Annotated in this window: 43 protein-coding genes and 1 tRNA gene (1 of these 44 only partly in view); 26 read left to right on the top strand and 18 right to left on the bottom strand. The window is 59.6% G+C overall.

Going from position 1 to position 41,847, the window contains the following annotated elements:
• Both V7Z56_RS08690 and V7Z56_RS08695 read right to left on the bottom strand, forming a co-directional pair.
• Positions 1–1,192 carry the 5' portion of a PAS domain-containing sensor histidine kinase gene (locus tag V7Z56_RS08690; RefSeq protein ID WP_334129003.1) on the bottom strand. The gene continues 425 nt to the left of window position 1, outside the view, so 1,192 of the gene's 1,617 nt are visible here — the first part of the coding sequence; its start codon is at positions 1,190–1,192; the stop codon falls past the left edge of the window.
• A gap of 87 nt (positions 1,193–1,279) precedes the next feature.
• Positions 1,280–2,431: a DUF2336 domain-containing protein gene (locus V7Z56_RS08695; RefSeq protein ID WP_334129004.1), complete on the bottom strand. Its 1,152-nt coding sequence runs from the start codon at positions 2,429–2,431 to the stop codon at positions 1,280–1,282.
• A gap of 433 nt (positions 2,432–2,864) precedes the next feature.
• Between V7Z56_RS08695 and V7Z56_RS08700 the strand changes: the two genes are divergently transcribed.
• Entirely contained in the window at positions 2,865–3,317 is a 453-nt protein-coding gene (locus V7Z56_RS08700; RefSeq protein ID WP_334129005.1) for a MarR family winged helix-turn-helix transcriptional regulator, read from the top strand.
• Positions 3,318–3,486: 169 nt separating this feature from the next.
• On the top strand, positions 3,487–3,852 hold the full coding sequence (locus V7Z56_RS08705) for a flagellar protein FlaG (RefSeq protein WP_334129006.1): 366 nt from the start codon (positions 3,487–3,489) through the stop codon (positions 3,850–3,852).
• Positions 3,853–3,882: 30 nt separating this feature from the next.
• On the opposite strand, the gene V7Z56_RS08710 is transcribed toward V7Z56_RS08705, so the two are convergent.
• From V7Z56_RS08710 to V7Z56_RS08720, 3 genes are read right to left on the bottom strand one after another with little or no spacing between them, the layout of a single operon-like run.
• Complete coding sequence (locus tag V7Z56_RS08710; RefSeq protein ID WP_334129007.1) at positions 3,883–4,374, bottom strand: hypothetical protein; 492 nt, start codon at positions 4,372–4,374, stop codon at positions 3,883–3,885.
• Between the two features lies 1 nt (position 4,375).
• A complete protein-coding gene (locus V7Z56_RS08715; RefSeq protein ID WP_334129008.1) occupies positions 4,376–4,684 on the bottom strand; it encodes a rod-binding protein in 309 nt (102 codons plus the stop codon).
• Entirely contained in the window at positions 4,684–5,784 is a 1,101-nt protein-coding gene (locus V7Z56_RS08720) for a flagellar basal body P-ring protein FlgI (protein ID WP_334129057.1), read from the bottom strand. Before V7Z56_RS08720 ends, V7Z56_RS08715 begins: the two co-directional genes overlap by 1 nt.
• 293 nt (positions 5,785–6,077) lie before the next feature.
• Here V7Z56_RS08720 and V7Z56_RS08725 point away from each other — a divergent pair, with 293 nt between their 5' ends.
• Positions 6,078–6,500 (top strand): flagellar assembly protein FliX, encoded by a 423-nt coding sequence (locus V7Z56_RS08725; protein ID WP_334129009.1) that lies wholly within the window; start codon positions 6,078–6,080, stop codon positions 6,498–6,500.
• Between the two features lie 192 nt (positions 6,501–6,692).
• Positions 6,693–7,109 carry an RNA polymerase-binding protein DksA gene (gene dksA / locus V7Z56_RS08730; protein ID WP_334129010.1) on the top strand — a complete coding sequence of 139 codons (417 nt, stop codon included), beginning with the start codon at positions 6,693–6,695 and terminating at the stop codon, positions 7,107–7,109.
• Positions 7,110–7,162: 53 nt separating this feature from the next.
• Here the strand turns inward: dksA and flgH are convergent, their stop codons facing one another.
• From flgH to flgF, 4 genes are read right to left on the bottom strand one after another with little or no spacing between them, the layout of a single operon-like run.
• On the bottom strand, positions 7,163–7,921 hold the full coding sequence (flgH, locus tag V7Z56_RS08735; RefSeq protein WP_334129011.1) for a flagellar basal body L-ring protein FlgH: 759 nt from the start codon (positions 7,919–7,921) through the stop codon (positions 7,163–7,165).
• Between the two features lie 11 nt (positions 7,922–7,932).
• The gene (gene flgA, locus V7Z56_RS08740; protein ID WP_334129012.1) at positions 7,933–8,904 is read right to left on the bottom strand and encodes a flagellar basal body P-ring formation chaperone FlgA; all 972 of its coding nucleotides are present in this window, start codon (positions 8,902–8,904) and stop codon (positions 7,933–7,935) included.
• A gap of 26 nt (positions 8,905–8,930) precedes the next feature.
• Positions 8,931–9,719 carry a flagellar basal-body rod protein FlgG gene (flgG, locus tag V7Z56_RS08745; RefSeq protein ID WP_334129013.1) on the bottom strand — a complete coding sequence of 263 codons (789 nt, stop codon included), beginning with the start codon at positions 9,717–9,719 and terminating at the stop codon, positions 8,931–8,933.
• Between the two features lie 20 nt (positions 9,720–9,739).
• Positions 9,740–10,462, bottom strand: coding sequence for a flagellar basal-body rod protein FlgF (gene flgF, locus V7Z56_RS08750; protein ID WP_334129014.1), 723 nt, complete (start codon positions 10,460–10,462; stop codon positions 9,740–9,742).
• Positions 10,463–10,795: 333 nt separating this feature from the next.
• Between flgF and V7Z56_RS08755 the strand changes: the two genes are divergently transcribed.
• From V7Z56_RS08755 to V7Z56_RS08785, 7 genes are all read left to right on the top strand, one after another.
• Positions 10,796–11,323 (top strand): flagellar basal body-associated FliL family protein, encoded by a 528-nt coding sequence (locus tag V7Z56_RS08755; protein WP_334129015.1) that lies wholly within the window; start codon positions 10,796–10,798, stop codon positions 11,321–11,323.
• Between the two features lie 8 nt (positions 11,324–11,331).
• On the top strand, positions 11,332–12,432 hold the full coding sequence (fliM, locus tag V7Z56_RS08760; protein ID WP_334129016.1) for a flagellar motor switch protein FliM: 1,101 nt from the start codon (positions 11,332–11,334) through the stop codon (positions 12,430–12,432).
• A 4-nt stretch (positions 12,433–12,436) separates the two neighbouring features.
• Positions 12,437–12,919: a DUF6468 domain-containing protein gene (locus tag V7Z56_RS08765; protein ID WP_334129018.1), complete on the top strand. Its 483-nt coding sequence runs from the start codon at positions 12,437–12,439 to the stop codon at positions 12,917–12,919.
• An 11-nt stretch (positions 12,920–12,930) separates the two neighbouring features.
• Positions 12,931–13,635: a MotE family protein gene (locus V7Z56_RS08770; RefSeq protein ID WP_334129019.1), complete on the top strand. Its 705-nt coding sequence runs from the start codon at positions 12,931–12,933 to the stop codon at positions 13,633–13,635.
• A gap of 158 nt (positions 13,636–13,793) precedes the next feature.
• A complete protein-coding gene (locus V7Z56_RS08775; RefSeq protein ID WP_334129020.1) occupies positions 13,794–14,507 on the top strand; it encodes a hypothetical protein in 714 nt (237 codons plus the stop codon).
• On the top strand, positions 14,504–15,217 hold the full coding sequence (locus V7Z56_RS08780) for an OmpA/MotB family protein (RefSeq protein ID WP_334129021.1): 714 nt from the start codon (positions 14,504–14,506) through the stop codon (positions 15,215–15,217). Before V7Z56_RS08775 ends, V7Z56_RS08780 begins: the two co-directional genes overlap by 4 nt.
• Positions 15,218–15,225: 8 nt before the next feature.
• Positions 15,226–18,627 (top strand): hypothetical protein, encoded by a 3,402-nt coding sequence (locus V7Z56_RS08785; RefSeq protein ID WP_334129022.1) that lies wholly within the window; start codon positions 15,226–15,228, stop codon positions 18,625–18,627.
• Here the strand turns inward: V7Z56_RS08785 and V7Z56_RS08790 are convergent.
• The 4 genes from V7Z56_RS08790 to pepN form a co-directional block, all read right to left on the bottom strand.
• The gene (locus V7Z56_RS08790; protein ID WP_334129024.1) at positions 18,621–19,580 is read right to left on the bottom strand and encodes a threonine/serine dehydratase; all 960 of its coding nucleotides are present in this window, start codon (positions 19,578–19,580) and stop codon (positions 18,621–18,623) included. The two genes, V7Z56_RS08785 and V7Z56_RS08790, sit on opposite strands and share 7 nt — an antisense overlap.
• A 19-nt stretch (positions 19,581–19,599) precedes the next feature.
• Positions 19,600–20,460, bottom strand: a complete 861-nt coding sequence (locus V7Z56_RS08795) for an alpha/beta fold hydrolase (RefSeq protein WP_334129025.1) — start codon at positions 20,458–20,460, stop codon at positions 19,600–19,602.
• A gap of 69 nt (positions 20,461–20,529) precedes the next feature.
• Positions 20,530–22,668: a lytic transglycosylase domain-containing protein gene (locus V7Z56_RS08800; protein ID WP_334129026.1), complete on the bottom strand. Its 2,139-nt coding sequence runs from the start codon at positions 22,666–22,668 to the stop codon at positions 20,530–20,532.
• 70 nt (positions 22,669–22,738) lie between these two features.
• Entirely contained in the window at positions 22,739–25,381 is a 2,643-nt protein-coding gene (gene pepN, locus V7Z56_RS08805; RefSeq protein WP_334129027.1) for an aminopeptidase N, read from the bottom strand.
• A 255-nt stretch (positions 25,382–25,636) separates the two neighbouring features.
• Here pepN and dapA point away from each other — a divergent pair, with 255 nt between their 5' ends.
• Positions 25,637–26,515 carry a 4-hydroxy-tetrahydrodipicolinate synthase gene (gene dapA, locus V7Z56_RS08810; protein ID WP_334129028.1) on the top strand — a complete coding sequence of 293 codons (879 nt, stop codon included), beginning with the start codon at positions 25,637–25,639 and terminating at the stop codon, positions 26,513–26,515.
• Between the two features lie 19 nt (positions 26,516–26,534).
• On the top strand, positions 26,535–26,990 hold the full coding sequence (gene smpB, locus V7Z56_RS08815; RefSeq protein WP_334129029.1) for an SsrA-binding protein SmpB: 456 nt from the start codon (positions 26,535–26,537) through the stop codon (positions 26,988–26,990).
• Between the two features lie 72 nt (positions 26,991–27,062).
• Here smpB and V7Z56_RS08820 read toward each other — a convergent pair whose 3' ends face one another.
• Together V7Z56_RS08820 and V7Z56_RS08825 are read right to left on the bottom strand one after the other, a co-directional pair.
• The gene (locus V7Z56_RS08820) at positions 27,063–28,421 is read right to left on the bottom strand and encodes a DUF2235 domain-containing protein (protein WP_334129030.1); all 1,359 of its coding nucleotides are present in this window, start codon (positions 28,419–28,421) and stop codon (positions 27,063–27,065) included.
• A 354-nt stretch (positions 28,422–28,775) separates the two neighbouring features.
• Complete coding sequence (locus tag V7Z56_RS08825; protein ID WP_443023770.1) at positions 28,776–29,381, bottom strand: LabA-like NYN domain-containing protein; 606 nt, start codon at positions 29,379–29,381, stop codon at positions 28,776–28,778.
• 181 nt (positions 29,382–29,562) lie between these two features.
• Here V7Z56_RS08825 and folK point away from each other — a divergent pair, with 181 nt between their 5' ends.
• The 12 genes from folK to V7Z56_RS08885 all read left to right on the top strand — a co-directional run bounded on the left by folK (position 29,563) and on the right by V7Z56_RS08885 (position 38,470).
• Positions 29,563–30,060, top strand: coding sequence for a 2-amino-4-hydroxy-6-hydroxymethyldihydropteridine diphosphokinase (gene folK / locus V7Z56_RS08830; protein WP_334129032.1), 498 nt, complete (start codon positions 29,563–29,565; stop codon positions 30,058–30,060).
• A gap of 150 nt (positions 30,061–30,210) precedes the next feature.
• The gene (gene rpoZ / locus V7Z56_RS08835) at positions 30,211–30,615 is read left to right on the top strand and encodes a DNA-directed RNA polymerase subunit omega (protein ID WP_334129033.1); all 405 of its coding nucleotides are present in this window, start codon (positions 30,211–30,213) and stop codon (positions 30,613–30,615) included.
• Between the two features lie 153 nt (positions 30,616–30,768).
• Positions 30,769–32,913, top strand: coding sequence for a RelA/SpoT family protein (locus V7Z56_RS08840; RefSeq protein WP_334129034.1), 2,145 nt, complete (start codon positions 30,769–30,771; stop codon positions 32,911–32,913).
• 32 nt (positions 32,914–32,945) lie between these two features.
• A complete protein-coding gene (gene pyrE / locus V7Z56_RS08845) occupies positions 32,946–33,533 on the top strand; it encodes an orotate phosphoribosyltransferase (RefSeq protein WP_334129035.1) in 588 nt (195 codons plus the stop codon).
• A gap of 23 nt (positions 33,534–33,556) precedes the next feature.
• On the top strand, positions 33,557–34,174 hold the full coding sequence (locus V7Z56_RS08850) for a DUF2062 domain-containing protein (RefSeq protein WP_334129036.1): 618 nt from the start codon (positions 33,557–33,559) through the stop codon (positions 34,172–34,174).
• Entirely contained in the window at positions 34,171–34,911 is a 741-nt protein-coding gene (locus V7Z56_RS08855) for a pyridoxine 5'-phosphate synthase (protein WP_334129037.1), read from the top strand. Before V7Z56_RS08850 ends, V7Z56_RS08855 begins: the two co-directional genes overlap by 4 nt.
• Before the next feature lie 10 nt (positions 34,912–34,921).
• Positions 34,922–35,332: a holo-ACP synthase gene (gene acpS, locus V7Z56_RS08860; protein ID WP_334129038.1), complete on the top strand. Its 411-nt coding sequence runs from the start codon at positions 34,922–34,924 to the stop codon at positions 35,330–35,332.
• A gap of 104 nt (positions 35,333–35,436) precedes the next feature.
• Positions 35,437–36,186 (top strand): signal peptidase I, encoded by a 750-nt coding sequence (gene lepB, locus V7Z56_RS08865; RefSeq protein ID WP_334129039.1) that lies wholly within the window; start codon positions 35,437–35,439, stop codon positions 36,184–36,186.
• Entirely contained in the window at positions 36,186–36,887 is a 702-nt protein-coding gene (gene rnc, locus V7Z56_RS08870; RefSeq protein WP_334129040.1) for a ribonuclease III, read from the top strand. Before lepB ends, rnc begins: the two co-directional genes overlap by 1 nt.
• Positions 36,880–37,803, top strand: coding sequence for a GTPase Era (gene era, locus V7Z56_RS08875; RefSeq protein ID WP_334129041.1), 924 nt, complete (start codon positions 36,880–36,882; stop codon positions 37,801–37,803). The genes rnc and era overlap by 8 nt, the downstream gene beginning before the upstream one ends.
• Positions 37,804–37,974: 171 nt before the next feature.
• A complete protein-coding gene (locus tag V7Z56_RS08880) occupies positions 37,975–38,310 on the top strand; it encodes a hypothetical protein (protein ID WP_334129042.1) in 336 nt (111 codons plus the stop codon).
• A 67-nt stretch (positions 38,311–38,377) separates the two neighbouring features.
• Positions 38,378–38,470: transfer RNA gene (locus V7Z56_RS08885), tRNA-Ser, on the top strand.
• 509 nt (positions 38,471–38,979) lie between these two features.
• On the opposite strand, the gene V7Z56_RS08890 is transcribed toward V7Z56_RS08885, so the two are convergent.
• The 3 genes from V7Z56_RS08890 to V7Z56_RS08900 are packed head-to-tail and all read right to left on the bottom strand — an operon-like array spanning position 38,980 to position 41,179.
• Complete coding sequence (locus V7Z56_RS08890; protein ID WP_334129044.1) at positions 38,980–40,488, bottom strand: recombinase family protein; 1,509 nt, start codon at positions 40,486–40,488, stop codon at positions 38,980–38,982.
• Positions 40,485–40,901 (bottom strand): DUF2924 domain-containing protein, encoded by a 417-nt coding sequence (locus V7Z56_RS08895; protein ID WP_334129045.1) that lies wholly within the window; start codon positions 40,899–40,901, stop codon positions 40,485–40,487. Before V7Z56_RS08895 ends, V7Z56_RS08890 begins: the two co-directional genes overlap by 4 nt.
• Positions 40,898–41,179, bottom strand: coding sequence for a DUF3489 domain-containing protein (locus V7Z56_RS08900; RefSeq protein ID WP_334129046.1), 282 nt, complete (start codon positions 41,177–41,179; stop codon positions 40,898–40,900). Before V7Z56_RS08900 ends, V7Z56_RS08895 begins: the two co-directional genes overlap by 4 nt.
• A gap of 201 nt (positions 41,180–41,380) precedes the next feature.
• Between V7Z56_RS08900 and V7Z56_RS08905 the strand changes: the two genes are divergently transcribed.
• Positions 41,381–41,847: ParB/Srx family N-terminal domain-containing protein (locus tag V7Z56_RS08905; protein ID WP_334129048.1), on the top strand; the 467-nt coding region annotated here is incomplete at its 3' end.

The following is a 41,847-nucleotide window of genomic DNA, read 5'->3' on the forward strand; positions in this document are numbered from 1 at the left end:
CATAGGCATCGGCGACCATGCTGGCGAGCGACGTCGGGGCGATCTCGATCAGGATCTTGTCGCTTTCGATGCGGGCGATATCGAGAATATCCTCGATCAGGCTGAGAAGGTGCTTGCCGGAATTCAGGATGTCGCCGACATATTCACGATATTTGGCATTGATCGGGCCGAAGGTTTCAAGCCCGATCACCTCGGCAAAGCCGATGACCGCATTGAGGGGCGTGCGCAGCTCGTGGCTCATATTGGCGAGGAACGCATCCTTCGCCTTCGCCGATTCAAGCGCCTTCTTCGCCGTCATCTCAAGCTGCATATTCTTCTTCGTGACTTCCTGAATGGCGCGCTCAAGATCGGATTTGGAGGCGAGCGCCTCATCTTCGGCGAGCAGGCGGGCGGTGATATCGTCACTGGTGCCGCGATAGCCGGTGAAACGTCCGCGCTCGTTGAAAACGGGGACGCCGGACATGTTGAAGATCTTGTAGTTTCCGTCAGTATCCTGGATTTCCAGCGGGACGGAGCGGAAGGGGACATGCTGCGCCATGGCGGTTTCCGCCTTGTTGCTGCCGTCGGCTTCGGGCTTGAAGACGCCAAGATCGGAGAAGCGCTTGCCCTTCAGCAGCATCGGCGGGACGCCGAGCGCCTGCACGACGCGGTCGGAGACGAAGGTGAGGGCGCCGTCGGCGTTCGTCTCCCAGATCCAGTCGGAGGCGGCCCGCGTGATATCGAGAAAGCGCCGCTTCTCTTCCTTCAACCGGGCCTCCGCCGTTACCTGGCGGGTCGAGTTGATGAAGCTGCCGCAAATGGCGATGAGCTGTCCGGCCTCGTTGAAAATCGGGAAATGGCGGGAGAGGAAATATTCCGTCTCCTTGTTAGTGCGGAGCGCAAGCTGACGGGTTTCGGTTTCCTTCGTCTCGGCAATGCGGCGGACAATTTCAAAATGGTCTTGCGGCAGGGAGGGGAGGATCTTGTCATCGACCCGGACAGCAGAGCCGGGGCGGAAATGAGTGCGATAGCCGCTGTTGGTGTAGATGACGCTGCCATCGGGGCGCGCCATATACATCGGCGGGGCCTGCTCAAAGACGGCGTCGAAGAACTCGCGGCTGACGATCCCCTGAACGGGCGAAAAATCCGAATTGCCTGTTTGTTTCCGATCCGAATGAAGCGAGACCACGCTTCCTTGCCCCCGTTCTGTCATTCATCCATCCGTACGGATCCGCACGGTCCCCCTACTGAATTACGCCACGCTTTTACTCATCGTATCCCGGCGCCCCAGTATAGCCTTTCACGAATAATCTCCGTCTTCATCAAAATCCGCGTCGAGCTTTTCTATGGCGTCAAGATAATCACGCTCCAACTGCCAGAAGCGCAAAGTAATCTTCGCACTTTTAACCGAGAGTTTATCATAAAATTTCATAATAATCTCAATTTCTTCCGGGCGTGTTGCATTTTTTCCGCGCCGCCGTCCGGGAAGGGTGCGGGTGAGGAGGTAGACGGTCGTAAAGGCGGGCCGGGTGAATTCGAGCGCTTTCAGGACAACAAGCAGCGCCTCGGGGTTGGGATCGAAGATGAAACGGCTGATCTTGCGGGCGTCGAGATTTGCAAGTTCCGCAAGGCCGATGATGAACAGCCGGACCTGCCTTCCGCGGAGCGCCTGAACGAGGAACTTCTCATTGAGCTCATTGCGCTTGATGAGTTCGCTGATGAGCAGGTCGGCATGCGAGCTCCTGGGCGCCACGTCAAAGCGGTATTCGGCCTTCGCCGCGCGAACGATCCGCTCACTCAGTTCCAGTTCATCAATCTCGAAATGTTCGAGGATATGGCGGCGCAGCGCCGCAGAGACCCACCAGAACATCTTGTGCGCAAGATCGGCCGGAATATCGTGGCGCGCGATCAGCGGCTCCTGAAAGCGGTCGATCCGGCGGGATTCCTCAACCAGATACTCCATGCTCTGGCGGGAGATCTTGGCGTCGCCATTCTCGATCAGCTGCGAGATCACATCCTCATCGCCATAGCTGATCAGAAGGTCGCTGACCGTGGTGTTGAGGTCGTCGCGCTCGGCGATGGCGAGCAGATGCTCCTTGCTGCGCGTCTGGATGATCTCAATAAGGTCCGTCTCGGCGAGGCGTCGGCTCTTGAAAAGGATCGGGCGGGCGACCTTGATCTCGTCATTGGCGAGCAGGGTGATCAGGCCGTGCGGAACATCGGGGAGATCAGCGAGTTCTTCGGCAAGATTCTGCCGGATCGTCGTCTCGATTTCACCCAGCAGCCGGCTGAGAATGCCAAGGATGAGCGACTGCTCCTGCTCGCTCAGGCGCTCCTCTTCCTTGATGAACAGGTCGGTGATGTTGCCAAGAAGCTGGCGCCGGGCGCGCTTGCTGCTGTCCCGCGACAGGGCGATCAATCGCCTCAGCTCTTCATCGTGACTGTCTGTCATACTCAATCCGTCGTTCCGCCTTCGCAGGTCGGCTGTGCTGTCGCGCGTCAATGCCCGCGATGGTTCCGCATAGCAAAGCGGCTTGCGGAGCCTGTTTTCGAGGCCCGAAAGTCGATCTCCGCTCCCGAAGATGCGGCAGCGACATTAAATTCCCGTTAATACAGCTGGGGAAATCGCCGTCACATTGTCCGCGCAATCGCAAAATAGCCGTGAATTTATGACTTTATGCAACATCCTTGGCTTTGATGAAAGCCGGAACTGCGAAAGCTATGGTTAAAAGGGGAGAGTTTTCGTAGGATTTGTGACGATATCTACGATTCTTCGAGAAGAATTTGTGATATTTTACATTTCGTTAAGATTGTCCGTTCAAAATGGGACGGGTCGGAATTCATTTTTCACTATCCCGTTACCGGGTTAAGTCCAAGGAAAAAATGTGACTGAAGATTATCGTGAACTCACCCGCCTGATCGAGCGGCTGCACCGCCGGTTCCTTGATGTTCTGCGCACGGAACTCACCTTGATGGAAATCACCGACATCAACGCTGTGCAGGCGTTGCTCCTTGCCAATATCGGCGAAGAGGAAATCAACGTCCGAGAGCTGATGGCGCGCGGCTATTACCAGGGCTCGAACGCCTCCTATAATCTGAAAAAGCTTGTCGAGATGGGCTATCTCCTGCAGGAGAAATCCGATCGCGACCGCCGCGCCACGATGATCCGGCTGTCGGACAAGGGGCTGGCGATGGTCGAGAAGCTGAAGCAGGTGGAGGAGAAGCAGGCGGCGCTGCTCGGGCGCTCCAATCCGGCGCCGGATCTGGCCGAAACGCGCAAGCACCTTCGCCAGATCGAGAGAATCTGGACCGACTATATCCAGTACGGCGCGCAGTAGGCGTCCGCGTCCGCGTCTCCGATCCTCACCCGACCGCCAGAAAACTATGAACATGCCGGAGAATTTTCCGGCAATGTTAACGCTTTGTTAACTTCTGTTCATTAGCATTGATCAATGCGGTACGCCGCCTGATTGCTGGCAAGGATATGTAGAGGAGAGGAGTTGCGTTATGGACGTGACCCCGTATGCAAGAAGTGACACACTGAGCGGCGCCTCGGGCATGGCCAACCGGTCAAGCCACGGCGACGTTGTGAAATCGTTCAACAAGGGCATTGCCAAAGAGCCGCAGCCCGACATCGTCAGCGCGGATCCGGTCCGGCGCGCCGAGGCGGCCATTGGCGGCCTGTTCACGGATTCCCGTTACCCCACGGCCCGTTTCTCCATCGACCGCGACGATGAAAGCGGACGCTATGTCTATCGGCTGATCGACAGCCACACCAACGAGGTCATCAAGCAGTTCCCGGGCGACTATGTTCTGCGCCGCGTCGCCTATTACCGTGAACTGCAGGGCATTGCCGTCAACAGCGAAGCCTGAGCCGCGGATCCGCTTTCCCCTTTCCATTTTTCAAATCACCTGATTGATCGCGATGGCGCCGTTTACGGCGCGCATATTGCGGCTCGAAAGCGGATTGGCGATCGATGCTTTCGCCGTGTAGCCGCTCGGCGGCGCCTTCTTCTTCGCAACCTCATCGGCGACCGCCTTGACCAGCCCTTCGGTTACCGTGCGGGCGGTTGAAAGCTTGCGAAAATGGCGATCGAGAATGCCGTAGAAACTCTGGCTGATCGCTTTGAGCTCCTCGATCTCCGCCTTCGGGAACAGCTTGTAAGCGGCGGGGTTGCGTTTGATCAGCGTCATCTGCTGGTTGTAGGTCGCGATAAGGCGCGTCTTTTCATTCAGCGTCGCCTTGAAGCCCGAGGCATTGCCGGCCTCCAGCAGGTCATTCTCCTGCTCCAGGATATCGCCGAGGCGGGAAATCATCCCGCTGAGGCTCTTCGGTGGCATCAGCTTCGGGTCATTGTCCGCGGGTGCGGGAATAGGGGCGGGTGTGTCGGTCATCTCAAACCTCCTGCATTGCCAGCATTTCGCGGTAGACAGCGTCGGCGATGCCGATGCCGTTATTGCGGCTCATGGAGCGCGCATATTCATCATTCAGCATGGAGCGGAACATCTTTTCCGATTCCCCGCCGCTGAACATTCCCTCCGTATCGAGGCCCGACGACATCGAGTTGAGGAACTGGCTGAGGAAGAACGCTTCAAACTCGAGTGCGGTCTTGCGAAGCGCCGCGTCGGTTTCGGGGTCGGGCTTTCGGCTCGTCCCGCCGGGGCCGGCCGCGATATGGGGGAGAACAGTCTGGATATCAGTCATTACATCAGCTCGATTTCTGCCTGCAGGGCGCCGGCGGCCTTGATTGCCTGAAGGATGGAGATCATGTCGCGCGGCCCGATGCCGAGCGCGTTGAGGCCATCGACGAGATCCTGAAGCCGCACGCCTTCTTTGAGGATCGTCAGCTTTTTGCCGCCGTCGTCGTCGACCTGGACATTGGTGCGCGGCACGACAACCGTCTCGCCGCCCTCGGAGAAGGGGGTTGGCTGGGAGACCTGCGGCGTTTCGGTAATGCGGACCGTCAGGTTGCCTTGCGCGATGGCGACGGTATCGACGCGCACCTCGCTGCCGATCACGATAATGCCCGACTGCTCGTCAATGACGACACGGGCCGTCTGGTCGGGCCGGACGGGAAGCTGTTCGATATCGGCAAGCAATTCGATCATGTTGGCGCGATTGCTGCCCTGCAGATTGAGAACGACCGTGGCCGGATCGCTCGGCTCGGCGACGGGCTGGCCGATATAGCCGTTGATCGCGGCGGCGATGCGGCGTGAGGTGGTGAGATCGGGGTTGCGGAGCGAAATGCGAAGGCTGGTCATGCTGGCAAGATCAAAGCCGAGCTCGCGCTCGACAATTGCGCCGTTGACGATCCGCGCGGTGGTCGGAACGCCCCGCGTGATGGATTCGGCCGCCCCGCTCGCCGCGAAGCCGGCGACGGTCAGCGTTCCTTGCGCGACCGCATAGACCTCGCCATCCGCCGCCATCAGCGGGGTGACGACGAGCGTTCCGCCCATCAGGTTCGTCGCATCGCCAAGCGAGCTCACGACCACGTCAACGCGGGTGCCCTGGCGCTGAAAAGGCGGCAGCGTCGCGGTCACGATAACAGCGGCGACGTTTTCGGTCTTCAGCGTCTCGCCGCTCGTATTCACCCCGAGCCGCTCCAGCATGGAGGTCAGGCTCTGCTCGGTAAAGGGCGAGTTACGTAAGGAATCGCCGGTGCCGTTGAGACCGACGACAAGACCATAGCCGACCAGAATGTTATCGCGGATGCCCTCGAAATCAGCGATATCCTTGACCCGCGAGGCTGCATTGGCAAGCGGCGCGGTCCACAGGAAAAAGCAGGCAAGGGCCACAAAAAGCATCACAAAAGGACGAGATTTCGCTTTTGAAGCGAGAGCTGATTGCGGGGCGATAGTCAGGACCATTTGTCAGTTCCGTTGTCTGGTTGGCAAAATTTTTAATTTCAGTCCTTGTGATGCGAAATGCGTGCCAATTCGCACGCAAGACAAGCTATTGATTTCATTTTGAAAATTAGGACTCTGTGAGCGCGAAGGGCGGCCGGGCGGCAATATCTTCCCCCTTGACCGGGAAGGAATGTCCCCCGACAATGGGCGAAGGTTCATATTCTCAAGCGCAAGGCGGGAGGCGGGTCAGAATGAAAGTGGGCGGACCAGGGCGGACCGGCGCCACAACCGGCAGCAAGGCGGGCCGAGCCGGCAGCAAATCAGGCACGAAATTCACGCTGGAAAATGATGCTGTGGAAGCCGCGGCTGCGGGTGGTGTCGCGTCCTCTTCCCCCATCAGTTCTATCGAGGCGCTGGTTGCGCTGCAGGGAATTGATGCCGACGAGCCGAGACGCGGCAACCGCGCAGCGGCGGAAAAGGGAGAAGAGCTGCTGGAGAAGCTGGAAGCGATCCGTCATGGCCTGCTTGCCGGCACCCTCTCGGTCGACAGCCTGCAATCGCTGCAAAATACGCTCTCCGGTTACAAGGTCGAGGCGGAGGATCCGCGCCTGCGCGAGGTGATCCGCGATATCGAGGTCCGCGCTGCCGTTGAACTGGCGAAGTTCGGATATTAGGGGTGATTGTGCCCGCGGACTTCGGGCCGATTTCCGCCGTTTTGGTCCTGATCTCAGAAATTCCTGCAAAAATAATAAAGAAAACATGCATTAGCTTATTGCTAATATCGGCGTGATCTTATATCTATGGCCGTCCATTTTCGTTTGGATGATGTGTCACAGCACTTGAAATTTGGGAGCGAGAATCTCTTAATGAATGTTCAACTTCCTGATGACTACAGGCCGTCCGAAGACGAGCCGTTCATGAATCCGCGGCAGCAGGCGTATTTCCGGGCGAAACTGGTAAAGTGGCGCAATGAAATTCTTGCCGATGCGCATCAGACGATCGCCAGCCTGCAGGAGGAAACGGTAAAGGAACCGGATATCGCCGACCGCGCGTCGACGGAATCGGAGCGGGCGCTTGAACTGCGCACCCGGGACCGTCAGCGGAAACTGATCGGCAAGATCGATGCGGCGCTCCGCCGGCTGGACGAAGGCGAATATGGCTATTGTGTCGAGACGGGCGAGCCGATTTCGCTGAAACGGCTGGAAGCGCGCCCCGTGGCGACGTTAAGCCTTGAGGCGCAGGAGCGCCACGAGCGGCGCGAGCGCAGCTACCGCGACGATTGATAGAAAAAAAAACCGGCCCTTCTGGGCCGGTTTTTGTTTCAACGGTCGTGCCCTTAGAAGGGGAAGATGATGTCGAAGAGCTGCTGGCCGTAGCGGGCCTGCTGCATGTCCGTCAGATGGCCGCGGCCGCCATAGGCGATGCGCGCTTCGGCAATCTTGGACGACTGGACGGTGTTGGCGGAGGTAATATCTTCCGGCCGGACAACACCGGTGATCGACAAGTCTCGGCTCTCGAAATTGACCCGCACTTCCTGCCGCCCGACGATCACCATATTGCCGTTCGGCAGAATCTGGGTGACGATCGCGGCAATCTCCATATCGATGCGCTCCTGGCGGTTGACGGCGCCGGAGCCACGCACGCTGTGGTCGCTGCCAAGGTCGATCAGGCCGCTTGCGCTGGTTCCCTCGGGCAGCACTTTCGTCACCTGCGTCTCGAGGCCGAAGAGCCCGGCGAAGCCGGCGTTTTCGCTGCTTGCGCGCATGGTGTCCGTCGAGTTATTGAGCATCGCCTTGTCTTCGATGCGGACGAGAACCCGGAGAATGTCGCCGACCTGGTTGGCGCGCTGGTCCTTGAAGAAGGCCTTCGATCCGGGCCGCCACAGGGAGTTCGCCTGTTGCAGCGCGGGTTCAGGACGCGGCATCGGCAGGGTGACGGGCTGGTAGCCCTTGCTCATCACCGGGTTTTCGATCGGCGAGAGCGGCGGTTCGGAGCCGATATTGGCGATCCGCGTCAGGGCGTTGCAGGCGCTGAGGCTGAGGGCGAGCGTCGCCAGTACCAGCATCCGGGCGAGAGAGTTGCGTTTTACAGTCATGGGTCTTTCCTTCAATTCCGGAGGGCGTCCGCAGCGGCAAGCTGCGGCTGGCGGCTGAGAATGCGGACTTCCTGCGGTCCGATCACCTCGGCCAGAATGACTTTGCGGCTCGCGATATTTTCAACGCGGATCACGTCGCCTTCGCCGCCGGCTTCAAGCGTGCGACCGGAGACGGAGAGATACATGCCACCCTGCTCAAGAATAACAGAGACGAGCTTGCCTTTCATCACCATCACCGGGTCGCCAAGATTGCTGAGGCTGATCGGCTGGCCGGAGCGAATGGCGCGGCGCGGGCTTTTGCCGATGAGCTGCGCGGCATCGGTGACGACCTGGCGGCCGAGCGTGCTGGTCCGTTCCGTGATGTAGTCGATGTCGCTGGCTAGGATTTCCTCGCCCGCTGACTTGAAGCGTCGCAGCACCGGTACCTCTGTCTGCTCATAGACCTGACCGGTCAGCCGGATGCGATGACCTTTTTCCGCATGCGCCGGCGCCATCAGCTCGGCGACGAACTGGCCGCTGGTGCGGTTGACGAAAAGGCTTTCAACGGACACGGTCTGCGGTTGATCGGCGGGGATCTGAATATGCAGGTTCTGCGCGGCCATGTTCATCTCGAAATGCGGCATTCCAAGTTCGCTTTCAAGCGCGGCGCGAAGTTCGTCATGGATGGTCTGGGCCGGGATGGTGACCGCGAGGCGGCGCACGGTGATGCGGCGAACCGGGGTCGCGGGCCGCCAGTCGAGGCCGTGCGCGGTAAGGAAGCGGGCGACGGAGACGGCCTTGAAAACCGACGTCTGGCCGGGCGCGGGGGCGGGGGCGATCACGAGATCCGCCTTGTCGCCGGCGCCGGTGAAAAGATCACCGAGCGAAATCTGCTCCCCCGCGACGGCGATATCGGAGCGCAGCGTCACCGCGTTCGCGGCGAGCGCGGCGCCGGAGACGGTGAGCGCGACTATCAGGGAGACCAGGAAGGCGATGTTTTTCATAGCTGTCACTTTCTTTCTGAAGGCGATTAGCGGCCGAGCTGGTTGGTGACCGACATCATTTCATCGGCCGCCGTGATGGCCTTGGAGCACATCTCATAGGCGCGCTGGGCGCTGATGAGCTGGGTGATTTCCTGCACCGCATTGACGTTGGACATCTCCAGATATCCCTGACGCAGCGTGCCGAAACCGGTGGAGCCGGGAACGCCGATGGTCGGCGCGCCCGAGGCGGTGCTCTCCTTGTAGAGGCTGTCGCCAAGCGGCTGCAAGCCGCCTTCGTTGAAGAAGATGGCGAGATCGAGCTGACCGACGGTCTGCAGGTTGACCTGCCCGTCGATCTGGACCTGCACTTCGCCGCTCGGGCTGATGGTGACGCTGACGGCATCCTGCGGAATGGTGATGCTCGGGATGACGGTGAAACCGTCCTGCGTCACGATCTCGCCGGTCGGGCTGAGCTGAAATGACCCGGCGCGGGTGTAGGCTTCCTCGCCGCTCGGCAGCAGGATACGGAAGTAGCCTTCGCCCTGGATGGCCATATCGTAGGTGTTCCCGGTTGCGTCGAGACCGCCCTGGTCGGTAATGCGATAGACCGAGGCCGTCTTCACGCCGACGCCGATCTGGATGCCGGCAGGCACGATGGTTCCCGCATCGGACGACGCGGCGCCGGCGCGCTCCATATCCTGATAGAGCAGGTCCTGAAACTCCGCCCGCTGGCGCTTGAAGGCAGTGGTGGTCATGTTGGCGATGTTGTTCGAGATCACATCGACGTTCAGCTGCTGAGCCAACATTCCGGTGGCGGCGATACCAAGTGCGCGCATTATTCCTGTTCCTTCTTCACTTACTGTAGCGTTGGCATTTCTTCGATGGCTTTGATCTGCAGGTCATGCTCGGAGCTGAGCAGCTGCTGCGCCGTCTGATAGGCGCGCATGACCTCGATCATCGACGTCATCTCCAGGATCGGATTGACGTTGGATTTTTCCAGCGTGCGCTCGAGAATACGGGCGTCCGTCGCGACCTCTGGCCGGTGCGTGCCGGCATCATAGAGACCGTTGCCCACCTGCTTCAGAATTTGCGGATTATCGAAGCGGACAAGGGTGATTTTCTGGGTCTGGCCGGGGGCGGTCGTAATGGTGCCGTCGGGCGCGATATTCAGTTCCTGAAACTGGACGTCGACCTGGATCTGGCGATTGTCCTCATCGAGCAGGTGCTCGTTCGAGGAGGTGATGATAAAGCCGTCAGGATCCAGCCGGAAACTGCCGTTGCGGGTGTAGCGGACGCCGCGATCGGTCTCGACGGTGAAATAGCCCTCACCGCTGATCGCGAGATCGAGCGGGCGGCCGGTGTGCGTGAATTCGCCTTCGCGCAGATCGCGATAGCTGCCATAGTCCTGCACGAAGGAAACGGATTTGTTGTTCATCGGGCGGATCAGGAACTCTTCAAAGAGGGGATGCTCCGCCTTGAAGGCTGTCGTATTCAAATTGGCGAGATTGTTCGCAGTCATGTCGAGGCGCCGTTTTAGCGCGACCTGCTGTGACAATCCGATAAAACCTGCATTCTTCATCTCTCTGCCCTTCTGGCAAAATGGATTTGCGGTTTTTGTTGCAAGCCCGATGCCAGAAAATAAATCCTGTAAAATCAATGCATTAAAAGTAGATCCGCGGTGTCATACGAAAGATCGGGGCGAAGAAATGACCGCAGGCGGCAATTTTTGCCGCGTTGGCGGCGCGGCAGGGGTCCGTCTTATTGGCGATCGGGGCCGAACTCCTGCGAGGGGGGGCGAAAAAAATATTACTTCATGCGAAACTTATTAACATTCTCAACTTCTTGTTAACCAAACGCGCTTACTCTTTGCCGCATAGTCAGCGCAACAGGCGCTAAAATGCGAGAAAAGAGTATGGTAGACCAGATTGAGGATGACGGATCCGACACCGGTCAGGACGGCGCCGAAGGGCAGGTCCGAAAAAAGCGGCTGAGCGGCAAGGTTCTGGTTCTTTTTATCCTGCTTCCCCTCCTGATTGCAGGGGGCGGGGTCGGCGGCGCCTATTACGCCGGGCTGTTCGACAGTCCCGAGCCGACCGAGGAGGAGCTGGCGGCCGCAGCGGCACAGCAGAACAAGAAGGTGGTCTTTTACGATCTCCCGGAAATGCTCGTCAATCTCTCAACCGGCAGCTCGGCGAGCAGCTTTCTGAAGATCGGCGTGTCGCTTGAGCTTGCCGACGCGTCTCTCGTTCCCGATCTCGAGCTGCTGATCCCGCGGGTCATGGATAATTTCCAGGTTTACCTGCGTGAACTTCGCAAAGAGGACCTCAGCGGTTCGCAAGGTGTCTTCCGGCTTAAGGAAGAATTGCTGATGCGCATTAACAACGCGGCGAGCCCGGTTCGGGTCAATGACGTGCTGTTCCGCGAACTGCTGGTACAATAGGGAAGTCGATGGCTGATCTGGACGACGACGAAATGGATATGGCGGCCGCAATGGCCGCCGAGCAGGCCGGTGCGGAAGATGATATGGCCGCGGCCATGATGGCGATGGAAGAGGAGGACGACCTCGGGGCGCCGTCAATGTCGGGGCACAGCACCCGCGTCCTCAATCAGGACGAAATTGACAGTCTCCTCGGCTTCGATATGGAGGGCGAGGACGGCGCCGACAATTCCGGCATCAAGGCGATCATCAACTCGGCGCTCGTCAACTATGAGCGCCTGCCGATGCTGGAGGTCGTGTTCGACCGGCTGGTCCGCATGATGACAACGTCGCTGCGCAACTTCACCTCCGACAATGTGGAAGTCAGCCTCGACAACATCACCTCGATCCGCTTTGGCGATTATCTGAATTCCATCCCGCTGCCGGCGATCCTCAGTGTCTTCCGCGCCGAGGAGTGGGACAATTTCGGCCTGATCATGGTGGAGAGCTCGCTGATCTACTCCATCGTCGACGTGCTGCTGGGCGGTAGGCGCGGCACCGCCGCGATGCGCATCGAGGGGCGGCCCTACACGACCATCGAGCGCAATCTCGTCGAGCGGATGATCTCGGTCATCCTCAATGACATGACGGGCGCGTTTGAGCCGTTAAGCCCCGTCACCTTCCGCCATGAGCGGATCGAGACGAACCCGCGCTTTGCGACCATCGCGCGGCCGGCCAACGCGGCAATCCTGATCAAGCTCCGCATCGACATGGAAGATCGCGGCGGCCGCCTTGAAATGCTGCTGCCCTACGCAACGCTGGAGCCGGTCCGCGAGCTTCTCCTGCAGATGTTCATGGGCGAGAAATTCGGCCGCGACAGCATCTGGGAAAACCATCTTGCGACCGAACTCTGGTCGACCGATGTCGATATCGAGGCGGTGCTCGATGAAAAGCAGATGTCGCTGAAGGAAGTTCTCAATCTCGAAATCGGCGATACGATCATGTTCAACGCGTCGCCCACCAGCCCGACGATCCTCCGCTGCGGCGGCATCGCCATGGTGTCGGGGCGGATGGGGCGCTCGGGACGGAATATCGCCGTCAAAGTCGACAAATCACTACGAACGTTGGGGTAGGCAAATGTTTGACACAATCCCTCTCGATTTTCTGATGAACCTGCTGCTGGTCGGATTGCTGCTGGCGACCATCGGCTATTGCGCGGTTCTGAACCGGCGCCTTGCGACGATGCGCGACGCCCATGCGGAATTGCGCAAACTCACGGAAGAGTTCGATAAGGCGCTCGTTCGTTCAAAATCGGGCGTTGATGAGCTGAAATCTCTAGCCGCGACCACCGGCAAGCAGTTTCGCAGTGAAATCAGCCAGGCCCGCGAGCTGATCGAGGAGTTGCAGCTGATCAATGCTTCCAGCACGCGGATCGCCGATCGCCTGCAGCAGGGCGTTGAAAAATCGAGCCGGCGGAGCGTGACGGGCGTTTATGACGATGATCCCGCCGGGCTTTTCGACAGCGACGAGTCAGCGGCCGATATCCCGGTGACAACACACAAAAAATTCCGCAGCGAAGCGGAAAAAGAACTTTTCGAAATGCTGACGAAAGCAACGTGACAGGCCCTCGGATGATGACAAAAATTCGTATTCTGCCGATGATGGTGATTGCACTCCTTCTCATCTTCGGCGTCAAGCTGAGCGCTGTGTGGACGGATGCGCAAGGGGTCTTCTTCGATGTGCGCGTTGCCGAAGTGCAGGCAAGTGAGAAGGGCGCCGCAGCCGAAGGCGCGGCCGAGAATGCCGCGGCTCAAGCTTCGGCGGCAACGAGTGAAGCAGGTGATGCCTCCGCCGCCGCCCCGGTGCGCGAGAGCGTGATTGCCGCTATCGATCCGGCCGTATCCTCCGGCTTCACGAAAAGCGAGGTTGAGGTGCTCGAGCGTCTTGCGCAGCGCCGCGCCGAGCTTGACCGCCGCGCCGAAGAGCTTGATATGCGCGATAACCTTCTGAAGGCGACGGAAACGCGGATTGACGACAAGATCGCCAAGCTGCGCGAGATGGAAGAGACACTGAACGGCCTGCTTCGCCTGCATGACGAGGAAAAGCGCGCACAGATGGAAAGCCTCGTCAAGATCTATGAGAAGATGAAGCCGAAAGATGCGGCGCGCATTTTCAACAATCTTGACATGGATATCCTGATCGACGTGGCGAGTAACATCAAGGAAGCCAAAATGGCCTCCATCCTTGCCGAAATGAACAGCGCCCGCGCCAACAAGCTGACCGTGGAGCTTGCCACGCGCCAGCAGCTTCCGAAGGTGGAGGAAAGCAAGGGCTGACCTGTCGGCCCGCGCCTTCCACCGCCGCGCAAAAATATTCGCTGAAATGCCCTCCGCCGCCGCGGTCTTTACAGCTGGTTAACCATTACCGGGTAATATTTGCCGAGTTGGGAAGCGCCAGCGATGGGCGCGGGTGATTTGACAGGCGGGTGTTGCGGGTGGCCGAAACCGAATACAGCAGACAGACGGAAATCTTGACGATTGAGCCGATGGTCGAAATCAGGCAGTCGAAGGATACGACCAGTATCACTTTCGTCTCGCTTTATCTGCTGCTGCTCGCCTTTTTCATTTTTCTCCATTCCATTTCCGTCTTTAAGGAAGATCGTGTGCGCTCCGTTCTCGGCAGCGTCGAGATTGCGTTTCAGGGCCTCTCACGCGATATCCCGGCGGAGCGGCAGATGAAGCTCTCGGGGGAGGAGCAGGGTATCCATGCCTTTCATGCGCGGCTGAAAAATGTCTTTGAAACGGCGATCCCGCTCGTCGAGACGGAGACCACCGAGATGGGCGCCCGGTTGCAGTTTTCAGTCCCGCTCACGCAGCTTTTCAAGGGCAGCAGCGCCAAGGTTCGCGACGGGTTCGAGCCCTTTCTCGATGACGTCGCCGCGCTTCTGATCGCGCGCAATAATGACATGTCGACGGATATGGAAATCATGATCGGGACCGGTCTCGCGCTGCCGAACCCTGCGGCGACTGGCCGCGATCTTGCGTCCGAGCGGCTGAATGCGCTCATTCGCCGCTTCTCGCACCAGGGCGTGCCGGCGCGCAATCTCTCCATCGGCATGGAAGCGAGTGACGCCGGGCTCGTTCATTTCAGCTTCTTCCCCCGCAAGGGGCTTGGCTATCAGTTCCGCAAAACCGGGGAGAGATCATGAATTTTCTTTTCCCGAAGCGCGCGGGTGCGGCTGATACCTCAAATGCCTGGCTTGTCTCCCTCGCGGATCTCCTTGCCCTGCTCCTCGCGTTTTTCGTGCTGATGTTCTCGATGAGCGAAATCAAGGTCGATCGCTGGCAGACGCTGAATGAAACCTTCGGCAACAAGATGAGCGACGAAACCGATCTCGTCGCCCGGACCGGCGAGGCCGAGCGAAATATGACCACCATAGCTGAGCCCAAAGCCATCGATCTCGCCTATCTCGAACATATCCTCAACGGCAAGAAGGCGCAGAGCCCGCGGCTCGCCGATGTCGATATCTTCATGGCCGAGGGGCGTCTCATACTCTCCATTGGCGGCCCGGAGTTTTTCCGTTCCGGCACCAATAAAGAGGAGCAGGACGTTGCGGAAATTATCCGAACGCTCGGCGCGACGCTTCAGTATATCAGCAACCGCGTCGAGGTTTTCGGCCATACCGATCCGGATCCGATCACATCGCCCACGGCGCGATATCCGGATAACTGGGCGCTCTCGCTGGCGCGGGCGCTGTCGGTGGCAAATGAGCTGAAGCAGGCCGGTTATACCCGGCCGATCCGGGTGTTCGGCATGGCCGACTCCCGTTTCGACGAGCTGGCGCTCGTTGAGGATACGGAAAAGAAATACGCGCTGGCGCGGCGAGTGGACATCGTCATCAGCGCGGTAGAGGGATGAGGGGTTATATGAGCCGCGTATCTGGATTTGTATATCGGCATCGGGCGGGGAGGGTTGCTCTTCTGATCCTGCTGGCGGCCATCTTTCTGATGGCGGAGGCCGCGGGGGCGGCGAAGCAGGCCTCGGCGGAAGCCGTCAATGTCGGCTTCCGCATCGGCGATCACAAGGGTTTTAGCCGCCTGGTATTTGACTGGCCGGCCGCGACGACGGCCTATGAAAGCCGCATTGACGGCGACACGCTCGAAATCACCTTTGATGCGGTGGCGCGCATTAACCTCGCGCCGCTAAACAACGACCCGCTCGCCTTCGCGCACGCCGCCCGGCTTGAGTCGGCAGGGGATAAAACCCGGGTGCTGATCAGTCTCGCATCCGGCAGTATGGCGACGGATTTTCGCAACAAGAACAGCGTTGTTTTCGATATTCGCAAGGGCGAACGTCCGGCTGATGCAACCACCGCCACGCCGTCCGCTAAGACCGAAACGCAAAAAGCGGCGGCTGCTGATCCAATTGACAAATCAGATAAAGAAGAACCTGTAACATCTGACGATAAAAAGCATACGGAGACGTCCGCGCCCACAACAAGTTCGCCTGTTGCCGAGCCGCTGGCGACCGTTAAGGCGACGGCGGCAGCAAGCGGCGACGCGCCGCAGACTTCTGCGCACCCTCTGGCGCAGACGCAAGATGATGAGACGGCGCGCGAGGCAGCCGCCGCGAAGTCTGCGCCAACGTCGGTTATCACGACCCATTCGATTGCATCGCCCGCGCCCGCTGCGCATGGCTTTGAATGGGCGCCCTCCGGCCCCGGCTCCGCAATTGCGCCGATAGCTCCAACCATCGTGCTCGACAAGGCGCCGGAGAAAAACACTGCGCCTCGGACTGAGGCGGCGACGGATGCCGCTTCAGCAGTTCCGGCCGTCTCGGCGCCAGCCCTCCTCATCCCGGCGGAGACTACAAGCGCGCCGATCGTCACGCTTGCGCCCGTAGAAGTCGCAACGCCGAAGGCGGAGACGAGAGAGGCCGTGCCCGTCGTTCAACTCCGTATCAGCAATCAGAATGACGGTTTTCGCCTCAGTTTTCCGTGGGATGAGCCTGCGGCAATGGCAATGTTCCGGGCGGGCGATGCCTATTGGGCTGTCTTTGACCGTCCGGCGAAAATCGATTTGGGCAATCTCGCCGGACCTTATGAGTTTTTGGTTTTGAGCGCCCGTCAACTTGATATCCCGGGCGCGACGCTGCTGCGCTTCACCTTCCGTGATGGCTACGCGCCGAAAGTCACGCGAACGGGCAACGAGTGGACGGCGGATTTCACGGTCGATGACGCGCCGCGCGTCACCCATTCGCTCGGCGTGCAGACGGATGGCATCTCCGGATCAAAATTCCGCGCCTTTATCCCGGTTGCGAGCAACGCGCATGAAGTGCGGTTTACCGAACCTGCGAGCGGCGAGGAGATTATCGCGCTGCCGCTTGGCGGGGCCGGTCAGGGCATCCAGGATGCCCGCTATTTCAACGGTATCACCATTTTGCCGACCGTGCAGGGGGTGGCGCTGCAGGCGGGCGCGGCCGATGTGCGCATCGGTCAGGAAACGAACGGCATTGCCGTCACCGCCGTGTCGCCCGAGTTTGCCGCGACCGACGGCCCGCGGAAAATCGCCAAGCTTCCCGGCAGCGAAATTTACCCGACGCCGGTAATCCGCAAGGCGCGCGTTGTCCGCTTCGATGAGTGGCGGCAGGTGAGCGCTCCGCTTTTCACCTTGCGCCGGCAGGAATTGCAGCAGGCGGCCGCGCAGGCGCCGAAGCAGCAGAAACGACAGGCAATGGGCGACCTCGCGCGGTTCTTCGTCGGCCATAAATATTATGCCGAAGCCCTCGGGGTGCTCGCGGAGCTGAAACGGCGCTATCCCGCGATCGAAAAAGATCGCGAGTTCCGCCTCCTCGCCGGGCTTTCCGAGCTTGGCATGCGCCATTTTGAGGCGGCATCGAGCTTGCTTTTTGACGCCGATTTCAACGGCGATGTCGAGGTCGCGCCGTTTCGCGGCATGATCGCCGCAGGCGAAGGCGACTGGGAGCGGGCATTGCAGGAGCTGAACTATGCCGCGCCCGCTTTCGCCGCCCTTGGCAGGGAATGGGCCGATCATTTCCACCTCCTGCAGGCGCGGGCCGCGCTCCAGAATGTTGACGTCAACCTCGCCCGGCAGGCGCTCGATCAGGTGAAGGCGCTGACCTTGAGCGCCCAGCGCGCGGAAAAGGCCTATCTTGAAGGCGTCCACGCGATGCAGCTCAGCGACTATCCGACAGCGACGGAAAAATTCGATGCGGCGATCAGCCTCGGCCATCGTCCGATCACCGAGGAGGCGCGCTTTCAGAAGGTGAATGTCGCGTTGATGGCGAAGCAGATCAGTCCGGCAGAGGCGATTGCGGCGCTTGAGAAGCTCGATTTCGCCTGGCGCGGCGATGCCGTCGAAGTCGAGCGGCAGAAGCGTCTTGGCGATCTTTACGTTGCGACGGGAGAGGTGGACAAGGGACTCGATGCCTACAAGAGGATTGTCCGTCACTATCCCGACTCGCCCTATTCCCGCGATCTCGGCCGGCGGATGAATGATCTTTTCGCGGAGCTCTTTCTTGAAGGCGGGGCGGACGAGTTGCCGCCGATCAAGGCGCTCGCCATCTATTATCAGTATCGCGAGCTTACCCCGGTCGGGGCGCGGGGTGATCGGATGATCCAGATCCTCGCCGATCGACTGACCCGTGTCGATTTGCTGGAGCAGGCGGCGCAGCTGCTTGAGCATCAGGTGAACTTCCGCCTCGAAGGGGCGGAGAAAGCACGGATCGGAACGCGTCTTGCCATTGTCCAGCTCTGGAATAACAAGCCGGATGCCGCCCTTCGCGCGCTCTATGATACGCGCTGGCGGGCGCTGCCGGAAGCGGACAAGCGCGAGCGGCTCTATCTTGAGGCGCAGGCGCAGGCCGAGCTTGCCAACTACACCGAGGCCCTGACCCTCATCGCGCTCGACAATAGCATCGAGGCGGACAAGCTGCGTGCTGAGATTTACTGGAAATCGCACAACTGGGCGGAAGCCATTCCGGCGATTGAAAAGCTGATCGGGCGGCGGGGCAGCGAGACGGTCGAAGACGCCGCGCGCCTTGACCGGCAGCGCGTTATGCAGCTTGCCGTCGCCCTCAATCTCGCCGATGACAAAGCGGGGCTGCGCCGGCTTCGCGAGCGCTATAACGGGAAGATGGCCGGCTCGCCCGATCAGGCGGCATTCGATCTGATCACCGAGCAGAATAATCCCAATGAAGCCGACTTCCGCGAGCGCGCGACCCTGATCGCACAGGTCGGGCAGCTTGAGAATTTCATGGCCGGCTACCGCGCCAAGCTCAAGAACGGAGAGCTCTGGGCGAGCTACTGATCGCGCTCGACAAGAATATCGCTGAAAAGCTCGGGATCGACATTGCCGCCCGAGGCGATCGCGACGGCGATCTTGCCGCGGATATCAATCTTGCCCGAGAGGAGCGCCGCGAGCGCGACGGCGCCGCCCGGCTCGATCACGCATTTGAAATAGTGAAATGCGGCGCGCATGGCGGCTTTCGTCTCCTCGTCGGAAACGGCGAGGCCGCCCTTCAGCGTTTCACGGTTGATGGCGAAGGTCAGAACTCCCGGCATCGGCGTCATGATGGCATCGCACAGGCTGGAGGCGCCGGGTTCATTGGCAAGGCGTTCGCCGGCGGCAAGCGAGCGAAGCAGATCATCAAACCCCTCGGGCTCGGCGGAATAAATGTCGATTGTCGGGGCAAGCACGCGAAGGGCGAGGGAGACGCCTGCAATCAGCCCGCCGCCGCCCGCCGGTGCGACGCAGATATCGGCGCTGATCCCGCGCTCTTTCAGTTGCTCCGCAATCTCGATGCCGACGCTGCCTTGGCCAGACATGACGTAATAATTGTCGTAAGGTTTGATGAGGGTGAGGTTCTCGGCGGCCGCCAGTCGCTCGCCAAGCTCTTCGCGGCTTTCTTTCAGGCGGTCATAGGTGACGACTTTCGCGCCGTAGCCAAGGGTGTTGGCGAGCTTGATGCGGGGCGAGTCCTCGGGCATCAGGATCGTTGCCGGGATCCGCAGCATCTGCGCCGCGAGGGCGACGCCTTGCGCGTGATTGCCGCTGGAGTAGGCGAGAACGCCGGCCGATTTCTGCGCCGGGCTGAGGCGGGAGAGGGTGTTATAGGCGCCGCGGAACTTGAACGAGCCGGTGAGCTGCAGCGTCTCGCATTTGAGGAACAGCCGCGCGCCGAGGGTGTCATTGAGCGCGGGCGATTCCAGAAGCGGGGTTTCCACAACGACGTGACGCAGCACATCGCTTGCGTCGCGCACGGATTGATATGACGGCAGTCTATCGAATTCCAGCAATGAAGTCGTCCATCTTGGCAAGGAGAGGGGGTTCATCGAGCAGCGGGATATGGCCGCGATTTTCGATCACGATCGCCTGCATTTGCGGATTTTCCACCTGCATCCGGGCAAATATCTCCGCGCTCAGCACATCGGACAGCGCGCCGCGGATCGCGAGCAGCGGTACATCGCCAAGCGCCTTGAAAAACGGCCAGAGATCGACCGGCTGGTCGCCGCCCAACTGGTCTGCAAGCGCCTTGCCGAGCGCGAGATCGTAGTTGAGGCGGTAGTTCTTCTGCGCTTCATCGAATGCGTAAGTATTCATCGCAACCTTTTCCCAACCCTTCTCGTCAAGATCGGGATAGGCGCCAATATAACTCTCCCGATGATGCGCCGTTGCCGCCTCCCGCGTCGGAAAGCGGATATCCTTGCCGACATAGTCGAGGATCCGCGTACCGCCGGAGCTGTCGACTTCTGGTCCGACATCATTGAGGATGGCGCCCGCAATAAACTGCTTGGCGAGCCCGGCCATCGCCATGGTCAGCAACCCGCCGAGCGACGTACCGACGAAGAGTGCCCGGTCAATGCCTTTCTGCGTCAGAAAGGTATAGATATCGCCAAGATAGACCTGCGGATTATAATTGCCGTAGTTCTGATCATAATCGGATTTGCCGCGGCCGCGATAGTCGAGGGCATAGACTTTGCGCGATGCCGAGTAACGCTCCGCGAAGTCGTGAAAATCACCGGAGTTTCGCGTCAGGCCCGAGAGGCAGAGGATGGGGCAGGCGTCTTCCGCCGTCCCATATTCCCGGTAATATAATTTAAGGCCGTCCGAGGACGTATAATAATGTTCGCTGAACGTCATAACTTGATACCCCTGAATGCGCCAATCACAGGACAACATCCGGCACGCGAATGCAAGCGAAGATAGCGCTCAATCCGCAGGATTGCCGCGATTGATATCCTCGGCAATCTGCAGGACTTTCCCCTCCCGCTCCGCCAGCCGCTCCCGATAGATCTGCAGGTTTTCGATAACCCGCTGGACATAGTTCCGCGTTTCGCCGAACGGGATAAACTCGATCCAGTCGATGCTGTCGATCGCGCCCGTGCGCGGATCGCCATGTTCACTGATCCACCGGTTCACATTCGAGGGGCCGGCGTTATAGGCGGCAATGGCGAGGACATAAGAGCCGTTATAGGCAGCAATCAGGCTCGCGAGATAATTGCTGCCGAGGAGGACATTGTACGCCGGATCCGCGATCAGGAGATCCTGCGAATAGCTGACGTTGAGCTTGCGCGATACCTGCTCCGCTGTGCCCGGCATGAGCTGCATCAGGCCGCGCGCGCCGGCCCGCGAGATGGCGTCGGGCGCAAAAGAGCTTTCCTGCCGCGCGATGGCCAGCATCAGCGCTTCCTCGACGGGCGGGTTCTGAAGCGCGAGCGAGGGCGTCGGCCAGTTGATCTCGATGATTTCCGTGCCCGACTGCGACGCCTGCTTGGCGATGGCAATGGCGAAATCGGGGCGGTTCACGCTATTGGCAAGCGCGGCGAGGGTCGCATATTCCGCCTCGCGCGTCGCCTTGTCGGTGAGATGCAGCAGGAACGGGCGGGTGAGGCGCTCCTCGCCAAGTTCGGCAAGCTGCCGGATGACGAGATAGAGCTCCTCCATGCCGGGGATTGTCGCATCCTGCCCGCGCGGGGCGGTCGTTGCCGGAATGGCAGGCAGCCGCCGCTCGCCAAGTTCATGCAGCGCCATCTGGCCATAGTAGGTGGTGTAATATTGCGCGGCGGTCCGATACCAGTGTTCCGCCATCGCGGCATCGCCGCGGGCGGCCTGTGCGCGGGCGATCCAGTAGGCGCCGCGGGAGCGGCTGATCGGGTAGCCGACATTCTCATAGAGCGTTCCGAAATGCTGGAGCGCGGTCTCGGGATCGTGCATGAAGCGAAGCGCGATCCAGCCCGAGAGCCATTCGGCAGAGGCGAAGTTGGCGCCGGATTTCAGCCCGTGCCGGCTGGCGAGCTGATAGGCGCGGGCGATGTCGCCGTCCGTCAGCAGCTCGCGCGCCTGGATATGCCGCTCCAGCCACCATTTTTCGGCATGTGGCACCTCGGCATCGAGGCCGAAGAGCAGCTCCTGCGCCTCCGGGTAGAGCGACCGGACACGACGCCAGCGTGTCCGCTCGAACAGCAGTCCGGGGTCATTCTGCAGCCGCTCCGGGACGGCGCGGACGAGCGCGTCCACATCGCCCGTCCCGGTCATCAGCGCGAGCCGGGCGCGGGCGAGTTTCTGGACGTCGGCGCTCACCCGTGGCAGCACGCGCTCGGCGGCGCTGCTGTTCCGCTCCCACAGCAGATGATCGAGCCTGGCTTCATGGTCGGCCCGGTCAAGAAAGCTGCCGGCCTCGCGCAAGATTTCCTTCTCGATCAGTTCCGGCAGATCACCTTCGCGCCACGCGCGGCGGATCCAGTCCCGGCCCTCGCTGTCACGGCCCAGAAACCGCAGCGCCTCGCCATATCGATACATGCCTGTGCCGGTGCGGGGCGGGTTGACGGTGAACCAGTCGACGGTTTTCTGCGGCGGCACCGGCACGGCAAGCGCCTGCTCGGCCCGCTGGCGCAAGGTTACCTGATAGGGCCAATGGGGGTTTTCGCGTATGAAGGCGGTGATTTCGTTGAAACTCGCCTGTGTGTCGTAGGTCGTGAAATAGCGCCAGTCGAGAATCTTGGCGGGAAGTTTATATGTTGCCTCACTCACCAGAAAGCGGACCCGCGTCCAGTCCTGCGCTTCCGCGGCGGCGAAGGCGGCTTTGTAAATGCCAAGATCCTTGCGGCTGAGAAGGCCGGTTGCGAGCGGATGGGGCGGCAGTTCGATATTCGCCGGGCGATTTCCCGGGCGCGGCGCGTCGCTCACGACGAGGCCTGCAACGGCGATAGCGTGAGGCTTGTCCATAGGCAGCGGAACAGGCGGGTTCGCCGCCGATTTCGAGGACGGACCCGCTGCGCCCGCCGCAGCGGGCAGGAAAAGCAATGTCAGACTTGCGATCAGCGCCATCTGGGCGCGGCTTTTCAACATGATCTTCGCCGGTTACACAACAGTATCAGGATTCCGCCCCGGATCCTCATGTCGGCCATAGTAGCAGACATCAGCCCTGATCCTGCAGGCTTTTGTTTGCCATTTCGTAAACGTGATCGGAAAGATCCGGAAGTTTCAGAATATTCTCAAGTTCCGCCTTCATCAGCTTCTGGCGGGCGCTGTCATAGCGGCGCCATTGACCGAGCGGTGCGACAAGCCGCGCGGCGAGCTGTGGATTGGGTTTATTGAGCGCGCCAATGACGCCAGAGAGCAGGCGGTAACCGTCCCCGCTTATGTCATGGAAGCTGACGGGATTGCCGGACGCAAATGATCCCACCAGCGAGCGCATGCGGTTGGGGTTGAGAAGCGTAAAGGCCGGATGCTCCATAAGCGCCTGCACGTCGCAGAGCGTGGTCTCGCGCACCGCCGTCGCCTGCAGCGAGAACCATTTGTCGACGACAAGGTCGTCCTTCTGCCAGCGGTCATAATAGTCGGCGAACATCTCATCACGAATCGGGTCGGTGATGTCGCGAACGGCAGAGAGGGCCGCGACCGTATCGGTCATGTTGTCGCTCGTCCGGTACTGGGCGCGGGCGAGCTGGTAATAATCTTCCCGCCCGGTGGCGATCAGATAGTGAAGCGCCGTATTCTTAAGCCGCCGGCTGCCGCTCTCGGGCTGGTTGCCGGGCGCCGGCACCGCGCGGCATTCCTCGTAGATCTGCAGCCATTTTTCTTCGAAGGCCTGGCCAAGCTGCTGGCGGGCGGCTTCGCGCACGCGGTGCAGCCCGTCGACATCGACCACCGGCATCGTCTGGGCGACGTCCTGCTCGCTCGGCAGGGTGAGGGCGAGGGCGGCGAAGGCGCGGTCAATCTCCTTGTCATCGAGGAGGGCGGCGAAGGCGGAGAGAAATGCCTCCGGCAGCGCGACAGGTTTCCCGTCCTTCATCGCGGCGACCTGTTTCAGGATGATGTCGCCCGCGAGGCGCTGGCCGGCGTCCCAGCGATTGAACGGATCGGGATCCTTCGCATAATGAAAGGCAAGGTCGGTATCCTCCAGCTTCTGGTTGAGGATCACCGGTGCGGAAAAGCCGCGGAAAAGGGACGGGCGCGGGCGGGCGGCCAGGCCGCTGAAATGCATCGACTGGCTTTCTTCCGTCAAGCTGAAGACGGCTTCCTGCGCGCCTTTATGCGGTCCGTCCGGGAAGGGTAGCGGATTGCCCGCCTCATCCAGCAGCGCCATGCGGAGCGGAATATGCAGCGGTTTGAAGTCTTTGCCGGCCTTGATATTTTTCTGCTCGAACGTCAGCGTGTAGTCGCCGCTCTTCGCGTCATAGGCTTCGCTGACAAAAATTTCCGGCGTGCCGCGCGTCACATACCAGCGGCGGAACTGCGTGAGATCAACGCCCGAGCCATCCTCAAGCGCGCTCACAAATTCCTCGGTCGTCACCGCCTGCCCGTCATGACGATCAAAATAGAGGTCCATGCCTTTGCGGAATTTCTCAGGGCCCAGCAGCGTGTGGATCATGCGGATTACCTCGGCCCCTTTTTCATAGACCGTGGCGGTATAGAAATTATTGATCTCGACATAGCTTTGCGGCTGGATCGGATGGGCGAGGGGGCCGGCATCTTCGGGGAACTGCGCGGCGCGCAGGCGCTGCACATCGCCGATGCGCTGCACGGCAGCCGAATTCATATCGGCGGAAAATTCCTGATCGCGAAAAACGGTCAGCCCTTCCTTCAGCGTGAGCTGGAACCAGTCGCGGCAGGTGATGCGGTTGCCGGTCCAGTTGTGGAAATATTCATGAGCGATGACGCTCTCGATGCCGTCGAAATCGGCGTCCGTTGTGGTTTCGGGCGAGGCGAGGACATATTTCGAGTTGAAGACATTAAGGCCCTTGTTTTCCATCGCTCCCATGTTGAAATCGCTGACCGCGACGATCATGAAGATGTCGAGATCATATTCGCGGCCGTATTTCTCCTCATCCCAGCGCATCGCTTTCTTGAGTGATTCCATGGCGTGGTCGCATTTGTCTTCATTCCCCTTCTCGACAAAAATCTGCAGCGTCACGTTGCGGCCGGAGCGGGTCGTAAAATGATCTTCGACCCTGGCAAGGTCGCCGGCGACGAGGGCGAACAGATAGGCGGGCTTGGGGTGCGGGTCGTGCCATGTCACTTCGGTGCGGCCATCGGGCAGGAGCGTTTTGCCGGTCAGATTTCCGTTTGAGAGCATGACCGGATAGCGCGCGGCGTCGGCGACAATCCTTGTGGTGAAGGTCGCCATCACATCGGGCCGGTCGAGATAATAGGTGATGCGGCGAAAGCCTTCGGCCTCGCACTGGGTGCAGAAATTCCCGCTCGATTTATAAAGCCCTTCGAGCGCCGTATTCTCCTGCGGGCGGATGCGGGTGACGATTTCGAGCGTGAACTCGTCGATCGACGCACTGACGGGGATGGTCAGCAGCTTGTCGGTCCGCCGGTACTCCCGCGCCGAAAGGGGCCTGCCGTCGAGCTTGACCGACACCAGCTCCAGATGTTCGCCGTTCAGCGCAAGCGCGGTCGCCTGCCTGTCGTTTCGCGTCAGGGCAAGCTGCGAGGTGACGATCGTCTCTTCCTCACCAAGTTCGAAGCGCAGGTCGACCGTCTTGATCAGAAATTCCGGGGCTTTATAATCGCGTAGATGAATGGCGGCCGGTTTGGCGAGGGACTTGGACAAGGGACACCTTATAATTTGGGAACAATAGACCAAATGTAACTTCCTCGGCGGGGGGATCAAGGCGGGGATGGGAAGAAAGATGCGCCAAAGGTCACAGTTTATGGCGTAATGGGCGGGATTTCATGCAGTTACCGCTTGCTTTCCGGGCTTTCATGGCTGTAAATCAGGCCTTCGCCAGATGAAAAGAACGGTTGCCGGCAGGGCCGGACCGGATAAATGGGCGAATTACGGAAATTTTTACTCGAGGATATTGTCATGTTTAGAGGATCGATCACTGCGCTTGTCACTCCCTTCGATGGAGCGCGCGTGGATGAAAAATCGTTTCAATCCCTCTGTGACTGGCAAATAAAATCCGGAACGAAGGGGCTTGTCCCGGTCGGCACGACGGGCGAATCCCCGACGCTCAGCCACCCGGAGCATGACCGCGTGGTCGAGCTTTGCATCGAGGTTGCGAAGGGCCGCGTGCCGGTCATGGCAGGCACGGGCTCTAACAACACGATGGAGGCGATTCGCCTCACCGAGCATGCGAAGAAGGCGGGGGCAGACGCGGTGCTCATTGCCATGCCCTATTACAACAAGCCGACGCAGGAAGGGATGTACGCCCATTACAAGGCAATCCATGATGCGGTGGAGATCCCGATCTATATCTACAATATTCCGGGCCGCTCCATTGTTGATATGACGCCGGAGACCATGGGCCGGCTCGCGAAGCTGCCGAACATTGTCGGCGTCAAGGATGCGACGGGCGATGTCTCGCGCGTCACGCTGCAGCGGCTGCATTGCGGTACCGATTTCAATCAGCTTTCCGGGGAAGATGGAACCGCTGTCGGCTTTAACGCCCAGGGCGGCAACGGCTGTATTTCGGTAACCGCGAATGTGGCGCCCGACCTCGTCTCCGCGATGCAGGAAGCAACGCTTGCGGGCGACTATAAGAAGGCGGTCGATCTGCAGGACCGGCTGATGCCGCTGCACCGGGCGCTGTTCCTTGAATCGAGCCCGGCGCCTACCAAATATGCATTGTCGCTGCTCGGGAAATGCCGGGAGGATATCCGCCTGCCGCTGATCCCGGTCGTTAAAGACGAAACGAAGCAGGCGATCGAGGCCGCGATGCGTCACGCGGGCATCCTGAACTGAGATAACGGAAATTTTTGTTATGGCTGGTCGAACGATCGCCGAAAACCGCAAGGCCCGCTACAACTACTTCATTCATGACGAATTTGAAGCGGGCCTGATCCTGCATGGCACGGAGGTCAAGAGCCTGCGCGCCGGCAAGGCCAACATTCAGGACGCCTATGCGTCTTTTGAAAATGAGGGCCTGTATCTGATCAACGCGCATATCGCGGAATATGGGCATGGCAACCGCTTCAACCACGATCCGCTCCGCCCGCGCCAGCTCCTGATGCACAAGCGGGAGATCAACAAGATCGCCGGACAGATCCAGAAGGCGGGGAAAACGCTGGTGCCGCTGTCGCTCTATTTCAATGACCGTGGCATCGTCAAGGTCAGGCTCGGTCTTGCCAGCGGCAAGAAGCAGCATGACAAGCGGGCGACCGAACGCGACCGCGACTGGGGCCGCGAGAAGCAGCGGCTGATGAAGCAGCATAATTAAGACGAGTCATTCCTCTGGCTAGCACGCTCCAGTGTCCTGCACAGTTTAATGTCAGGCGTGCAAACGGAAATGTTACCCCATTGCCTCGCGGCTGATCGGGGTGGCGAAGCGGATGCCGTGAAAATGATCCGCCGCCCAGACGACCTGGCTCTTCAGCCCGTCGGAAAAGGCGCGCGAGGATTGCAGGACCAGCGATGTGCCTTCGGGCAGCCGTTCTTCAAGCCAGATTTTTGCGCCGTAGCGGCTGTAATCGACCAGGCTGACCGTTATCTTGGCGCCGTTGGCGATGACGAAACCCGGCCAGTCGACGGTTATGCGCGGGTGACGGCGTTTGTCATGCGCATCGGCAACGAAGTCGCAATAGACGGGGAGATCACTGTCGGGCAGGGTCGCGATCTGGCGCGGGCGGTATTTGCGATCGACCGCGCGCCGGATAAGAACGCTTTCATGCAGCTTTTCCGGCTCCATCCCGCTATGATCGGAAAGGCGGCCGGTTTGCCCGAACGGCCTGTTGAAGGGCTTGCGAAAAGGGATCGGAATGCCGGCAACCTTGCGCCGGTTCATGGCGATCCGCCCGTTGATATCCGGGCTGGTGAGCTGTTCCAGCTTTTGCATATCGATATGCAGCCCCTCGCTTCGGAGACGGTCGATCATCCAGTGCAGCGCGATATCGGAAAGGCGGCTATCGCGCCGCCCGCCAACGACATTTTCATGCGAGCCGGCAAACCACACCTGCTCGACCTTTCGCGTCTCGGGCGATTGCAGGCCGGTCCAGAGGCCGGGTTTGAAGCGGCTCCGCCGTTCATCGAGCGCGAGCGCCTGACAGGCAAAGTCGACATTTCCGTTCACCCGGTGATCGTTGAAGGTCATCCAGCTTTGCGAGATATGATGCAGGCCGGGCAGTGGTAGGCCGTAACTGCCGACGGTATCCCAGCAGCCGAGAAAGCGGATCCGCACCCGGTTGACCGGCAGCTCAGCCGCGAGTGCCTCGGCGGCCGGCGACTGCAGCGCCTCGACCGGGATCTGGCTGTATTCATAGGCTTTGGCATGCAGGTCCGGGCGGTCGGCCGGCAGAATGCCAACCTTGTCGATCAGATGGGCGAGGCGGCGAATATTGAAGGCGCCGAGCCCGGCGCCGAGAAGATAGATCTCATCCCCTGCATCAGTGCGGTAGTTGTCGCAGAGAAAGCGGTAGCTGTGGATGATCTCCGCCTTCATGCCGAGCCCGAAGGTCCGCTGCATCAGACGGCGGTGGAGCGCAGGCCTTGCTTCATGGTCATGGAGATAGAGACGCTGTTCATCGCCCTCCGGCGTTGCCTCGGCGATACATTGATAGGTGAGGGTGGCGTTTCCCGGAACGCGGCGATTGCGGCTTCTGAACTGCGGCGATATCCAGCTGCCGTCACTCAGGACCACAAGCTTTCGTGCCATCGCTTTCCCTTCCTGACCAAGACTATTGTAGCAAACCGGGTGCAAAAGACGGCCTGATTTTACAAGACCGCGAGAACGACAAGGACGCAAATCAGGTTACGAAACGGCACTCATTCATGATTACGGGCGCTATTGTAGCCGCATTCGGGCCGCTCATTCTATGAAAAAATGCGCGGCGTCCGGCCCGCTTTCCCCCCAGCTGGCAAGAATGCGCGCAAATTTCACTCAATTGCGGCTTGGCGGACGCCTCCGGCGCTGAGGTCCGAAATGCTTTTCCGGCTGCTCGTAGAGGTTGTGGAGACGAGAGGCGCAAAAGTCGCGCGGCGGGAACGGATGGCGGACGGCAGGCGAGGGTCAGGCGATTTCCTCGGCGTCCTCATAGGGGTCGAATTCGTTCGGGAACTGCTCATAGTCGCGATCGGGACGCGGGCTCGCGGTCCGCCCGACGCGCTTTTCCATATCTTTCAGCTCGATGAAGAAGTCGGCCTGGCGGCGCAACTCGTCGGCGATCATCGGTGGCTGCGATTTGACCGTGCTGACGACGCTGACGCGCACGCCCTGACGCTGGATCGATTCGACGAGACGGCGGAAATCGCCATCACCGGAGAACAGGACCGCATGGTCGATATATTTCGCAAGCTCCATCATGTCGATGGCGAGCTCGATGTCCATATTACCCTTGTATTTGCGCCGCCCGGCGGAATCGGTGAACTCCTTGGTCGGCTTGGTGACCATGGTGTAGCCATTATAATCGAGCCAGTCGACGAGGGGGCGGATCGGCGAATATTCCTGATCCTCGATCAGCGCGGTGTAGTAAAACGCGCGCACGAGCCTCCCTTGCGAGGTGAATTCGCGCAATAACCTTTTGTAGTCAATATCAAACCCCAACGCGCGTGCCGCAGCGTATAGATTTGACCCGTCAATAAAAAGAGCGATCCGCTCTTCGGGGTAAAAAGGCATTCCCATTTCCGCACATAATATTATAAATAATTCTTGTTACGGTCGCGATTGCTCCCTAATCCTTAAACCAATAGCAAAATAATTGGGATTTCTCTAGCAAAGAAATGCAGCCCGTTCAGATGATTATGGTTTCTCCGGGCATAAAACGAGGCATTTTCGTGATTTTTAAGGAAAATTAACCGTGATTTTGATCGGCCTCGGCGCGAACCTTCCCCATCCCGTCTATGGCGCGCCCGTCGATACGCTAAAGGCGGCGATTGCGCGCGTCGCGGAATTTGCCAAGGTCCTCCGTCAGTCCGGCTGGTACCGGACGGCGCCGGTTCCCATCTCCGACCAGCCCTGGTTCGTCAATGCGGTGATCGCCGTAGAGACCGAGCTTTTCGCCGCCGCGCTCGAGCAGCGCCTGCATGAGGTGGAGGCGGCTTTCGGGCGCGTTCGGCGCGAAAAATGGGCGGCGCGGTTCCTCGATCTCGATCTTCTGGACTATAACGGCGAGGTAACGGTGAACCGCGATCAGGCGGCCGGGCTTGTCCTGCCGCATCCGCAGATCGAGGCGCGGCTTTTCGTGCTCGCGCCGCTTGGCGAAATCGCGCCCGAATGGCGCCATCCCGTGAGCGGCAGAAGTGCGGCGGAGCAGATCGCAAAACTCGGCGAAACCCAGATAATCGAGCGGCTTTGAGCCAGGGCGTCGTCTCGCAGGTGCGATAAAGTCACGCAGGATAGAGAAACTGCTGGTTTTCAGCGGCTTTTTCTGTCACTTTGACTTGCTATCCGCTACACAAGTGAATATGTAGTAGGCTGAATTCAAAGACAATTGGAGTTACCATAAATGGCACGCGTCACCGTTGAAGATTGCGTAGAACGAGTTCCGAACCGCTTCGAAATTGTCCTGCTGGCGGCGCGCCGGTCCCGGGAGATTGCGGCCGGTTCGATGCTGACGGTCGATCGGGACAATGACAAGAACCCGGTCGTCTCCTTGCGCGAAATCGGCGACGGCACGATCGATATCGACGGGCTGAAGAACAATCTTATTCATTCCCTGCAGCGCCGGGTCGAAGTGGACGAGCCGGAGGAAGACAATATGGCTGCCCTGATGAGCGCCAGCAACGAATGGGCTGGCGTTATTCAGGAAAACCTGATCGAGAACACTTTTTCAGCCGATGAAGTCGGCGCAACGGATGGGGACGCGGCGGCACCGGAAGCAGACGTTGATGACCCGTTCGACGACAACTGAGCAAGACAGGGGTCATTTCCGGCATTTAATCCTCTTCCTTCTCACTCAAATGCCGGGAAACCGGCGTTTGGGTGAAACGATCCGCGCAAGGTTCGGGCTGACCGATCAATGGTGGCGGGGGGAGGGCGGCGCGCAATGGCGCCGTAGCTGTTGATGCTGCGCCAGGTTGAACTCGTCGATCGCGTCCTGAAGTATGATCCGCAGGCGGATGAAGACCTGCTCAACCGCGCCTATATCTTTACCGTCAAATCGCACGGCAGTCAGAAGCGTGCGTCCGGCGATCCTTACTTTTCCCATCCCATCGAAGTCGCGGGCATCCTGACCGAGCTCAAGCTCGATACCGCGACCATCGTGACGGCGCTCCTGCATGATACGATCGAGGATACCGTCGCCACCAAAGAGCAGATCGAGGAGATTTTCGGCAGCGAAATCGCCGCTCTCGTCGACGGGGTGACCAAGCTCTCGCAGCTAGAGTTGCAATCGGACAAGACGAAGCAGGCCGAAAACTTCCGCAAGCTGCTGCTTGCGATGTCGAACGACATCCGGGTGCTGCTCGTCAAGCTCGCTGACCGGCTGCATAATATGCGCACCCTGCATTTCATCAAGAACCCGGAGAAGCGCAAGCGCATCGCCACCGAGACGATGGAGATTTACGCGCCGCTCGCCGAACGGATCGGTATGCAGAATTTCCGCGACGATCTTGAAGATCTTGCGTTTATCGAGTTGAATAACGAGGCGCGGAACTCCATCAAGCGGCGCCTTGAATATCTGCGCGAGGAGGGCGAGGACATTGTCGAGCGCATCGTTGCCGCGCTCAAAAAAGATGTCGCAAGCGCTGATGTCGACGCCGAAATCTTCGGGCGGGAAAAGCGCTACTATTCGATATGGCGGAAGATGGAGACGAAGAATGTCTCCTTCGAGCAGCTCGCCGATATCATCGCCTTCCGGATCATCGTTGACACGGTCGAGGACTGTTATCACGTCCTTGGCATCCTGCATGCGAAATATTCGATGGTGCCGGGCCGCTTCAAGGATTACATCTCGCTGCCCAAGCGCAATAATTATCGCTCCATCCATACGACGATCATCGGTCCCGAGCAGAAGCGCATCGAGGTGCAGATCCGCACCCGCGAGATGCATGAGACCAACGAATATGGTGTTGCCGCGCATTGGCAATACAAGCAGAATCTTGAGCAGGTGAGGGAAGGCCGGCAGTATCGCTGGCTGCGTGAGCTCTTGGAAATTCTGGAGACCAGCGCCGATCCGGACGAATTTCTGGAACACACCAAGCTCAGCATGTTCCAGGACCAGGTCTTCTGCTTCACCCCGAAGGGCGATCTCATCTCCCTGCCGCAGGGCAGCAGTCCGGTGGATTTTGCCTATGCCGTCCATACCGATGTCGGCAATACCTGCGTTGGCGCCAAGATCAACGGTCGGCTGGTTCCGCTTCGCACGGTTTTGCGCAACGGCGATCAGGTCGAGATCCTGCGCTCCAAGAACCAGACGCCGTCGCCGACATGGGACGGCTTCGTCGTCAGCGGCAAGGCGCGCGCGGCAATCCGCCGCTTCACCCGCATCAAGCAGCGCGACCAGTATATCGAGCTTGGCAAGGCGATCGCCGAAAAGGCGTTCCGCATGGAAGGCAAGCAGTTCGCCGAAAAGGCAATGCAGGCGGCTGTCGAAGTGTGGAATCAGGAAACCATCGATGACATTTACTGCATGCTCGGCGACGGAACGCGCACCGGCCGGCAGCTCATCGACGTTATTTTCCCGGGTGAACGGCAAAAAGTCGATAAGGATAAAGTTGTCGCGCTCCGGCGCGGCGGCTCGAAATCGGGCGGCCGCTCCAACTCCATTCCCATTCGCGGGCTGATCCCCGGCATGGCGATGCATCTCGCCGGCTGCTGCCACCCGCTGCCGGGAGATCGCATCGTCGGCATTGTCAGCACCGGGCGCGGCGTGACGATCCATACCATTGATTGCCATACGCTCGAACAGTTCGCCGATGTGCCGGAGCGCTGGCTCGATGTGTCTTGGGATGAGGACGACCAGCAGGCGCTCTCGGTCGGGCGGATTTCCATCATCATCGCCAATGAGCCGGGCGCTCTTTCGGGCGTGACCTCGACGATCGCGTCGAACAACGGCAATATCAGCAATCTGGTAATCGTCAATCGCAGCCAGGATTTTTTTGAAATGCGCATCGACATCCAGGTGAAGGATGTGCGCCATCTTATCAATATCATCGCGGCGTTGCGGGCGGACCCCGTGATCAGCTCCGTGGAAAGATCGGCCGGATAGATGCCGGCGCTTCAAGGATTGAAAGGGTAAAAATGAAGAATGAAGAGATCCTCGCCCATTTTCGCGAGACGGATGCGCTGCTCAAAGGGCATTTTCTCCTGAGTTCGGGGCTCCATTCGGATCATTATCTGCAGGCCGCGAAAGTGCTGATGTATCCCGATCGCGCCGCCGCGCTTGCTGCCGCCCTTGCCGCGCGGGTCAGGGAGAAGTTCGGCGAGGATGCGGTTGACGTGGTCGTCGGTCCGGCTATGGGCGGGATTATCATTGCCTATGAGCTGGCGCGCCAGCTTGCCGTGCCTGGCATCTTCACGGAGCGGGAAAACGGCGTCTTCACCTTCCGGCGCGGCTTCTCGCTTGCGCCCGGCGCGCGCGTGATCATGTCGGAGGATATTGTTACCACCGGTAAATCGAGCCGCGAATGCATCGACGCCATTCGCGCAGCCGGCGGCGAGGTGATCGGCGCAACCTGCCTGATCGACCGCTCCAACGGAACGGCCGACGTCGGCGTGCCGCTCGTCTCCCTGATGAAAATGGAGGTTCGCACCTTCCCCGCGGATCAGGTGCCGCCTGAGCTCGCGGATGTTCCTGTCGTAAAGCCGGGTAGCCGCAATATTAAATGAGCGTCGATGTGGACAGAATATAAATGTTTCGCCGTCGTACCAAAGTATCGCGGCTCCGGCAACTCGCGGACTTTTTCTGGCCGTCGATCGGTTTTCGCCGGTCCTCGAAATATGTCGGCTACCGGCTCGCGCGTCTTAAAGGATCGCCCTACAGCCTGGCGGCGGGCTTCGCCTGCGGGGCGGCTGTCTCCTTCACGCCGCTGATCGGCCTGCATTTTATTCTTGCCGGGGTGAGTGCATGGATCCTGCGGGCGAGCATTCTTGCCTCCGCGCTTGGTACGGCGGTCGGCAACCCCTGGACCTTCCCCTTCATCTGGACGATGCTGTATAAGCTGGGACGCTGGATGCAGGGCGTGGATCCGGATCAGCGGGCCTACCCCGATGCCAGCCTGACGACCTTTTTTGAAGGTCTCTGGTCCGGGCACTGGACGGAAGTATCACATATTTTTGGCGACGTTGTCGTTCCGATGCTGATTGCGAGCGTGCCGGTTTCTGTTTGCGTCTGGCTGCTCCTGTTCTATCCTCTGAAAGCGTTGATCAGCGGCTTTCAGGAGCGGCGGGCGGCAGCGATTGAGAAGGGTCAGAAGCGCCGTGCGGAACGCAATGGCGACGCGGCGGACAAGAGGATGACGGACAAATGAAGCATTTAAGGCTTGGCGTGAATATCGATCATGTGGCGACCATTCGCAATGCCCGCGGCGGCGTGCATCCGGACCCGATGCGGGCGGCGCGCCTTGCCGAAGCGGCGGGCGCGGACGGGATCACCGCGCATCTGCGGGAAGACCGCCGCCATATCAGCGATGCCGATATCACCCGTCTGGCAGAGGAGCTGACCATTCCGCTCAATCTGGAAATCGCCGCAACCGAGGAGATGCTGGCCATCGCGCTCGCGCATAAACCCAATGCGAGTTGCCTCGTCCCTGAAAAGCGGGCGGAGCGGACGACAGAAGGCGGCCTCGATGTCGCGGGCGGTCATAACAGCTTGCGTTACTATGTCGAGAGCCTGAAGGGCGCCGGCATCCGCGTTTCGCTGTTCGTCGAGGCCGAGCCGCGCCAGCTTGAGGCTGCGAAGAAGATCGGCGCCCATATCGTCGAGATCCATACCGGCGCCTATTGCGATGCGCTCGATGCGGCGGCGCGCGCCCATGAGCTGGAGCGGATCCAGAAGGCGGCGGTCTTTGCCGAGGAACTGGGCCTTGAATGCCATGCCGGCCACGGTCTCACCTATGACACGGTCGCGCCAATTGCCGCAATCCCGACGATTGTCGAGCTGAACATCGGTCATTTCCTGATTGGCGAGGCAATTTTCTCCGGTCTTGAGCCAGCCATCCGCAAGATGCGCAGCCTGATGGACGACGGCCGCCGATCCGGGGCCTGAGGCGCGCGTCATGTCCCGTATCATTGGCATCGGTAACGACATTATCGACATCCGGCGGATCGAGAAGACGCTGGCCCGGTTCGGCGATCGCTTCATCCGGCGTGTCTATACCGAGGTGGAGATCGCGAAATCGGAGCGGCGCCTTAATCGCGTCGAATCCTATGCCAAGCGTTACGCCGCCAAGGAGGCCTGCTCCAAGGCGCTCGGCACCGGTTTTCGGCGCGGCGTGTTCTGGCGCGACATGGGCGTCGTCAACCTGCGGACCGGCCAGCCGACGCTGGTGTTGACGGGCGGCGCGCTGTTGCAGCTTGAGCGCATCACACCGTCCGGAATGCGGGCGGAAATCCATCTCACCATGACGGATGAGCCGCCGCAGGCGCAGGCGCTCGTCCTGATTACCGCGGTTCCGATAGACGAATAGCGGCGTTCGGCAACGATACGATCCGCCCCGAAATGAGTTGCCTGCCGGGGCCGTTCATGCAATTGAATGTGACATTATCTGATTATTGACGTGGAAGTTTGTTGATGAAGGATGCAGCGGCGAAGCCCAAGGGCGGTATCGGTGAGACGATCCGCACGATTATCTATGCAGTGCTGATTGCGGTCGTCATCCGCACATTTGCCTATGAGCCATTCAAGATCCCGTCCGAATCCATGTTGCCGACCCTGATGATCGGCGATTATCTGTTCGTGTCGAAATATGCATATGGCTACAGTCGCCATTCCTTCCCGTTCAGCATGGCGCCGCTGTCGGGCCGCGTGTTTGAAAGCCTGCCCGAGCGGGGCGATGTTGCCGTCTTCAAGAAACCGATCGGTGAGCCCATCGACTATATCAAGCGGATTGTCGGTCTGCCGGGCGATCGGCTGCAGATGATCAATGGCGTCCTTCATATCAACGGTGCGGCTGTGAAGCGTGAGCGGGTTGAAGATTTCGTCGATCAGGACCGTTTCGGCAACGTCCGCCGCATCGCCCAGTACCGCGAGACCCTACCGAACGGCGTCACCTATCTCACCCTCGATGAGACGGTGCAGGGGATGATGGACAATACCGATGTCTACACCGTGCCCGAGGGGCATCTTTTCGCGATGGGGGACAACCGCGACAATTCGACCGACAGCCGGTTTCTGAGCCATGTCGGTTTTGTGCCGGTCGAGAATCTGGTCGGCCGCGCCGAGATCCTGTTTATGTCACTGAACGGTTCCGCTGCCTGGTATGAAGTCTGGAAATATCCGACGGGCATTCGCTGGAACCGGATATTCAATTCCTTAAGCTGATGACAGGGGCGGCAAAAAGCCTCAGCGATCTGGCGGCGCTGCTGCGGCATGACTTCGCCGATATGGAGCTGCTCAAAGCGGCGACCACGCATTCCTCGCTCGTCAAGGGGAAGGGGGGGAGACCGACCCGCGCCGACTATGATCGGCTGGAGTTTCTCGGCGACCGCGTTCTCGGGCTGGTGATTGCGGAGGAGCTGTTCCGCCGCTTTCCCGCCGCAGACTCAGGCCAGCTGTCGCGTCGCTACAATGCGCAGGTGCGCCGCGAAACGCTCGCCGAAATCGCGCTTGAGATGCGGTTGCAGGACTATATCCTCATGGCCGGCGACCTTGCCGCGGCCGGCGGGCGGGAAAATCCGGCGATCCTTGAAGATGTGATGGAAGCCCTGATCGCGGCGCTCTATCTCGATGGGGGAATGGCGGCGGCGCGCCGGTTTATCGAGCTGAAATGGTGGCCGCGGTTCGATCGCAAGGATGCCTCGCGAAAAGATGCCAAATCCGCGTTGCAGGAATGGCTGGCGAAACACGGCCGGGGCCTTCCCGTATATACTGTAGTCGAGGAAACCGGGCCCGATCACGACCGCCGCTTTACGCTGATGGTCAAGGTGGAGGGCTATCCGCCTGCGACCGGCGTCGGCTCGTCCAAGCGATCGGCGGAGCAGAAGGCGGCCGCGAAAATGTTGAAGGAGTTGCAAGGTGAGTGAGGAGAAGGTGGCTGCGCCGTCACGCTGCGGCTATGTTGCGCTGGTCGGCGCGCCGAATGCCGGCAAGTCGACCCTGCTCAACCAGCTGGTCGGGGCAAAAATCGCGATTGTCACGCCGAAGGTGCAGACGACCCGCGCGCGGGTGACAGCGATCGCGCTCGAGGGCGAGAGCCAGATCATCTTTGTCGATACGCCGGGTATCTTCAAGCCGACCCGCCGGCTCGAGCAGGCGATGGTCGATGCGGCGTGGAGCGGGGCGGCGGAAGCCGACAGGATCGCTCTCATCGTCGATGCGACACGCGGAATAACCAAGGATGTGAAGCGCATCGTCGAGGGGCTGCAGAAGAGCGGCCGGCGCGCGCATGTAATTTTAAACAAGATCGACATCATCAAGCGTGACAGCCTGCTCGCGCTCGCGCAAAGTTTCAGCGATCTCGGCATCGTCGATGACATCTTCATGATCTCGGCGCTGTCAGGCGACGGCGTCGCCGATCTTCGCGCCGCGCTCGGCCGGGAAATGCCGCTCGGCCCGTGGCTTTATCCGGAAGATCAGCTCGCGCTCGCGCCAATGCGCCAGCTCGCCGCCGAGGTGACCCGCGAAAAGCTCTTTATGCGCCTCAATCAGGAGCTTCCCTATTCGCTCACCGTCGAGACCGAAAGCTGGGAGGAGCGCAAGGACGGCTCCGTCCGCATAGCGCAGGTAGTGTTCGTCTCGCGCGCCAATCACAAGCCGATCGTGCTTGGCAAGGGCGGGCAGACCATCAAGCAGATCGGGGCCGCCGCGCGGGCCGAGCTCGAGGAAATGCTCGAGCGCCGGGTGCATCTTTTCATCTTCGTCAAGGTGCGCGAGAAATGGCTCGACGATCCGGAGAGATATCGCGAAATGGGCCTTGATTTCCCAAAAAACAGCGGCTGAATTTCCCCATCGCGCGCATCCCTTGCGCTTTTAATCTGCCGTGAATGCCCCCGAAAAAGCCGCAGCTTTCCGGATAATACCCCTCTTTTGTCATGATTTCTCCGCATATCTTTACAAACATGGTTAAAATTCGAACGGTGATAATAAAATTTTAACCAAATACCTTACATCATGCTGCCATTCGAAGTTGTTGTTTTGCTAATCGACTACTTAGGGATTGGAACAATGTTGAATGCAAATGAGAACTACGTCGAGAAACAGTTGAAAAATGCCGATGCCGGTGTTCCTTATGATCAATTCCGCGCGGGCCTCCTGTTCGCCACGGGCGAGAGCGTTCCGCAGGATCTGGTTGCGGCCCATAAATGGTTCAATCTGGCCGCAATGAACGGCATCGAAGAGGCGAGGGAGAATCGCGCCGAGATCTCAATGGACATGTCCTCGCAGGAAATCGCGAAGGCTCAGAAGCTCGCCCGCGAATGGATCATGAGCCACCGCGCGCTGTCCTGATAAAAAAGCGAAAAAGCGATTTAAATGCTTGGACAGCCCGGTAAAATCTGCCATATTGCCGCCGCCCGGTGAGCTGGCCGAGTGGCTGAAGGCGCTCCCCTGCTAAGGGAGTATGGGGTTTATAGCTCCATCGAGGGTTCGAATCCCTCGCTCACCGCCATCCACCCCCGGCAATTTGTCTCTAATCTTGTCTGGCGACGCAAGGGCCCGTAACAGGGCGCTTATTTGCGACCATTCCCTCTCTCGCTCGAGTCTCCGGGCAGTTAGATGTCGGTCATTCGGCGGCCAATAGCCATCCCGTCTCCGGCCGTCTGATGGTAGGGTGAGTTTCACGCGAACAGGGCATTAACAGGGAATTTTTTATAAAAATGACCGTTATCAGGGTAAAATCGTCTCCTATCGTCTTGGAGGTTAAAATTTTATCACGTAAATTCAGCGCCTTATGGTCGTAAAATGGCACTTTCCTGTTAATTAGTCATAACAGGTCGATTAAGCGCCATAACAGGGCCTGTTATTGCGATTAACAGGGAGTTTTAATCAAATTAACAGGTGAATTAGGAAATCCCCGTAGGCGCTTTATCTGACTTTAATCCGCGGTATTGATCCCGAACTTGCGGTGTTGGTCAGCCCAAAGCAAGGGGATATTTTCCTTCATCAGAAGGGCCAGTGTCAGATGATCCGGCTGACGCCCTTCGAGTATGACGCGCTGGATATCGGGAGCCAGAAAGGCAGGCGGACCAGGTTGCGCCGCCAGGGGGAGGCGGGCGCTGCCTGCAGGATCGGTCCTTTCATTGTATCCCGATCAAGCATCGCATAGGCGCTGCGCAAGGCCCGGATCAAAGAGGGATCGGGTTGAGGCGTGTTTCTGTCACCGGCAAGAATATCGGTCCTGCCGCCCCGCGTCTGCATCCGCCAGGGCAGGATCAGTCGCAAGCATTCCGTTTCCGCCGGATCGGGGGCGGCCCGTTCGCCGGTATGAAGATTTTCTGTGATCCTGCCGATAAATTTGAGTGGCAGAAACACGTCGACATGCCTTGCATGTATTTCGAGGCGACGAACAATCTTGAGCGGGTCCTCCTGCAAGCTGGGGAGAAGACGGACCAGTGTCTTGATCAATCGACTTTCAACTGTCGCTGCTGAGATACGTCGCGGCGCGCTGTCCTGTTGGTCCCGCTTTGCGCCGCGCTGCAAGGGCGCTGACACATAATAGCGATACAGCTTGCCACCCCGCCCATAGGCGAAGGTCGGGGACATCGATTGCCCGTCCGTATCGAAGATGCGGCCAGCGAGTGGCGAGCTGGCCACGCTTTTGCCGGTCGCCTTGCGACGTCGGGCATTGGCATGAAGTTGTACCTGCACAGCCGCGAATAGCTCCGCATCGATTATCGCCTCATGCAGCCCGGGATGAGACAGATCCTTATGCGGAACCTCCCCGAGATAGACACGGCTTCGCAGCAGATGAAAGAGCGCACCGCGGCTGAAGGGCTGGCCGCCGATGGTTCTTCCTTTCAGCGTTGTCCGGGTCTTTGATCGAATACCCTGTACATCAAGCTCTCGTACCAGGGCATGGACGGATTTGAGCTGCAGATATCTTTCAAAGATCCTGCGGACAATGCTGGCTTCTGCGTCATTTATCCGCAAGCTTCGGGAGCCGGCCTCTGGCAGGTCATACCCAAGCGGTGGACTGCCGCCCATCCACATGCCCTTCTTTTTGGACGCGGCAATCTTGTCACGGATCCGCTCTCCCGTGACTTCGCGTTCAAACTGGGCAAAAGAGAGAAGTACATTGAGGGTCAGCCGTCCCATGCTGGAGGTGGTATTGAAGGATTGTGTGACACTCACGAAACTGACGTCATTCTGCTCGAACAGTTCCACCATGCGGGCAAAATCCGCGAGCGAGCGGGTCAGCCGATCTATCTTGTAGACGACCACGATATCGATGCGGCCCGCGGAGATATCGGCGAGCAGCTTCTGAAGGCCGGGCCGTTCCATGCTGCCGCCGGAATAGCCGCCATCGTCATAGCGGGCGGGGAGGGATCGCCAGCCTACGCTGGCCTGGCTCTTGATATAAGCCTCGCAGGCCTCATGCTGGGCATCGAGACTGTTGAAACTTTGATCAAGCCCTTCCTCGGAACTCTTGCGCGTATAGATGGCGCAGCGTTTTACCGGCGGCTTCATTGTACCGCCTCGCGCAATCCGAAGAAGCGTGGGCCATTCCAGCGGGTCCCGGTCGCCGCCCAGGCGATGGCCGAGAGGCTCGGATAGGTTTTTCCTTCCCAGAGGAAACCCTCCGCCCTGACCACAACTTCGATCCGGCGGCCCTGCCAGTCCCGCCGCAGGATGGCGCCGTCACCAAGAGTACGACCTTCGGGCGCAACGGCCCCGCGGCGCGAGAGTAGACGGCGTGTCTCGGGCGTGAGCCCGCCCAGAGCCTTTGCCTGCAGACGCCAGGCCAGCATCAGGCGCATTAGTTCTTCGGAGCGTAATTTTGGTGTCGGTCCGATACGGGCGGCCCAGAGATGACGCAGATCGCGTAATCCCAGCGTCTCCAGTGTCCTGACCTCTGCCTCAAGATCGGAGCCACTTTTCATGAGGGATCTCCGATGCGATATCGCCGTATACTATCGATTTTCTCGGACGTTATCGCATGGCCTTTCTTCTTCAACGTCCCGGCAAGAGCACCGCGCACCGAATGGGACTGCCATCCGGTGGCGATGCAGAGCTCCTCCAGACTGGCGCCATCCTTTTGGTTGAGAAGGGCGATCATCTGCTCAAGTTTGGTTGGGGTCACTGATGGCGTTTTGGCATTGGCTGAACTTGTTGCCTTATGCCGGTTACGGTGTGGTGATTTGGGGGTATGGGATGCCATGAGAGTTTATCCTCCTGCTATCGGGCGGAAGTATTCCGTCCCTACCGACAACAGCCCGGTAAACGGGCACAGCGACAGTACCGCTCGTCTGCGCCCCGAAGTCCAGTCCTTCGAGACCGTCGTTTCATATAAAGCTTGGCAGGGGCTATATTCCTCTCTAAAATACTACATATGGTATAATGAGCATGCTAGATATACGAGATGAGTGAAGGTCTTGACATTAAAAACCAGTTGACCGTGACCTATCGACCGGTCGGTGACCTGGTTCCCGATCCCCGGAATGCGCGCACCCATTCAAAAAAGCAGATCGGGCAGATCAGAGCCTCAATCGAGGAGTTCGGTTTTACCAACCCGATCCTCGCCGATTCCGAAGGCCATTTGATTGCGGGACATGGGCGCCTGCTTGCGGCGAAGGCCATGGGTCTTGAAGAGGTACCTGTTATTACCCTTTCCGGTCTCACGGACATCCAGAAGCGGGCCCTTCGCCTGGCCGATAACAAGATCGCGCTCAATGCCGGATGGGATGTGGAAATCCTCAAGCTGGAACTCTCTGACCTCGCCACGCTTGATGTTGATATGGATGTGACCCTGACCGGGTTCTCGACGGGCGAGATCGATGTGATCCTGGACGGGCAGGCGGATCCCGACGATGAGGTCATTCCGGCTGT

The organism is Sneathiella sp., assembly GCF_036844445.1.
In the GTDB taxonomy this organism is placed as follows: domain Bacteria; phylum Pseudomonadota; class Alphaproteobacteria; order Sneathiellales; family Sneathiellaceae; genus Sneathiella.

Excerpts from the sequence above, each read along its gene's own strand:
- V7Z56_RS08695 (WP_334129004.1), bottom strand. The coding sequence starts at position 2,431 with ATGACAGACAGTCACGATGAAGAGCTGAGGCGATTGATCGCCCTGTCG.
- V7Z56_RS08705 (WP_334129006.1), top strand. The coding sequence starts at position 3,487 with ATGGACGTGACCCCGTATGCAAGAAGTGACACACTGAGCGGCGCCTCG.
- V7Z56_RS08710 (WP_334129007.1), bottom strand. The coding sequence starts at position 4,374 with ATGACCGACACACCCGCCCCTATTCCCGCACCCGCGGACAATGACCCG.
- V7Z56_RS08715 (WP_334129008.1), bottom strand. The coding sequence starts at position 4,684 with ATGACTGATATCCAGACTGTTCTCCCCCATATCGCGGCCGGCCCCGGC.
- V7Z56_RS08720 (WP_334129057.1), bottom strand. The coding sequence starts at position 5,784 with ATGCTTTTTGTGGCCCTTGCCTGCTTTTTCCTGTGGACCGCGCCGCTT.
- V7Z56_RS08725 (WP_334129009.1), top strand. The coding sequence starts at position 6,078 with ATGAAAGTGGGCGGACCAGGGCGGACCGGCGCCACAACCGGCAGCAAG.
- dksA (WP_334129010.1), top strand. The coding sequence starts at position 6,693 with ATGAATGTTCAACTTCCTGATGACTACAGGCCGTCCGAAGACGAGCCG.
- flgH (WP_334129011.1), bottom strand. The coding sequence starts at position 7,921 with ATGACTGTAAAACGCAACTCTCTCGCCCGGATGCTGGTACTGGCGACG.
- flgA (WP_334129012.1), bottom strand. The coding sequence starts at position 8,904 with ATGAAAAACATCGCCTTCCTGGTCTCCCTGATAGTCGCGCTCACCGTC.
- flgG (WP_334129013.1), bottom strand. The coding sequence starts at position 9,719 with ATGCGCGCACTTGGTATCGCCGCCACCGGAATGTTGGCTCAGCAGCTG.
- flgF (WP_334129014.1), bottom strand. The coding sequence starts at position 10,462 with ATGAAGAATGCAGGTTTTATCGGATTGTCACAGCAGGTCGCGCTAAAA.
- V7Z56_RS08755 (WP_334129015.1), top strand. The coding sequence starts at position 10,796 with ATGGTAGACCAGATTGAGGATGACGGATCCGACACCGGTCAGGACGGC.
- fliM (WP_334129016.1), top strand. The coding sequence starts at position 11,332 with ATGGCTGATCTGGACGACGACGAAATGGATATGGCGGCCGCAATGGCC.
- V7Z56_RS08765 (WP_334129018.1), top strand. The coding sequence starts at position 12,437 with ATGTTTGACACAATCCCTCTCGATTTTCTGATGAACCTGCTGCTGGTC.
- V7Z56_RS08770 (WP_334129019.1), top strand. The coding sequence starts at position 12,931 with ATGATGACAAAAATTCGTATTCTGCCGATGATGGTGATTGCACTCCTT.
- V7Z56_RS08780 (WP_334129021.1), top strand. The coding sequence starts at position 14,504 with ATGAATTTTCTTTTCCCGAAGCGCGCGGGTGCGGCTGATACCTCAAAT.
- V7Z56_RS08785 (WP_334129022.1), top strand. The coding sequence starts at position 15,226 with ATGAGCCGCGTATCTGGATTTGTATATCGGCATCGGGCGGGGAGGGTT.
- V7Z56_RS08795 (WP_334129025.1), bottom strand. The coding sequence starts at position 20,460 with ATGACGTTCAGCGAACATTATTATACGTCCTCGGACGGCCTTAAATTA.
- V7Z56_RS08800 (WP_334129026.1), bottom strand. The coding sequence starts at position 22,668 with ATGTTGAAAAGCCGCGCCCAGATGGCGCTGATCGCAAGTCTGACATTG.
- dapA (WP_334129028.1), top strand. The coding sequence starts at position 25,637 with ATGTTTAGAGGATCGATCACTGCGCTTGTCACTCCCTTCGATGGAGCG.
- smpB (WP_334129029.1), top strand. The coding sequence starts at position 26,535 with ATGGCTGGTCGAACGATCGCCGAAAACCGCAAGGCCCGCTACAACTAC.
- V7Z56_RS08820 (WP_334129030.1), bottom strand. The coding sequence starts at position 28,421 with ATGGCACGAAAGCTTGTGGTCCTGAGTGACGGCAGCTGGATATCGCCG.
- V7Z56_RS08825 (WP_443023770.1), bottom strand. The coding sequence starts at position 29,381 with ATGCCTTTTTACCCCGAAGAGCGGATCGCTCTTTTTATTGACGGGTCA.
- rpoZ (WP_334129033.1), top strand. The coding sequence starts at position 30,211 with ATGGCACGCGTCACCGTTGAAGATTGCGTAGAACGAGTTCCGAACCGC.
- V7Z56_RS08840 (WP_334129034.1), top strand. The coding sequence starts at position 30,769 with ATGCTGCGCCAGGTTGAACTCGTCGATCGCGTCCTGAAGTATGATCCG.
- pyrE (WP_334129035.1), top strand. The coding sequence starts at position 32,946 with ATGAAGAATGAAGAGATCCTCGCCCATTTTCGCGAGACGGATGCGCTG.
- V7Z56_RS08850 (WP_334129036.1), top strand. The coding sequence starts at position 33,557 with ATGTTTCGCCGTCGTACCAAAGTATCGCGGCTCCGGCAACTCGCGGAC.
- V7Z56_RS08855 (WP_334129037.1), top strand. The coding sequence starts at position 34,171 with ATGAAGCATTTAAGGCTTGGCGTGAATATCGATCATGTGGCGACCATT.
- acpS (WP_334129038.1), top strand. The coding sequence starts at position 34,922 with ATGTCCCGTATCATTGGCATCGGTAACGACATTATCGACATCCGGCGG.
- lepB (WP_334129039.1), top strand. The coding sequence starts at position 35,437 with ATGAAGGATGCAGCGGCGAAGCCCAAGGGCGGTATCGGTGAGACGATC.
- rnc (WP_334129040.1), top strand. The coding sequence starts at position 36,186 with ATGACAGGGGCGGCAAAAAGCCTCAGCGATCTGGCGGCGCTGCTGCGG.
- V7Z56_RS08880 (WP_334129042.1), top strand. The coding sequence starts at position 37,975 with ATGCTGCCATTCGAAGTTGTTGTTTTGCTAATCGACTACTTAGGGATT.
- V7Z56_RS08890 (WP_334129044.1), bottom strand. The coding sequence starts at position 40,488 with ATGAAGCCGCCGGTAAAACGCTGCGCCATCTATACGCGCAAGAGTTCC.
- V7Z56_RS08895 (WP_334129045.1), bottom strand. The coding sequence starts at position 40,901 with ATGAAAAGTGGCTCCGATCTTGAGGCAGAGGTCAGGACACTGGAGACG.
- V7Z56_RS08900 (WP_334129046.1), bottom strand. The coding sequence starts at position 41,179 with ATGGCATCCCATACCCCCAAATCACCACACCGTAACCGGCATAAGGCA.